Below are 46,065 nucleotides of genomic sequence, written 5' to 3'. Positions count from 1 at the left end.
GAATGCAAATGCCGAGTCATTCAATGCTAAAGTTAAGGCATTCAGGGCACAGTTCAGAGGAGTGACAGATATTCCTTTCTTTTTATATAGACTTATGAAATTGTGTGCTTAAGAGTATAGACTTGCAACTGGGTTTTAGGACTGACCCGAAGAAAGGAGGAGAGAAAACGGCAGACCCGGTAAGTCCATCTTTCAGTACACCCGCTAAAGCTCCATGACGAAAAACAGACCGCTCGCTTTCATCCAAATATGATACGTTGACTTTCGGCAGTACGGCACTTCTCTCACTGCTGGCAGTCCGCATACCGCCTACCCATTGCAAGCGTGCGAACCCTCGGCACGACCGGTGCCCGCCGACAGCACGACCGGTGTCAGGCATCTACACATCGGGAGACGGGCAGGTTCATTCCTTTCGCTATCAGTAAAAGACTGTTGACCTTACTTATACGAAAGATGTCTACCGGACAGCAGTAAGAATATCAAAGGTGATTTTTACAAAGGTGGTATTTAGAGCCGCCCTTAACTTTTTTTTGTTACCAGACTCTCATTATATCATTTAAAATTGGTAACTTTGTGCGAATTTAATCAGTTAACGGTGACTAAAGATATAGTCAAAAAAAAAGTTCGGGATATTCTGGATGAATACCTCGAAGCGAACAATCATCGCAAAACAGCAGAACGGTATGCGATCCTGGATGCGGTGTATGATATGAGAGGACACTTCTCTCTCGATGAGCTTGGCTTAGAACTTGAGACAAGGAATTTCCGTGTCTCTCGTGCGACACTGTACAATACGATGCGGCTCTTCATCGAGCTGCGCCTTGTTATCAGGCACCGTTTCATCGGGCAGACAAAATACGAGGCGTGTTATGACAATGAAGACCATATTCATCAGATCTGCACCGTCTGCGGGACCGTTACGGAAATTGAATCGCCGGAGATTGCTGATGCGATCAGGAACACCAAGCTTCATCGATTCCGGAAGGACGGGTTCTCCTTATATATATACGGTATCTGCTCACGCTGTCAGACGGTCTTGTCGCGTCAGAAAAGCAAGTCTTCCAACCAGAAGCAAGGTAAAAATAGATAAAAGCAAATGAACACAGGTAAAGTAGATGTCCTGTTGGGACTCCAATGGGGTGATGAAGGTAAAGGAAAAGTCGTAGATGTGCTCACACCACGCTACGACATAGTGGCTCGTTTCCAGGGTGGTCCTAACGCCGGCCATACACTGGAGTTCGAAGGACAGAAGTACGTCCTGCGTTCCATACCGTCAGGAATCTTCCAAGGCGGCAAGGTGAACATCATCGGCAACGGCGTGGTACTGGCTCCTGATCTCTTCATGAACGAAGCCAAGGAGCTTGAAAAGAGCGGTCATCCCTTGAAAGAACGTCTGCATATCTCAAAGAAGGCACACCTCATCATGCCGACACACCGTATCCTCGACCGTGCATACGAAGCTGCAAAAGGGAAGAACAAGGTAGGTACAACCGGTAAAGGCATCGGCCCAGCCTATACGGACAAAGTCAGCCGTAACGGATTGCGTGTGGGGGATATTCTCTGTGACTTTGACCGGAAATACGCCCGGCACAAGGAACGGCACATGAAAATGCTGGCGGCACTCGGATGGACGGACTTTGAAGGCTTCGAGGAAACGGAGAGACATTGGATGGAAGGTGTCGAATACATGAAGGCGTTCCGTTTCGTGGATTCCGAACATGAGATAAACCAGCTGCTGGGAAACGGGAAGAACATCCTCTGCGAAGGAGCGCAGGGAACCATGCTGGACGTCGATTTCGGTTCTTATCCTTTTGTTACCTCCTCGAATACCATTTGCGCCGGTGCATGCACGGGACTTGGAATCGGGCCTAACAAGGTAGGTAATGTCTATGGCATCATGAAAGCCTACTGTACACGGGTGGGGGCGGGACCGTTCCCGACAGAACTGTTCGATGAAACCGGCAAGAAGATCCGTGACCTCGGACACGAGTACGGTGCCGTAACGGGCCGTGAGAGGCGATGCGGCTGGATAGACCTTGTCCAACTCCGCTATTCGGTAATGATCGATGGAGTCACTGAATTGATCATGATGAAGAGTGATGTGCTTGACAGCTTTGACACGATCAAGGCATGCGTGGCATATCAGTTGCCCGACGGCACACAGACAAAGGATTTTCCCTATGAGATAGACAATGTAAAGCCAGTCTATAAGGATTTTCATGGTTGGAAAAAGGACATGACGAAGTGTAAGTCCGCGGACGAGTTCCCACAGGAGTTCCGCGACTATGTTTCCTTCCTTGAAAACTTCCTGGAGACCAGAATCGGAATCATCTCTATTGGGCCTGACCGAGAACAGACGATCATCCTATAACCCCGCTTATCATAAATGAGAAATAGCGGCAACGGAAGGGACGGGCAAGGATGACTGGGAGCAGACAGTCACTGTCTTCCGGGTCTATTGGGTCTCATTATCCCCTTTACTTTCTGTCTCTATCTGTCATTCCAATCCTGTAACATAAACAAACATAAAATGGCAAACAAACCTTCCATCCCAAAGGGTACACGCGACTTCTGCCCGGAGGAGATGGCCAAAAGAAACTATATATTCGACACTATCAGACGTGTATATGCCCTCTATGGCTTTCAACAGATTGAAACTCCTGCCATGGAGACGTTGCATACGCTGATGGGCAAATATGGAGAAGAGGGGGACAAGCTCCTCTTCAAGATTCTCAATTCCGGTGATTACCTGAAATCCGTCAGCGACGATGAACTCAAAGAGCGGAATACGCTCAAGATGCAGACCAGACTCTGTGAGAAAGGCCTGCGATATGACCTTACCGTGCCGTTCGCACGTTACGTCGTGATGCACCGTGAGGAATTACAGCTCCCTTTCAAACGCTATCAGATCCAACCGGTGTGGCGTGCTGATCGTCCACAGAAAGGACGTTATCGTGAGTTCTACCAATGTGATGCCGATGTCGTCGGTTCCGACTCCTTGCTGAATGAAGTCGAATTGATGCAGATTATCGATACGGTATTCACAGAACTTGGCGTACGGGTACAGATCAAAATCAATAACCGGAAGATTCTCACGGGAATTGCCGAAGTGATGGGTGAGAAAGACAAGATCGTAGACATTACGGTTGCCATCGACAAACTGGACAAAATCGGTCTTGAAAATGTGAATGCCGAGTTGCGTGAGAACGGAATCTCGGAAGAAGCCATCAGAAAACTGCAGCCCATCATCAGACTGGAAGGGACGAACGAAGACAAGCTGGAAGTCATAGCGAAGGTACTCGCCGACAGCGAGACAGGATTGAAAGGCGTTGAAGAGACCCGTTTCATTCTTGATATGCTCAAGACCTCAGGACTAAAGAATGAAATCCAGCTCGACCTTACCCTCGCACGTGGCTTGAACTATTACACAGGAGCCATCTTTGAAGTAAAGGCACTTGACGTACAAATAGGTTCCATAACGGGTGGTGGACGATACGACAACCTTACGGGCATCTTCGGTATGCCAGGACTGTCAGGCGTCGGGATCAGCTTCGGAGCTGACCGCATCTACGATGTACTGAACACTCTCGACCTCTATCCGAAGGAGAGCGTACAAGGCACACAACTCCTTTTCATCAATTTCGGAGAGAAGGAGACCGCCTACTGCATGCCGGTTGTCGCCGCTGCCCGGCGTGCAGGGATCCGGACCGAGATGTACCCGGACAAGGCAAAGATGAAGAAACAGATGAGTTATGCGAATGCCAAGAACATCAACTTCGTCGCACTCACGGGAGAATCCGAGATGGAAGCCGGTAAGATTACACTGAAGAATATGGCTACCGGTAAGCAGCAATCAATGACCTCGGAAGAACTCATCAGGCATATCACCCAGAAATAAAAGTCAATGAAAATGGCGGGAGGGGAGAATCATTCACATCGGAATGACACTGCCCTCCCCCATTTTTTATATGCCGTCCAAACAGCATCGGGCATCTCCGTGCAATACCGTCCTGACTGTTCCCAAACAGCATCGGCATCTCCGTACAACACCGTTCTGACTGTTCTGGGCCGGATTAGACTGTCTGCACCAGTATCGATGATTAAGATGGATACCGTCTTCCAACAGCGATTCAGCCATTATACACTGACAGCAAAAAGCAATGCCGGCGATTAGAGCGCACGCGCTGTCATGCTGCGACGACTTAATGCTTCACACTAACCCTCCAGAAAAAACATCGACGATAAAGGGTGGACACCGTCTTTCAGCAGCAAACTTTAATCCTTACACACTAACAGCCAAAAAGAGAGCTGTCACCTATCAGCGTGACAGCTCTCTTTGTCTATGATAAATCTCCACCCCAAGAAGGAGGGGGACATCAATTTACTTCACCTTGTCAACAATAGCCTTGAAAGCTTCCTGATTGTTGACAGCGAGATCAGCAAGCACCTTACGGTTGATCTCGATGCCGGCCTTGTGTAACGCACCCATCAGCTGGCTGTAACTCATGTCATAGAGCCGTGCAGCAGCGTTGATGCGCTGAATCCACAATGCGCGGAAGTTACGCTTCTTATTGCGGCGGTCACGATAAGCATAAGTCAAACCCTTCTCATAGGTGTTCTTCGCTACCGTCCAGACATTCTTGCGGGCACCATAGTAACCCTTGGTCTGCTTCAGTATTCTTGTTCTCTTTGCTTTGGAAGCAACATGATTGACTGATCTTGGCATAGTTTTTCTTTCCTTTTAATGTGTTGTTTGACTAATGAATTAACGGAGGTTAAGCAGATCGCGTACCTGCTTCAGGTTGCTACCATCCACGAGTGTCTGGTGAACAAGATTTCTCTTCTGCTTCTTTGTCTTCTTGGTAAGAATATGACTGTGGAAAGCGTGACGACGCTTGATCTTACCAGTACCGGTGAACGTGAATCTCTTCTTTGCGCCGGAATTTGTCTTCTGTTTTGGCATTTTTGTTAAAATTTTAATTGTTATTTATTCATCATCTGTGGCAACGTATATACCAGGACGTTACGCACAGGTTGCCCGTTCCGTTTCCTCCTTGCCGGGAGATTGCCTGACGGGCGTTAGTCAATATTCAGTTTCTTCAGTGCATCTGCACCGTTCTTGGCATTGGCGAACAATCCGCCCTCTGCCTTTACTTCCGCATCCTCTGCCTTGGTCGCCTCCTTTGCGCCGGCCTCTGCCTCCTCACGGTCGCGTTTCTGCTGGCTCTTCTTGACAATGCCGACTTTCTTCGGAGCAAGATAGAGAAACATCTTCTTTCCTTCGAGCTTCGGCAGCTGTTCTACCTTGGCAAGCTCTTCGAGGTCATTGGCAAAACGCAGCAGCAGAACCTCGCCCTGTTCCTTGAAGAGGATGGACCGGCCACGGAAGAAGACGTATGCACGCACCTTGTTCCCAGCATTGAGGAACTCCTGTGCATGCTTGAGCTTGAAATTGTAATCATGCTCATCGGTCTGGGGACCGAAACGTATCTCTTTCACCTCCTGCTTCACCTGCTTCTGCTTCATCTCTTTCTGATGCTTCTTCTGCTGGTAGAGGAATTTAGAATAGTCGATGATACGACAGACCGGCGGCTGCGCATTAGGAGAAATCTCCACAAGGTCAACTCCCTGCTTATGAGCCAGGTCCAATGCCTTCCGTGTCGGCATCACCTCTGCTCCGTCATCGCTAACCACACGTACTTCCCGAACGCGAATCTGCTCGTTCACGCGGTACTTGAATTTCATTCTGTCATTCTTCATTCAACTATTTTAATGTCTGATTTTGCTAAACGAGTGCAAAGTTACTATTAAATATCTGATTACCCAAAGATTTCACCTACATTTTTGACCTCTCTCAATGAAATTCCCTAAGGATGCGGAAAGAGCGAAGAAGACTGAAAACCAATAGTCCCCGTCTTCTTCCCGGTTCAATTTCCTCCCTGACACACAGGGTTTCAGAGCTTGTCCAACGCCGTACGGCGGCGGCCCTCTTCAGCTTTGTATTGGGACGGGGTCATCCCCGTCACCGATTTGAACTGGCTGGACAGGTAGGCTACCGAGGAGTAGTTCATGCGCAAGGCTATCTGTGTGAGTGTCAGTTCTCCATAAGAGATAAGCTCCTTCACCCGTTCGATGCGCAACCCGATATAATAGCGTTCTATACTCTTTCCCTCCATCTCTGAGAAGAGCTTGGAGAGTGCGCTATAATCCTGGTGCAGTTCCTGTACAAGATAATCACTGAATGCTGCAGCCGGATGCACACCGGGATTGAGAACCCGTCTGATAAGCGCAGACTTGATCAGGTCTACGGTCTGCTGCCTGCGGTCATCAAGGAGCCTGAACCCAAGCCGTTCCAGTTTGTCCCCAAGGGCAGCCAGCTGGTCAGGGGAAGGTTCTTCCTCCACCACGGCCTCCCCCAAGTCAATCCTCAAAGGATGAAGTCCCAGCTGCTCCAATGTCTGGCCGACGGCCATCCTGCAACGGTCACAGACCATATTCTTTATGTACAGTTTACTCATTCCGCCTCCTTTCTCTCAGCGGCTTCACGTGTAAACTCACGGAAGGTATAAACAACTATAGGCAGCGTCAGCGCAAAAGAAAACACATCGCTGACGGCCTGGCACATCTCCACCCCTGTCAGTCCGAAATAAGACGGGAGGAGGAAGATCAGCGGAATAAAGAACAGTCCCTGCCGGGCAGCCGCCAGCGTGTTGGCCCGCCAGGGTTTACGGCAGGTCTGCGCAAGCATGTTGCTCGCAAGGATGAACGCATTGAGCGGGAAGGTGCAAAGCTGCCAGCGCAACGCCACCACACCGATGGCTATCACTTCGGCATCATCACGGAAGATGCCGATCAGTGAACCGCTGAGTGCCCAGCCCACCACGGCCACTACGACCAGGAACGTCGTCCCGAGGATAACCGTAAACTTGTAGGCTTCCTTCAGCCGGTCGTACAGTCCCGCCCCATAGCAGAAGCCGCAGACAGGCTGGAATCCCTGCCCCAGCCCGATGACGGCTGCGAAGGACAGCATGGCGATACGCCCAACAATACTCATTGCTGCAATGGCAGAGTCGCCATAGACACCGGCGGCTACGTTCAATGACAAGGTAGCCACGCAGGCCAGTCCCTGCCGCATGAGGGACGGACTTCCTCCATAGAAAATCTCTTTATAAGCCTGTAAAGAAGGCGAGAAGTTACGGAAATGAATGGCGATGTTCTCTTTCCGGCGGGTCATCAGGAAGAGGATGAAAAACGATACGGCCTGCCCGATGACCGTAGCCCAGGCTGCTCCGCCGACACCCATCCCACAAGTGAAAATAAGGAGCGGGTCGAGAAGGACATTCAGTACAGCCCCCGTCACAATCCCGTACATGGCAAGATTGGCATTCCCCTGCAGACGCATCTGATTGTTCAGCGTGAGGGAAGAGGTGAGGAGGGGCGCACCGAGAAGGATCACCCGCATATAGTCCTCGGTATAAGGAAGGATGGTAGCCGTACTTCCCAGTTCAACCGACAGCGGCGTGAGGAACATCTCGCCCAGGACAAGGATGACCAGTCCGAAGAAGAACGAACTGAAGAATCCCGTCGAAGCCATCTTGACTGCATTCTCATGCCTGCGTGCGCCCAGCTCGCGCGATATGTAGTTTCCGGACCCGTGGCCGAAAAAGAACCCCATCGCCTGCACAAAGAACATCAGAGAGAACACGATACCCACTGCTGCCGTCGCCTGCGTATCGATCCTGCCGACAAAGAACGTGTCCGCAATATTGTACAGTCCCGTCACAAGCATCGAGATGATGGTAGGTATCGCCATGGTGACGATCACGCGGTGTACCGGGCCTTGTGTCAGGAAAGTATAGTTGTCTGTATGTCCGTGCATATCCGTTTTATAACCTTATACCTATGCAAATATACGAAATAAATCAGAATAAAGGAACCTGGATGACAGGTTTTGAGAGAGGCCTGAACAGGCTACGACCTGACTTTGCCCGACAGGTACTCCCCGTTTCCTCAGCAAGTGGCTGTACCATAGACGGTTTCACAATCTCCCGCACAAGGATCCAGCTCATCCGCACCGATGAATGCGCTCTCCTTATTATTATACCGGTTACTGCCGTCCGGGGAATCTTCTCCGGACAAGTCATTCTTCCTCCGAGAGCACTATGCACAACAGGGACGGGAACAACCCCTTCCTCCTGCCGTTGCGTTGATGCCCGACACCATCCGTGTCGGTGCTCGTCACCGGCCGTGTTGAGGACATGCACGCCTGCAACCTGTTGCCGGAAAAAGAGCCGACCATCGTGGAAGAGGAGCTTTACGGTCAGAAGTCCGGTAAAATATCAATGCGAAGAAAAAGGACTAAGTGTAGTAGTCAATCAGACCGTCAATCGGTGCAGCGACAACTTTCCCGATCTGATAACCAAAGTAATGCGCCCGGTCTCTCAACTGATGCTCAAAGGCGGATGCAACGCCTCCTGCGGCGGAGACCATACGGACTGCCGAAGAAGCATATTTCAGGATGTTCTTCTGGAAGAAGTCGTCAAAGTTACGGCACACCAGAGCTTCTATCGCTGCATATCGCAGATTCTCTCTAAGGAACACGGAGATGCCTGCCAGAAACCGGTTGGCCAGAGGCTGCCGATAGACCTTGTCGATGATCTCCCGATAAGTGAGTCCACTCCATGCCAGATACTTCTCACGTATCTCCGCCGGGAGGTCTCCCTTGAAGATGCCGTTGAGAAACAGTTTCCCCAGAACCGCCCCGCTCCCTTCATCCCCCAGGATATACCCCAGAGGAGGGACATTTTCCACAATCCGCTTTCCATCATACAGACAGCTGTTCGCTCCCGTGCCCAGAATGCAGGCAATGCCGGCCTCGTGGCCACACACGGCATGGGCAGCCCCGAGGAGATCGCTCTCTACTTTTATCTCCGCTGAAGGGAAAGCTGCGGCAAGAGCCCCGCTGACAAGGGGCGACAAGGTCTCCGTACAGCCGGCACCATAAAAAGCTATCCGCGAGACCCGCTCTGTCACCCCGGCCTTTCCAGACGTACATCCCTCCTGCCCTGCAGCACAACACATCGCCGGCTTGAGTTCCTCCTCCAGGACCTTCCGGATAAATTCCTCGGATTGGTGAAACGGATTCAAGCCCTGTGTACGGACCTTCAGGACATGGGTATCCCTGTCGCCCTGCGCCCCCACCAGCGCCCAGTCGGTCTTGGAGCCGCCACTGTCTGCTATCAATATCATAGATTTCTTTTTTCCTGCAAACTTACACATTTTTATTCGTTTATCCGCTTTGAAACAGTGGGAAACCGCCTTCCGGCATGTCCTTTCACATCATTTTAAGCCTCCTGACAGGCCTAAACGACAAAGTTTGCGTATCTTTGCAGTTCATAATCAGAGACAACAACCATCTTCACCATAAAATGGATATGCGCAGAAAGCTATTTTCGATCACCCTTTTGCTGCTCCTCCTCACACTCCCGGCACATGCCGTGCTGCAGGAAGACTCATTGAAGAATTCCCTCTCGGTACTACGGCACGAGCTGATCACACAGCATCTCGAACAGACCAGGCAGCTGAACAAGTCCAAGTTCGTGAACGAGCAGGTGATGAACCAGCTGAAAGAAATCGGTGACAAGTCGGCGCAGGTATCCCTGATGCTCTACTCGCAGAAAGCCGACAACATCTTCGACCTTACCTACGCATGCCATCAGGCTACGGAACTGTGGAAGGACTTCCAGAGCAAGACACGTCCCTTCCACGACCTCATCACGGAGAGCAACGAGGAGATAGCACGTTACGACTCGCTCGTCAACGTGCTCAGCACCATGTACACCTTCGGGCTTACCCAGCGGATGAAGATCGACCGCAATGTCTGCCTCACCCTTGCTGTAAATATCCGGCGGATGCTGAAGGAGCGCAACGACTCCTATCAGGAATACATCCAGTACTACGAATACAACCGCCATCAGCTGCAGGCCCTCAATGCGTATGCCCAGAAGAGATATGATGAAATCCAGGAAAGCATCTTCACCAGCGGGGGCGACAACTACATAAAGTTCCTCAGAGCAGCTCCCTACCTGATCGGCCACATGAACACTTCGCTCGCCGAGAAATACACGCCACAGAGCATTGTGAGGTCGCAGTGGGACGTGAAATGGATCATCACCCTTTTCAGCATGATTCTGGTTTATGGACTGGTAGCCATTTTCATCAATTACCTGAGCATCCGCTTCCTTGTCACGAAGGTCATGAAGACCGGCCGTTTCGAGCAGAAGAGCCACGCTTTCCTTGCCAAGCGTACCTGCATCATCATGCTGGCTTCGGTCATCACGTTCAGCATCATCCTGGTCATCATCCGGCTGCTGTCACCGTCCAACTTCGTACACATGGCCTGCAGCCTGCTTTTGGAATATACGTGGATGCTGGCGGTCATCTTCGCCTCCCTGCTCCTGCGCGTGGACGGCTCGCAGACCCACAACACCTACCGCATCTACTATCCGCTGATCCTCGTTGCCTTTACGGTCATCACCTTCCGTATCATCATGCTGCCGAGCTCCATTGTGACCCTGGTTTTCCCTCCCCTCCTGTTCGTCAACGCTCTGTGGCAGACAAGGATGATCTGCAAATACCATGGTCTGGTGCCGCGTTACGATCTCAGTCTGGCCTACTTCTCGCTGCTGGTGTTCATCTTCTCTCTTGTGAGTTCGTGGGTCGGCTACACGATGCTGGCCGTGCAGGGAATCATCTGGTGGTCCATGCAGCTGGCCTGCATCCTGACAATCGCCTTTTTCCACGATTACCTCAACCAATATAAAAAGAGACACCCGGAAAAGGGAATGACGGTCTATCAGGTATGGCTCATCCGCTTCGTCGATACGGTTCTCCTGCCTTCCGCCCTGGTCGTGTCATTCATCCTTGCCGTCTACTGGGCGACAGACGTCTTCAACCTCAGCGACCTGACCTGGAGTCTGTTCCGTACAGACTTCATCAACTCCGAAAAATTCAAGATCAGCATCTATTCCATCGCTCTGGTGATCATCCTGTGGTTCGTCTTCAACTACCTGAACCAGACTATCCGGGATGCCATCGGACTGTATCTCAAGCGCAGCGACCCTTCCACGGCAGCCGCCCGTGCGACAATGTACATCAATGTCCTGCAGGTGGTCGTATGGGGCTCATGGCTGCTTACGACACTCAGTATTTTCAAGATCAGCAATACCTGGCTGGTGGTCGTGACGGGAGGTCTTTCGACGGGTATCGGTTTCGCCATGAAGGACATTCTCGAGAACATCTATTACGGCATCTCGCTCATGACAGGACGTATCAAGATCGGCGACTACATCATCTGCGAGGGGGTCCGCGGCCGTGTCAGTTCCATCAGCTACACCTCCACGCTGATTGAAGCGCTCGACGGTTCGATCATCGCCTTCCAGAACTCCCAGCTTTTCACCAAGAACTACAAGAACATGACGAAGAATCATGGCTATGAGCTGGATATCCTCGAGGTGGGCATAGCATACGGAAGCAATGTCAAGGAGGTCAAGGCGATGCTGTCCGAGGCCATAACGGCGCTTGGTATCACCTACAAGAAAAAACCGGTCAATGTCCTGCTCAAGAGCTTTGACGACAGCTGTATCACATTGAAGGTTCTTGTCTGGGTGAATGTACTTACACAGGGGACCGACGACAGTGTCATCATGGAATGTATCTATGACACACTGAACAAGAACGGCATTGAAATCCCATTCCCGCAGCGTGAGATCACACTCAGGCACCAGCAGGGGACTGATCAAAAGACACGTCAGGGAGGAATGTCCGGATTGGAAAATAACTTTACATTCTGAACGGGAAACATCCTGTCATATTCCGTTACAGGAGCTTTCCCAGAACAGAAAACATGCACCGGAATCGTGACAGGCCGTTTCCCGGGTTCTTACTAACGCCTGATTGCGTTCCAAGCGGTGCTTCCTTGCGAGCCTGTTGAGGCCTGTTTGCAATGCAACCAAGCACCTTTTCGCACAGACACGTTACCTGCCTGTCTGTGAGCGGTTTGCAAATGCGACAGAATCCTGTCAGATTTGCCCGATGCTTTTTCTCCTCGGCGGACGCCCAGGACGGCATCATTCGGCAGAGAGGAAGGAACGTGTTTCCGTTAGTTTTACAATTTTTCCGGGGAATATACATCATTGGTCTTCTCCCGGTTGCCCGTCCGGACAAAATATACCAGACGACAGCAGGAAAGGCGAAACCTCCCGGAGGAATGAAAAAGAAAAAGAGGGATGCGCTGTCTAAGTGACGCATCCCTCTTTCTTTATAATTAAATACTCGTTCAGAACAGTTCTTTAGAAGTTGTAGTAGACACCGAATGTAACGTTGTTGCCGTCAAGGTCTACACCCCAGACGTTACTTGACTTGGCTCCATCCATATCGGCCTTGGCAGACTTCCAGCCGGCAAAGCCTACGTGTGCTATGAAGCTGACCTTCGGACTGAGGTTTACAGAGATACCCGGTTTTACACCTACTGACCATGCGTTTACGGAAGCAGCTGCGCCATGGGCATGGTTGAAGTGAGCATAACCGAAGCCGCCGTCAACGAACGCATTGATGTACTTGCTGCGTACAAAAGTGTAACGAACGTATGGTTCTACCGTGAAATAGTTCTGAAGCATACCGTCCTCAAGCTTCTCAATGTTAACAGGAGTTCCCTTACCGAAACCAACAGTCGTGCCGATCGCCCAGTTCTGGTCGAGGTTGTAGCCGATCTCCGGGAGAACCTTGTAAGTTGTAACAGCATCAGCGTCACCGTTTTTAGAAGAAGCGATACCGACGTTGCCACCTACGTAAACCTGTGCGTTTGCTGCAACTGCAACGAAAGCAACTGCAAGTGTCATTAAAATCTTTTTCATAATAGAAAACTTTTAATTTGTTAATACTGAATTTAATCTTTCTTATTGGAACTCCCGACTGCCAAATCAGTCAAGGAAGTTTCTCTATCCGGCTGCAAAGTAAAGGCTTTTGTGGGAAACAGCCAAATTTTATCCTGAAGTTTTACATCCGATATGCAAATGAACGTTAATCGCTTGCCGGTTCACCTTATTATATATAACTTTGCATTGCTCCTGAAGGCAGCATCGCAATGCGCGCCGCAGAAACAGGAGCTGTAGATTTCAAGTATATGATGGATCAACCAACTTTCATTGCAGGTCCCTGTGTCATCGAAACTCCGGAACTGCTTGACACTGTTGCAGCTGAACTTGCACGGCTGAACAGGAAATATTCGGTAGACATTATTTTCAAGGCGAGCTTCGACAAGGCGAACCGGACAAGCCTGCACGCTTTCCGCGGTCCCGGTCTCGAAAAAGGACTCGCCATGCTGCAGGCCGTCAAAGAGAAGTACGGACTCCGCCTGCTGACGGACATACACGAGAGCTGGCAGGCGGAAGCAGCAGGAAATGTGGCGGATGTCATTCAGATCCCCGCTTTCCTCTGCCGGCAGACCGACCTGCTTGTGGCTGCGGCAAAGACAGGGAAGACCGTCAACATCAAAAAAGCACAGTTCCTCAGCGGCCGTGACATGCGCTATCCTGTGCAGAAGTGTATGGAAAGCGGCGCAAAGGAAGTGTGGCTTACGGAACGCGGAAACTGTTTCGGTTACAACAACCTGGTCGTCGACTTCCGCAATATTCCCGACATGAAGGAAATCGTCCCTCGTGTCATCATGGACTGTACACACAGCGTGCAACGTCCGAGTGCGGGAGACGGCAAGACCGTCGGCGACCGCAAGTTCGTTCCCGCAATGGCACTGGCGGCCAAGGCCTTCGGCGCGACCGGCTACTTCTTTGAAGTACACCCCGATCCGGACAGAGGACTGTCCGATGCCGCCAACATGCTGGAACTTGAAAAACTGGATGAATTAATAGGAAAGCTGATATAATGGAAGCAGAACAAAGTCTGACGCAGGTCAGGGCATACGCCATTCAATGTATCAAAGAAGAAACGGAAGCGACGCTCAATCTGATCAACCAGCTGGATGAAAATTTCGACAAGGCGGTAAGCCTGATGTATCATTGTGCAGGCAAAGTGATTGTCACAGGTGTCGGGAAGAGCGGCAACATCGGCGCCAAGATAGCAGCGACCCTTTCGTCGACCGGCACACCGGCCTTCTTTGTCAATCCGCTGGATGTCTACCATGGCGACTTAGGGGTAATGACGAAAGACGACGTAGTACTTGCCCTGTCCAATTCGGGTCAGACGGATGAACTGCTTCGCTTCATCCCGATGGTCCTTCACATGAACATCCCCATCATCGGCATGAGCGCCCATCCGGAATCGCTGCTGGCAAAATACTCCACCGCCCATCTGAAGGTATGGGTGGAGAAGGAAGCCTGCCCGCTGAATCTGGCGCCGACAAGTTCGACGACGGCCGCACTCGTCATGGGGGATGCGCTGGCCGTCGCATTGATGCGTGTCAGGAATTTCAAACCGCAGGACTTCGCACAGTTCCATCCGGGCGGTGAACTGGGGAAACGCCTGCTGACGACGGCACAGGATGTCATGCGGTCGGATGATCTGCCGGTCATTCCGAAGGAAATGCACCTGGGTGAAGCGATCATACACGTGAGCAAAGGGAAATTAGGTCTGGGAGTATCACTTGCGGACGGCAAGGTCATCGGACTGATCACCGACGGCGACATCCGCCGCGCAATGGAACGGTGGCAGGCGGAGTTCTTCGATCACACCGTGAGCGACATCATGACCAGAGAACCGAAGACCGTCCTGCCGACAACCAAAATCACCGAGATCCAACGGATTATGCATCAGAACAAAATACACACCGTACTGGTATGCGACGCCGGGAGACATCTGCTGGGTGTCGTCGACCATTACAGCTGTATGTTGTAAGGGACAGGCTTCTGCCGTCTTGTCTGTGATACTTATACCCGGCGGACAACAGCCTCCCGTTTCGGGAAAAACGTTGTCTGCCATTGATGGAAAATGAGAGAGATTAATTTGAACCATAAGAAGAGAAACGCCATCACCGCCGTGATGGCGTTATGTTGCCTATCCCACCCGTCCCCCCTTTCAGCACAGAAGAATCAGCAAAACGCCATTGCAGGAGGTCTTTCCTCTACGGAGACCAGGGCTGACTCCCTGCTTGTCAGCCAGCTCCGCAGGAAAGGGGTACGCTTCTCTCACAACAATTCAGTCACCTTGCTCACGACTGGACAGGAGAAGTTCGACGACCTGTTTAAAGCAATAGATCAGGCACGGTCGAGTATTCACCTGGAATACTTCAACTTCCGCAATGACTCCATCAACGAGGAACTGATACGCCGTCTGGCCGCAAAGGCAAAGGAAGGCATTGAAGTGAGAGCGGTCTTCGACGGCTTCGGAAATGCCAGCAATAACCGGCCGATGCGGAAACGCCGTTTGAAAGCCATCCGTAAACAGGGAATTGAAATCCATGAGTTCAAGCCCATGGCATTTCCCTGGCTGCACGACATCTTCAACCGTGACCACCGGAAGATCATCGTCATCGATGGAAAGGTCGCCTATACCGGCGGCATGAACGTAGCCGACTATTATATAAAAGGGACAAAGGCCGTAGGCTCCTGGCACGACATGCACTGCAGAATCGAGGGGGACGAGGTGAACACACTCCAGAAGATATTCCTGCGGATGTGGCGGATCGTTTCAGGCCAGGATGTACACGGAGCCAAATACTACCGGGGGGTATCGGATGCGGATTATATGGCGGGGCTGAAGCCTGACACCTGCCGGAGTGCCGGGAAGAAGATGGTGGGCATCATCAACCGCGAACCACACGTCACGAAAGACATCATCCGCTGTTTCTATCTCAACGCCATAAAGGATGCAAAAGACAGCATCAAGCTCATCAATCCCTACTTCTCCCTGAGCCACTCCCTGAAGAAAGCCCTGCGCGATGCCGTAAGCCGCGGAGTGAAAGTGGAGATTCTGTTAAGCATGAAGAGCGACATCCCTCTGACTCCTGATTGTGGTTTCTACAATGCTCACCAGCTGATGAAAGCCGGCTGTACAATCTGGATTTACAAGCCGGGGTTCCATCATACGAAAATCATCACGATCGACGGTCAGCTCTGTACGGTCGGGTCGGCCAACCTCAATGCAAGGAGCCTGCGGTGGGACCGGGAGGAAAACGCCGTCATCGTGGATGCGTGTACCACCCATGAACTCAACCAGCTGTTCGAAGACCAGAAAAAAGACAGTTTCAAACTTACTGAGGCCAAATGGAAGCAATGGCGTACCCCCTGGCAGCGGTTCCGGGGATGGTTCGCTCACCTGCTGTCACCGTTCCTCTAAGTCGGGAATAAAGGGAAATACACCCGGGAAAGCAAGATGACGGCATAAGGGAAGGGCCTTTCAAAACTCAGGAACGAGTTTTGAAAGGCCCTTCTCTCTGATGCCCGGTGAGACCGGACTTACAACTCAAAAGCCGTCGGACTGCAGAACCGTATTCAGAACCGGCTGCCGGCATGGACTTTTTTATATCTTATTAATATCGATATAGCCGTGCATAACGGCGTAAATCGTCAACGCCGACACGCTCCTCATGCCGAGTTTGTACATGATGTTTTTGCGGTGCGTGATGACGGTCGTCAGACTGATGTTCAGCTTCTCTGCAATTTCCTTGTTGATCAGCCCCTGTACGATCAGCGACAGTACTTCGATCTCCCGGTTGCTCAGAATCTTGTTCTTCAGCACCTGCGGCAGCTCTGGAAGATTCCGTCCGCCTGAGTGCCCATACTGTTCTATCTTCAGAATGGCCTTGACCAGCTCGTCTTCCGGTACATTGATGCAGAAACTGTGGAAGCCGGAGAGCTGCGCATTGGGGTCTTTCGTAATCGTCAGAACGATTGTCTTATGGATGCACTGTGAGAAGAAGCGCCTGTTCTCCAGGACAATCACCTGTGCGACGAAATAGTGATAGAACGAACCCGGACCGGCCTCCTCAAAGGCCTGGAATGTAGAGAATGTCTCGACCGTCATGATCGGCATCACATTCTGCAATATCTGTTTCAGCCCCAGCACGGCGAGCGTGTTCGGGTCCACTATCGCCATCTTGGGGCGTTCCCTCTTCATTGTCTCTATATCTTCCATTTTCCCAGACGAAGTTAAGATGAAATCATCTTCTATCAAATTCCTGTACAACAAGTCAATAGAATGTCCTTACAGTTTCACGCTGCTGATGTCGACGAGGTTGTTGACAATGGCATAGATAGTCAGCCCGGCCGGGGAGTGAATCTGCAGCTTGCGTGCGATGTTGCGCCGGTGGGTGATGACTGTGTTGGTCGAGATACAGAGATGGTCGGCTATCTCCTTGTTCGTCATTCCTTGTGCTACGGCCACGATGACATCCTTCTCCCGGTCGCTCAGCACCTCGTTGGAGTCAGGGCTCTGCGTAATCATGTTCGTTATCTTCAGACTGACGTCTTTCTGCTGGGTTTTCTGTTCCAGCCGGCGGATGACGGGAATGAAGATTTCCTCTTCCACCTCGGCGTGCAGTGTCAGCCAACTTTCACAGTTGTAAATATCGTATAGGGTAGCCGTCAGCCGGTTATTGTGATGGGCATCGGAGGGGAGATACTTGATGATGATGCTCTTCAGTTCCCGAAGCTTGAGGTCGGTCTGGCTATGGTGCTTCGAGTAGGTCTCAATATCATAAGCGTCGCTCGCCTCCCCTTTCAGCATGGCTTCAACGTAGGGGAACACCATTTTCTCTTCATACTTCATATGGTTACGGATGTCATGCGCATACTCGTCGAAGAGCCGGAGAATAAGGCGGGCCAGATTGTCGGTTTCGTCCAGGGCGGCTGTCAGCTCCTTGCGGATAGAGGGCAGCTCAAAATCAAGATAATAGGTATGACTTGCCTGCAGATACTGCATAAGTGTCGGGATTGAGAGGCGGTCCATGTCGTCAAAGCCCTTGTATCCATTGATGGTGAAATTGACGACCGACAGGAATGTATAAGTATCTACATTCTGCTCGTCGCAGACTTCGCGTACCGTCTTGTCTCCGAAGCCAAGACTAATGCCGAAGCAGCCGAGACTCTGCAGCAGGTCGTAATTATCCTTGATAAGATTGATCATCTTGTCTTCAGGCTCATACATCTTCTGATTCTTCATCTTGTTCTTCTTTTCGATATAGTATGCAAAATAACAAAAAAAAAATCAATGACACAATAATTATTATTAGGTATTTGATTTTTCATCCTTATTTGTCGGTAGGAGGAGGGCGGTTCGAGGGGCTTATCCGTATCGGGAAGCGTTTGACAGCTGTCTGAATGGCGATTGTCCAGCCGTGTCAGCCGATCGGAACCGGCCGGGATATATTCATGTACCTGTGCCTTGCAGGCAGGTAAGGAAGTGCTGTCGTCTGACGGGGAGTGCCCTGGGAGAACGCCAGGGAAAGTTTTATGATGTTGTTTTATATCATATGATAATAAGCTGTATCACAATGATTTTATTTAAATAGATTCATGTTCTTGTTTCAAGCTGGTCTGCTTGGTTCTCAAAGCGGCACACCATTGCGTCACACCGCCCTGTCTGGTACGATTGTTCCCGACTGCTTGGGAACAGAATTCCCAAGTACTTGGGAACGGCGTTCCCAGCCCTTGGGACGGACAGTCCCGACCGCTGTGTGTCAGCGTATGCCCTGCTTTCCAGAGCTGCACATATACTTCAATGCTTTCCGGAGATACCTAAATATAATGATAAAAAGGACTGAAAACAGAGACGGAAGGCAAAAAGGAAGGCTGATAATATCAACAAAACTGGGTATTGCCGAATACCGCATAATATTATAACTTTGCAGGTAAAATTATACAAAATATATTAAGTTAGAGATGGATAATTTTACACTTGGAATTATTTTAGGTGCAGCACTGCTTGCAGGTACAACTCGTACACAGGCACAGGTCAATGCCTCTGACTCTGTAATGAATCATGCCAAAGGCAATAAACTCAGTGTCGGTGGCTACGGTGAAGTGGCCTATTCACGCAATTTCTACAGCGACCATGTCAGCAGATACACGCTTGCCGACGAGCACAGGAATGACCCTTCGCACGGAAGGTTCGATATTCCTCATGCGGTTGTCTACCTTGGCTACGACTTCGGCAAGGGCTGGACAATGGGAACGGAGATAGAATTTGAACACGCCGGAACCGGTGTCTCGTACGAGAAAGAGAATGAAGAGGGAGGAGAATGGGAACAGGAAACAGAAAAAGGCGGTGAAGTGGAACTGGAACAGTTCTGGCTCCAGAAGTCTTTCTGGGGAGGAAAGTTCAACATCCGCGCCGGACACATCGTCGTGCCCGTCGGCCTGAACAATACGCACCATGAGCCTTTGAATTTCTTCACGGTCTACCGTCCCGAAGGAGAGAACACCATCCTTCCATCCACCTGGCATCAGACGGGTATCAGCTTCTGGGGGAAGCTGAAAGACTGGCGTTATGAGGCACAGATTCTCGCTGGTCTGAACGCCGACCATTTCACCCACGACTACTGGATTCATAAGGGTGCGTCGTCTCCGCTGGAGTTCGACGTGGCCAACAAGTATGCGCTTGCCCTGCGTATCGACAACTATTCGGTCAAAGGTCTCCGTCTTGGCCTCAGCGGTTACTGCGGCAATTCCATCGGCAACACTTATCCCAATGACGCTGCAGGGGCAAGCCAGAAGTACAAGGGGACGGTTCTGATCGGCTCGTTCGACTTCTCCTATAATGCACACAACTGGATTGTGCGTGGTCAGGCGGACTATGGTTATCTCGGCGATGCTGCCCAGCTGAAGTACTTCTCTAACCGCCGTAACAAGCTCTCTCCATATCACCATACCCCAAGTGTCAGCAAGAATGCTTTTTCGTACGGTATAGAAGCCGGTTATGATGTCTTCTCACAGATTCAGAAGCTGCGTGATGACCATCAGAAATTATATGTCTTCGGGCGTTTTGAACAGTATAATCCTTATGCTTCCAAGACGAACAACGAGAACTACGATTATACAGCAAAGAAGAATGTCAGCTTCGGCATCAACTATTACCCGCTGCCGCAGATTGTGGTGAAGGCTGATTACAGCTGTCGCATACTGAAAAGCCAGTACAACAACGAGCCGAGCATAAACATCGGTATCGCTTATGCCGGCTTCTTCCTCTGACCTTTCCCCAGTACGAACTCACATATTTAATCAATAACAGTATTACAAATGAAAATGATCAGAAAATCAGCCCTGCTGTTTGCCGTAGCAGGCACACTCAGTTTAGGCTTTACAGCATGTTCCAGCAATGACGATCCGGGTATTTCCGAGGAAGACTATACCAACAAGCAATTCGGCAATGAGGCCATGGCTGCCTGTACGGATCTGACGAACGCTTTGACCGAAGCCAACCAGGCAATCGTATCTTCACAGCTCAGTGCCGAACAGAAGAAAGAGCTGCAGAACATTCTGAATGCCAATGTGGACAATGTCATCTACCCCACCTACAAGGAGCTGGGAGATGATGTAGAAGCATTGCATGCTGCTCTGGGCACACTCTCCGAGAAGGAAATCAGCCAGAAGAATGTAGACGACGCCTGTGCTGCTTTCCTCAAGGCGCGCGAACAGTGGGAGAGGAGTGAGGCATTCCTCATGGGACCCGCTTCCGACTTCTCCATCGACCCGCACATCGACTCCTGGCCGCTCAACCGCACGGCACTGCACGCCTATTTCGGCAACCCGACTGCGGAGATCAAGGATGAGAGCATTCTGGGCTTCCACGCTCTGGAGTTCATTCTTTTCAGAAACGGTAAGCCGCGTAAGGTGGCAGAGTTCCAAGGCAATGATACTTATCCTAACTTCACTGACATCAAGGGATCGGATGAGCTGAAGTATGCTGAAGCTGTCATCAAGGACCTGCTGAACCATGTCTATGAGCTTGAGGTTGCGTGGAATCCGACGAACGCAACCCGTCTTGCAGCTGTAAAGGCAGCCAATCTGAAATATCAGACGGAGAAAGGACTTTCATACGGTGAGAACATGAGGTCTGCCGGTGATGCGGCCAAGAGCACATTCGCTTCGATAGATGTGGCTGTCACGCAGGTTCTTTCCGAGACGGAGGGCAGTTGCCTTGGCATTGCGAATGAGGTCGGCACCGCCAAGATTTCCAATCCGTTCCAGGCTGGCGACATCAGTTATGTAGAGTCTCCGTACAGTTACAATTCAATCACTGACTTCCAGAACAACATCCGGAGCATTGAAAATATATGGTATGGTGGCAGGAACGGTAAGAACAGCAATGCTGCATACAGCTTCCACAAGTTCTTCCAGAGCAACAAGACGGCAGTCGGAAGGAAGGTTGAGGCTGCGATAGAGACTGCTATCCAGAAGATCGGCAGAATGCCGAAACCATTCGTCAAGTACGTCAGTAAGGTCTGGAACAAGAAGTTCGAGGACGACAACGACTTCGATGTGAAGGAATAGGAAACTGCTCCTGGGAAGATACTACGATTGCGTTCTGCCACTGATTATATGCGGCAGGACGCTTTCCTACATGACATCACAAAAACATTACAATAAGATTTATGAAGAGAAATAATGGATGGGTATTGGCCGCCTTGGCGATGATGCCGTTACTCAACACAGCCTGTTCGGATGACACCACTACACCGGCAGATGAAGACAAACTTGCAAAGAAAGAAACGAATTTCGGCAAGAAGAACGATGTGTTCAGTGCCGAAGAGTGGTATCCGGGAGGTGAACTGGGTACGACGGAAGGAAGAGCTTATTCCGACCCGACACCGGCTGTCACGAATGTTCCTGGTATGGAAGACAGCTTCAACAGAGGTGAAAACTTCTTCGAGCGTTCCTTTACCTTGACAGACAACCCCTACCGGGGACTCGGTCCGGCATGGGTACGTAACAACTGTGAACAGTGCCATCCTTCCTACGGTCATGGAAAACGCCAGACAATCTATAACGGAAAGGCGTTCGGAAACGGTTACCTGCTGGTTATCTACCATCCGACAGCCGGTGTGGACGCAGACGGTGTGGCATACGCTGCAAACAGTTACGTAAGGCACGTCACGGGTATGCCGCAGACTAACGCCATGACTCCGTTCAAGGCACCTGTGGATGAGAGCGGCATCAACATCGAGTGGAAGACGGTTTCCGGTACGATGCCGTCAGGCCTCTCTGCTACACAGTTCCCTGATGGCGAGAAGTTCCAGCTGATCTATCCGGAAGTCACCATCAAGCAGGAAGCTTTCAACACTTTCCCCAAACCTGACAATTATGAGGTCAGACTGGAATCGACCATTGGATTGTATGGTACCGGACTGCTCGATGCCATTGACAAGGAGGATATGAAGGCGCAATACCAGAAAGAAGCCAAAAAGGCTGATTTGAACCCTGCCATGTGGAACAAAGCTGCTGACGACTGGGCTGCAACAGCATGGTACACGCTGGCTGACGGCACCAAGGCCATCAAGAAATTTACATACGGCATGACCCGTGCCTCCTTGCAGGACGGACCGGGTGCGAATGCCATGTGGAATATTACAAATGTTACCCGGTCTGACCGTCGTTACCTCTATACCACGGATATGTGGGCAAAGGCCATGTCGATGGACAAGGATGTCATCAGCTACATCAAGCAGAACGGTAAGCAGTCAGGCTCTATTCTGCACCCGTACTATGGCAACGGGACGGACGAGGATATCAGTAAGAATGTAAATATGCTGCTCGGCCTCAATGCGAAGAGTGATGCCGATGCCTACAAGAAGCATTTCGTTGACAATGGACCGTTTGCCGGACAGGACGAGATGAGCAACAAGGACTACTACGACTTCATGGTCTGGCACCGTGGCCTGGCTGTCCCGGCTGCACGTGGTCTCGACAACCCTGTCGTACAACGCGGCAAGAAAGTCTTCATGGAATTAGGCTGTACAAGCTGTCACCGTCCGTCATGGAAGACCGGAAACGACAACTACTGGGTTGACAATGCCATCAGGGATTATGCCAAGAGCATTGGCAAGAATCCGGAGACGATGCTGCCCAGGTATGCCCACCAGACCATCTGGCCCTACACGGACCTCGTCCAGCACCGCCTGTTCATGGCAAACGACATCCGTACCGGCTGGTGCCGCACGACTCCGCTATGGGGACGTGGCCTGAGCCTTGAACGTACCGGAGCGGAGGACCGTCTGCATGACTGCCGAGCACGCAACGAAATCGAAGCGATTATGTGGCATGCGTATGACAGGCGCAGCGACGCCTTCTGGGCAGCCAGCAAGTTCTATAACTTGCCGAAGGCGGACCGTGATGCAGTAGTCGCATTCCTCCGTGCCATTTAACAAGCTATACGCCAAAGAGAGTGCCAGAAACCGACACGGGCTTCTGACGCTCTCTTTTTCTATTATTGCAACACAACAACATGAACAGGAAAGTCATCTTTGTTTTTTACATGCTGACTGTCATCGTACTGGCAGGGAGTACACTTGTCGAACACGCAAACGGAACTGGTTTTGCTGCACGGTATATCTATGGTGCGTGGTGGTTCTCGCTCCTTTGGATGCTGCTTGCCGTGTCAAGCCTGCCTTATATTCTCAAACTGCTCAAGAAAGACAAAAGCAAACTGCTCCTGCATCTTTCCTTTTTCATCATGCTTGCAGGAGCTCTCCTCACCCATCTGCTCTCGACACAGGGGGTTGTACATCTTCGGCAAGGACAGCCCGTCAACGCTTATACAGAGCAAATAGCGGATGACGAAACAGATACGGCACGGTTACCGTTCACAATAGAACTTACAGACTTTGAGATCAGTTATCATCCAGGTACAAAGGCTGCAAGCGACTATACAACCCATTTCACCATCAAAGACGACGGGGCAGAGATTCCCGCACAGGTCTCAATGAACAAGGTGTTCGACTATGCAGGCTACCGCTTCTATCAGTCAAGTTACGACGCAGACGGACAGGGCAGCTATGTGACGGTAAAGAGCGACCGATACGGCACACCGGTGACTTATATGGGCTATGCCCTGCTGTTTCTTTCTCTGATATGGTTGCTCATCCGTCCGAAAGGCACATTCCGCCAGCTGTTGAAGAGTCCGATACTCAGGAAGTGTGCGGTAATCGTCTTCGCCTTGTTTTCTGCACATCATGCTGCCGCCGCCCCATCGTTTCCCAAAAGCACTGCCGACAAGTTCGGAAGACTGTATATACTGCACAACGACCGCATCTGCCCCTTGCAGACCTATGCCATGGACTTTACAAAGAAACTCTGTGGAAAAGACGCTTATCAGGGCATGACTGCCGAGCAGGTTCTCATGGGTTTCATTTTCTGGAGAAAGGAATGGGACAATGAGAAGATATTGAAAGTGAAGGATGGAGCGTTCAAGGATGAGTTCCATCTCGGCGATTACGTCTCTCTCAATGATTTGTTCTCAATGGGCAGCTATCGTCTGAAAGCTCCCATAGAAGAATATTACAACGGCAACAAGGATGCCTACCACAAGGCTGCAGCTGCCTTGGATGAAAAGGTGAACCTTGTCATGGAGCTTCAGAATGGGACACCTCTTGCCATCTTCCCTTACAGGCAGAAGGGCAGGACGGAATGGTACGCCCCCAACCAGGAGTACCCTGCTGACATTGACCGGGCGGATATAGCCTACTGGCAGGGCTTCTTTTCAACGCTCTATGCCGATGCGCTGTCGGCAAATAACGCTCAGGCTGACGAAGCCATCAAGCAGCTTTCTGCCTATCAGCAGCGCAACGGCGGTAACAGCCTGCCTGATGTGTATGCCTATAAAGCAGAACGGTTGTACAATGCCTTGCCTCTGGCGACCATCCTTTTCATGTTCAATCTGACGATTGGATTCTTTGCTTTTGCGTTCCTTATCTATCGTCTGATGGGCAGTCAGAAGCCGGAGAAGGGAGAACATACGATACGGAAAGGATATACTGTGCTTTTCTTTCTTCTGCTTCTTTCGTTCCTTGTCCTGAGCTATACACTCGGCCTGCGCTGGATGATTTCCGGCAATATACCCATGGCAAACGGCTATGAGACGATGCTCACCGTTGCATGGCTTACACAGCTGCTTGCACTTGTCGGTTATCAAAAGGCACGGATTCTGATTATCTTCGGCTTTCTTCTGTCGGGTTTCTTCCTGCTTGTAAGCCATATATCACAGATGGATCCGGCCATCGGACAGATGATGCCCGTACTGAACTCTCCCCTGCTGAGCGTACACGTCAGTATCATCATGATGAGTTACGCCCTGTTGTCAATCACCTTCATCTGTGGACTGACAGCACTCCTGCTGCATCTGGCCGGTAGAATCACGCCGGATAAACGTGAAGCTGTCCTGCAGCAGGCAGAGGCCTTGCAGGTCCTTTCACGTATCTTCCTCTATCCGGCCGTCAGCACATTAGGAATCGGTATCTTTATCGGTGCCATCTGGGCAAACATGAGCTGGGGGACTTACTGGTCGTGGGATCCCAAGGAAACATGGGCGTTGATAACCTTCATGGTCTATGCTGTTGTACTTCACACACATAGTCTGCCTGCCTTCAAGCAGCCGTTCACTTATCATTTATACATCACATTGGCCTTTCTCACTATCCTCATAACCTACTTCGGAGTCAACTACATCCTGGGAGGGATGCACTCATACGCATAAAGTCCGGGGACTTCTGAAGAGATGGCAGTCTTTTAAACAGACAGATCCAGCTTCCTTCTTGAAAGGGCTTAGCAAATGATGCGGCCGAAAGAGGAAGCTGGATTTTTTGCAGATAGAAGTAAATGACCGCAGGGAAACGACAGGTTCCATCGTACCGACAGGTAATGTGGATCTATCTTTAATGACCGATTGAGGATAAATCATCCATCCCCCCACCTGTTATTCTGTATAAGACCGTGACAGGGAGAATGCTTCCTGTACACCTCCTGCCGATGTGCTGATGCCCATCACACATCGTGCTGTCGGTAAACACCAGCCGTGCTGATTCCCCGCACGTTTGCCGTCTGCTGCCGGAAAGAATCTTCCTGACAGAGAAGGCTGAAGATACCGCATAGAAGCAAAGACGCAAAGAGCCGACCAGATTCCATCGACGGCAGACCAGTGCGGGAAATCCAGAACGGGCCTTAAGCCTTAAAGTTAAAGTTGAGGCTGGGCACTGGCATCAGAAGACAGACCTCCGAGAAGATGCTCCTGTACAAATCTTTCGCCCAACAGAAAGCCCTCCTCGTAAAGCGCCTCGAGCCTGTTGATGTCCTTTTCCATCCGTCCGACGACGACCGGCCTCTCCGGACGAATCACCAGTATCTTCCCCTGTTCTTCCAGCTCGTCCACCTTGTCGAGCTGCTGGTTGTACGCTTCCACACGATGGCTTAAAGCGACACGCAGACGGGGATAGTTCCGATAAACGAACTTGGGCTGTTTGTGGTCCCGTCCGGTATCTCTCCATCCTTTGTTGCGTGTGCAGACAACCACATTCGTCTCATGACCGGCCTCTATGGCCCGCATGACCGGGATGGAATCGACGATACCGCCATCCAGCATCGGCTTGCCGTCAATCATGACGATTTTGCAGACATAAGGAAGACTTGAAGACGCACGTGCCAACTCATTGAGCCGATGCGTATTTCCGGATGTCTCCGTAAGATATTCCGTGAACCCCGTCTCACAGTTCGTCATAACCATTTCAAAGCGGTAGCCTCGCCTGCAATTGCGGAAATATTCATCGTAATCAAAGGGGACAAGCTCGTATGGGAACCGATGATACAGCAGTTCAGGGTCGAAGATACATCCCTGTGTGACAAGATGGCGCAGGCCGATATAGTTGTATTTGGCAAGCATGTCAATATTGGAGATGCGTGCCCGGCGCGGTTGACGGCTGGCATACGAAAGTCCATTGCACGCCCCCGCCGACACGGCTACGATGTAGCGGAAATAAAGTCCATGCTTCATAAAGGCATCAAGCACGCCCGAGGTGAAGACACCCCGCATCCCTCCTCCTTCCAGTACCAATCCCGTATTCTTGTCGAACTGCATAAAATCTCGTTAAAAAACAACTGCAAAGTTAATAACTTTCAAACAAAAATAGCTATCTTTGCAACCAAACCATCTAATTTTTGAAATATGTTTAACAAAGAAACCTATGTAAAGCGCCGGGCAGAGCTGAAGAAGCTTGTCGGAAGTGGTATCATCATTCTCTTCGGCAACAACGAATCGCCTGCAAACTTTCCTGCGAACGGGTATTATCCTTTCCGACAGGATTCATCCTTCCTCTACTATTTCGGTCAGCAGCGTGACGGACTGGTCGGTGTCATCGACATCGACAATGACACCGAAACGCTTGTTGGCGATGACATTGATATTGAAGACATCGTCTGGTACGGCAGCGTCGATTCCGTGAAGGACATGGCCGATGCGGTGGGCGTAGCGAATACTGTCAACATGAAAGGACTGAAGACCATCTGCAACAATGCGCTGCGCGACCGCCGCAAAGTCCATTTCCTGCCTCCCTACCGCGCGGACATCAAGATCCAGATTTTCGACCTCTTCGGCATTCATCCCAATCAGCAGAAGGAATCTGCAAGCATGGACCTGATCCATGCGGTGGTCAAGATGCGTTCCACGAAGACACAGGAAGAAATCGAGGAACTGGAGCGCGCAGCCGTCATCGGCTACAAGATGCACACGACGGCCATGATACTGGCCAGACCGGGCGTGACAGAGAAGTTCGTAGGCGGCCAGCTGGATGGCATCGCCCAGTCATACGGCTCGATGGTGGCGTTCCCGACCATCTTCTCACAGCACGGCGAAATCATGCACGGAAATCCGTCCATGGCGGTTCTGGAATCCGGCCGGCTCGCTTTATGCGACTGCGGCGCAGAGACCATCAACCACTACTGCTCCGACAACACCCGTACGTTCCCCGTGAACGGGAAATTCACCCAGAGACAGCTGGAGATCTACAAGGTAGTAGAAGAATGTCACGATGCGGCGCTGAAATATGCGAAGCCCGGTGTGAAATACGCCGATGTCCATTTCGCCATCTGCCGCATCCTCTTCGACCGGATGAAAGAGCTGGGACTTGCCAAGGGTGACACGGAGGCGGCCGTGGCTGCCGGCGCCCATGCCATGTTCCTGCCTCACGGACTGGGACACATGATGGGAATGGATGTCCACGACATGGAGTCATTCGACCAGATCAATGTGGGCTTCGACGAGGAGACACGCCCCAACCTTGAGCAATTCGGCACCAACTGCCTGCGTATGGGACGCCGCCTCGAGGAAGGGTTCGTCGTCACCGACGAGCCGGGCATCTATTTCATCCCTGCCCTTATCGACGAGTGGCGCGCCAAGAAGCATTGTGCGGAGTTCCTGAACTTCGACAGGCTGGACGAGTACAAGGACTTCGGAGGAATCCGCCTTGAAGACGACCTCCTCATCACAAAGGACGGATGCCGCTTCATCGGAAAGGATCGGATTCCATATCATCCGAAGGATGTAGAGGACTTCATTGCCGCAAACAGAAAATAAGAATTACGTTAATAATTAATATTTCATCAAGGTTGCCGCAAGGGAAGACCCCGCTACGGCAACCCCTTTTCTTTAAAAACTTATGAAAAAAACTTTAGTTGCAGCCGTGCTCGCTTTGGCAGCGATAGGAGCGAATGCCGCAGACAAGAAGGAAGGTGCAGCCTCCAACAAACCTGTCTTCACAGTTGTAAAACAGATTCCGATCACCAGCATCAAGGACCAGCACCGTTCCGGTACGTGCTGGGACTATTCCACGCTGAGCTATTTCGAGGCGGAAATCCTGAAGAAGACCGGGAAGACCTACGACCTCTGTGAGAGTTTCGTAGCCAACAAGACCTATATGGACCGTGCCACGCAGGTGATCCGTCTGCACGGCGACTGCCAGTTCGCACAGGGCGGTTCCGCATACGACGTACTGTACACCCTCGAGCACAACGGCATCTGTCCGGAGAGTGCCATGCCGTTCCCGGGCTCTCTCTATGGTGACTCCCTGAACAACTTCAATGAGTTCTTCTCTCTGCTGGAACCTTACGTGAATGCGGTTGCACGCAACAAGGCCAACAAACTCTCAGGCCAGTGGAAGGTGGGACTGCAGGGGATTCTTGACGCTTATCTCGGCAAATGTCCGGAGACCTTCACCTATGAAGGCAAGCAGTACACCCCGAAGAGCTTCGCTGCAAGTCTCGGTCTGAACTGGAGCGACTATGTAAGCATTACCTCCTACACCCACCACCCATTCTACACGAGTTTCCCGGTAGAGGTTCAGGACAACTGGCGCAACCCATTGTCTTACAACCTGCCGATGGACGAAATGATGCGCATCATCGACAATGCAATCATGAACGGCTATACCGTGGCATGGGGCGGCGATGTCAGCGAACCCGGCTTTACCCGTCAGGGACTGGCCTACATGGTGGACGGAAAGAAAGTGGAAAGCCTGAAAGGCAGTGACATGGCGCACTGGCTCGGCCTTTCCAACGCCAAGAAGAAAGACATCATCGACTCCCTCGGTGTCAATGTGCCGGAGGTGGTTCCTACACAGAAACAGCGTCAGGAGCGTTTCGACAACTGGGAGCTGACAGACGACCACGGCATGCTGATCTTCGGTATCGCCAAGGACCAGAACGGAAAAGAGTACTACATGGTGAAGAACTCCTGGGGGGAGACCGGCGACTACAAGGGCATCTGGTACATGACCAAGAACTTCATCGCAGCCAATACAATGGATTATATGGTGAACAAGAACGCCATTCCAAAGGATCTCCGCAAGAAGATGGGGCTCTGAGAATCCTGTCGGATTCAGGAAGCACAGCCAGGATGACCCGTCATGGAGACAGCTTCCTGCCCTCTTATATTGATCGACAAGCCATCCCGCTCCAAATCTCTGGGGCGGGATGGTCTGTTTCGGGCAAGTCCTCTCCAAGGCTGATGCGCAGGGACGGTCTACCCTGCAGGCAGTTGTCCTCCCTTATAAGGAAAAAAGAAAGGTTCTTCCGTAAAATGCGTAGATTGGAAATAAAGGCTTATGCGCTTGCATGGTATGACCGTCCAGAATTGGATGGGCTTACAAAGGAGAAGGAGGATGAACTGCAAGATAAAATGCAGAAAAGGAAAAATGATGCGCCGCTTGTCCATCAGCAGGTCTTTCCGTCTTCTACAAACAACTTACTCCCCGATCATCGGTATTTGTAAACTGTTTTCATGCAGCGCAAGGCAACACATGCCCTTCTGGCTTCTAAAAGATGCCTGATTGACTTGCAACAGGTGCTCTTTTAGAGCCTTACCAACGCCCTTTTGAAGTCCAATCAGGCACCTTTTAAAAACAGTTTGACAGCTAATTGATTTACTGCTGGTTACAGACTTTCTTTTTCGCACGTGTTTGTATATTCACAGATGATTCATTTGAAATTATGTAATGGTTTTTCAAAACCTTGTCTGTATTTTCAATGTATTAAAATGAAAAGGCTCTTGTATCGGAGGAGGATAACAGGATAGGCAGCTGACGGTCTTGGCTATGTTTTTGTTTAGTGATTAACTTCGGGTCTTCCGTTAAAGCTATACGAAAAGCATCCACGCATTGAACGGAAGAACCTATATTTCCCTTGAAAAAGAAAGGGGAAACAGAATACACCCCATAAGACAGGAAAACCCAAAGGGCCGGCGACATTCCTATCAGCAACGTACCAGTGGAGAAACAGCCGCCCGACGGGGATTATAGAAATCACCTAAATATTGAGCGTACTACATTCACCTTTGGCTTTTTTTTTGTACCTTTACGCTCAGAAATAAAAACAATTGGAAATGAATTTCAAATGGAACTACACGCCACCCACTGCTGAACAGGAGCATACCGCCGCCGAACTGGGAGAAAAGCTGGGCATCAACCCTATTCTCGCCGGACTGCTGATCCGCCGTGGCATCACAACGGAGAGTGCCGCCAAGCGGTTCTTCCGTCCACAGCTTGCCGACCTCATCAACCCGTTCCTGATGAAGGACATGGATGCGGCTGTCGACCGGCTCAACGATGCCATGGGGCACAAGGAGCGCATACTCGTCTACGGCGACTACGATGTAGACGGCTGTACGGCTGTGGCGTTGGTATATAAATTCTTGCGCCAGTTCTATTCCAACATCGATTATTACATCCCCGACCGCTACGACGAGGGGTACGGAGTGAGCCGGAAAGGTATCGACTTCGCCAAAGAGACCGGTGTCAGGCTCATCATCATCCTCGATTGCGGCATCAAGGCCATCGAGGAGATCGCCTACGCCAAGGAACAGGGAATCGACTTCATCATCTGCGACCACCATGTCCCAGACGAGTCAATGCCGCCGGCCGTGGCCATCCTCAACCCGAAACGGCCGGACGACAGCTATCCGTTCAAGGATCTATGCGGCTGCGGTGTAGGATTCAAATTCATGCAGGCATTTGCCAAGAACAACAATATCCCGTTCTCACGGCTCATCCCCCTGCTCGATTTCTGTGCCGTAAGCATTGCAGCCGACCTGGTGCCTGTCGTGGATGAAAACCGCATCCTTGCCTTCCATGGGCTGAAGCAGTTGAACCAGAATCCGAGTCTCGGTCTGAAAGCCATCATCGATATCTGCGGACTGAACGGCCGCGAGCTGTCCATGAGCGACATCATCTTCAAGATTGGGCCGCGCATCAATGCCAGCGGCCGCATGGAGAACGGGAAGAAGAGTGTCGACCTGCTTGTTGAAAGGGAATACGGCATGGCGTTCAGACAGGCAAAACACATCGACGAATACAACGAACAGCGGAAAGACGTAGACCGCCAGATGACCGAGGAAGCCAATCAGATCGTGGCACGCCTGGAGAGCCAGAAGCATCAGTCGAGCATTGTCCTCTATGACGAGCACTGGAAGAAAGGGGTCATCGGGATTGTCGCCTCGCGGCTGACCGAGATTTATTTCCGCCCCACCGTGGTGCTGACCCGTGACGAGAACCTTGCGACTGGATCGGCACGCAGCGTAGCAGGATTCGATGTGTATGCAGCCATCAAGAGCTGCCGCGACCTGCTGCTGAATTTCGGCGGACACACCTATGCTGCCGGTCTGACGATGAAGTGGTCGGATGTGAAAGAGTTCCGGAGACGGTTCCAGGACTATGTCGAAACCCATATCGAACCCGAACAGCGTGAGGCGATACTGGACATAGATGCCGTCATCGACTTCAAGGATATTACCAAGAAACTGCACAATGACCTGAAGCGTTTCGCCCCGTTCGGCCCAGGCAATACCAAACCGGTCTTCTGCACATTGGATGTGTACGACTTCGGAACAAGCAAGGTCGTCGGACGTGAACAGGAACATATCAAGCTGGAACTGGTCGATTCCAAATCGAACAATGTCATGAACGGCATTGCCTTCGGGCAGAGCGCATCCGCGCGATACATCAAGTCCAAGCGTTCGTTTGATATTGCCTACACCATTGAGGACAATGTCTTCAAACGTGGTGCCGTACAGCTGCAGATAGAGGACATCAGGCCTACGGATGAAAGCTGACGGGAGAACCGGGACAGACTACGCCGCTTCCCGGACTGTCCCGAAAGGAGATACGGTTTTCTGACAATCGGGGAGGAAACAAGGGGCAGACCGTGTACTGCGCTCTCCTTCTCTTCTATGGCAGAGACCTTTCCTGTAACTTTAGCAGAAGTATTGCGTGTTCCACTTATATCCCCAGACCTCAGAAATCAGACCTCACAGTTCCATGTCCTACCTTGACATTCTTCATCAATATTGGGGCTATCCCGACTTCCGCGGCATCCAGAAGGACATCATAGAGAGCATCGGTGCAGGAAAGGATACCTTGGGGCTCATGCCGACGGGCGGAGGAAAGTCCATCACTTTCCAGGTGCCGGCATTAGCCCGGGAAGGGATATGTATTGTCATCACGCCTCTCATCGCCCTGATGAAGGATCAGGTGGATCATCTTCGCCATCAAGGTATTCCGGCGGCTGCCATTTACTCGGGCATGCACCGTGACGCCATCGTGGCGACCCTGGAGAACTGTATCTTCGGAAGGACAAAACTGCTTTATATATCACCGGAACGCATCGGGTCTGACATCTTCCAGATAAAACTGCGCCACATGAAGGTCAGTTTCATTACCGTTGATGAAGCTCACTGTATCAGTCAGTGGGGATACGATTTCCGGCCTTCTTATCTGCTGATTGCCGACATCCGCAAGCTGGTGCCCCATGTACCGGTCCTCGCACTGACTGCGACTGCTACTCCCGAGGTCGTCGATGACATTCAGGACCGCTTAGGCTTCAAGGAGAAGAATGTATTCCGCATGAGCTTTGAGCGGAAGAACCTTGCTTATGTTGTCCGGCAGACGGAGGACAAAGATGCGGAAATGATACACATCCTACAGTCCATCCCCCAGACGGCCATCGTTTATTGCCGCAGCAGGAAACGGACAAAGGACGTCGCACAGATGCTCACACGACAGGGAATCTCCGCTACATGGTATCATGCCGGACTGGAACCCGCCATCAAGGACCAACGGCAGAACGACTGGCAGAACGACCGGATCCGTGTCATTGTGGCGACAAATGCCTTCGGAATGGGCATCGACAAGCCCGATGTACGTGTGGTGATCCATATCGACTGCCCAAGCTCACTGGAGGCTTACTTCCAGGAGGCAGGCCGGGCAGGACGTGACGGAAAGAAGTCATACGCCGTACTGCTGTATAACGGAAACGACAACCGGATCCTGCAGAAACGTATAGAAGACACATTCCCTCCCAAGGAGTATATCCAGACCGTCTACGAACATCTGGCTTATTTTTATCAGATTGGAGTGGGCAGCGGTGCCGGATGTACCTTCGAGTTCCCGATAGACAAGTTCTGTACGACCTTCAAGCACTTCCCTATCCGTGCCAGCGCCGCACTGACCATCCTGCAGCGGGCAGGCTATATCGACTATGAACAGAACCCCGACACCAAGGCCCGGGTCCGTTTCCTGCTGAACCGTGACGACCTTTACCGGCTCGATGCGCTCAGCGACAAAGAGAATGAAGTCGTCACGGCCCTTCTCCGCAACTACGGCGGACTGTTCTCGGATTATGGCTATGTCGATGAAAGCTATATAGCGCAGGAAGCCGGGCTTGACAGGAACCAGACCTACATGATACTTGTAAACCTGAGTAAAAAACGTATCATCAACTTCATCCCCAGAAAGAACACACCGCTTGTCCGATACAGAAGTGACCGGATTGACGGCGCGGACGTCATCCTCGACAGAAGCGTGTATGAAGACCGGAAAGAACAGTTTGTAAAAAGGATCCGCTCTGTGATAGACTACGCACAGAACGGACGCATCTGCCGGAGCAGACAGCTGCTGCTTTATTTCGGAGAGAAAAAGTCGGCAGACTGCGGACAGTGTGATGTGTGCCTTTCACATACTGACACGGATGACAGTGCCATACGCAAGCTGATCAGACAGCAGCTACTGGAACTGCTGGCTGACGGCAAGAGACACCACGTCACCGAAGTCCGCCGGCTGAACAGCAACTGGGATCTTGCAGGAGAAGTGATGAGAGAGATGGTCCTGGAGGAGGAAATACTCATGGAAGGCAGTTATCTTCTCCAGCCATGACGGACGGCGTCTCCCTATAATGAAACTGTGGAGTCTCCGTCATACACGGTGACGACGTGAAACTTCCTCAGACAAACAGGACCCTGCAGCGACAGACTTCCGTCTCTCCGCAGTCCGGGTCTTCCTTGGCGATTCTGACATTGAAGTCGACATCGGTCTCTCTCCGCTCACAATAGAAATGAAGCCTGTCACCTTGATGAGACTCGGCCACATAAGCGATCTCAAACCGTCTGACCGGATGCTTCCTGTACCAGTCCAGATTCCACAGATCCAGAATGTGCTCAATATATTTCACGGAATTGACGTGCCCGTTGACATCCACATCACTGTAACAGGTATCAGTCTGCCGGACCGGACTCGCCTCACCGCTCATCTTCACGCGGGATGACTGCGCGATCGGACAGGGATACTCTTTCTCAATATAATCCTTGATCAGACCGCCACGCACAGAAAGAACATCTGCTGGCTGGCGGGTTTCTACATCAATCATCGCCCAGATGCTTTTTCCATAACCATAGACGTGACCGTCCTGCCCGGTAATCCTGAAGTTCCGGCTTGTAAAGAAACGCATCACGTCATCGACCCAGGTTTCAACGGAAAACCTGTCATACGCCCCTGGCATATCATCCATCTCTACGGCCAGCCTACTCAGCACCCACGTCTTGCGGACGGTATTGAGATAGTTCATGCCGTAACCTCGTTCATTGCTATGGAAATCCGCGGCATTCAACAGATGGTTGCCCAGATGCCCCATGAACAGATGACCGGAGAAGTCGCAGTGAAACGGCTCTGCCAGAAATTCATATTTTCCAATCTTTGATAGCTTTTCCATCTTCCTTTTCTCCTTTTTTCAACTGATTAACCTCTATTCCACTTTTCTCCGACAGCGCCTGTGGATATGTTCTGTTTTCTTCTACGAGATTCTATAATGAATCATGCAGTGGAGGGAACATATCCGATATACCGTATAGGGAAAAGAAAAGCTTTCACAGGAAAGCTGCACACCACACTACACAATGACTTTCGACGCTGATTCTCAAAAAGAAAAGGGATGCATCCCACAAGATGCATCCCCGATAGTTATTCTGTCGGAAGGATAAACCTCCTTGACCAGTTGCTTCAGATTACTTTACGTAAACAACAGCAAGACGGTTAGAAGTCGTACCCTGTACGCCCTTACCAGTAGCCTCGTCAACATTCACGCCACGAGCCTTGAGGTAGTCAGCAACTACATCGGCACGAGCCTGAGACAGACGGTCGTTGATTTCCTTAGAACCCTCTGGAGAAGCAGTACCTACAACCTGAACGTGAGAGCCTTCCTTGATGTTGTTCAAAGCAGACTTAGCGTCGTTTGTAAGAGCATACTTGCCCTGTGCGAATGTTACGAATACGAGGTCGGAAACGGTGAACTCCTTAACGGCCGGAACTTCCTTGACAACCTCCTTGGTGATAACCTCTGGCTTGCGGTTGCGGAGCTCGTTGATCTGAGCGTTCAGAGCATCGATTTCAGCCTGGTCACGCGGAGTAACGATTGTGAAGTTGTGAGTACCGTTAGAGTTCTTGAACTTGTAAACGAGACCTGCATTCAGCTGTACAAATGAGTTGTTGATGTTGTAAGCTGGCTGACCTGCATTGGAACCTGCCTTGTAGTTGTAGTCATTAGTATAGTCAGCATAATACGTCTTCCCAGGATTAGCGGGATCGACTACAAGGTGCTTCTTTGCAGCCTGACCCAGGAAAGCGAAGTTGATTGACGGCTCAACATATACCTGCCACTGCTTCTCTGAACCGAAGTTGAAAGCGAAGTCAAGAGCAGCCTTGGAAGTCATACGGTTACGCTGACCGGAAGTAAGCTCCTTGAAAGCCTTGTCGCTTGTGAACACGTGTGCCCAGCCGAGACCGTAGAGTGCGCTTACCTCGAATGCACGTGGCTCACCCTTGTAGCCGCCGAACCAGTTGCTCAGGTTTACAGTACCGAGCAGGCTGACGTTTGTAGCGCGAACGGCAGTACCTGTTGAACCCCAAGGCTTGTTTGAGAAGTATGCGTTACCCTCAACAGCCAGACCGAACACCGGAGTGAAGTAGCGGCCGACACGGATACCTGCATTAGGGTCGAGGTCGCTCAACCACTTGTGACCTGTTGTCTTTGTTGCAACACCACCGTTAATACCTACGTAGATGTTGTCGAATGTCTTGCTCTCTGCAACTGTCTGAGCAGATACAGAAGCAGCCATAGAGGCTGCAGCCAACATTAAAACTAACTTTTTCATTTCTCTCTGAATTAATTAATATTTATAATATAAATTATAGAATCAACATTCTTAATCGGCTGCAAAGTAATAAAAAAATAATGAAACCGCCAAATGTTTTTGAGGAAAAATGTGCACAACACCCCCTATTGTGAGCAATAATGACATAAAGCAAGCGTTAAAGAACAATATGTTATCAAAACAGATGAAAAAAACGAGGTGTGCGGGATTGGCTTGATGAAATCTGATGGAAGTACTGCGAAGACTGTTCAAACTGTCAGACCGCCGTATGCTTCGAATAGAATGAAACGTGGGGATTATCTTTGCCAGACCGGAGGGGGGCACTATGTTCCACCTATTATTATATAGAGGCACGACGCTTGTCTATTATAAGGCTCTTTCGTTAACTGAATGGATAGGAATGAAGGTAGAGACTTGTAATACTCGCCAAATGCCACCATAATTTATTTATAAGAATGCGAGCCCTGCAAACGCCTGTGCTGTCCGGTGCGCCTTTCCTGTGCAAGTCCTTCATCAGCAGCTTGTCATGTTGGACAGTGACAGGAGCAGGTGCGGCTTTCCGCTCCAAGCAGCCGTGTCGGTTGCCCATCACGTGTGGAGCTGCCGGCAAACACCTATCGTGTTGACGACCCGCACGATCATAACATGTCGCAGGAATGGGACAGGCCTGCTGCCGGGGAGACATCATGGCGGCAGGAATTATTCATCCAGGAAGGTGTATCAAAACTCGGGGGCAGAAAAACCTCCTTCCCTATTGACCGTTTCAAGCCCTCGTAAACATCAGAACAACCGCTGTCATCGAGTAATCAACTCTTTGGCAGCGGTTGTTCTCTACAAATGACGACCGTCTTCAGCTGGGGACGAGTTTATACACTCCCTCCCCAAAAAAACGAGTTCTTCCGTTAAATGCGCGGATGCTTTTTCGCATAGCTTTAACAGAAGAACCGAAGTTATTCATTAAAAAAACAGCCAAGACAGTCAACTGGCTATTCTGTCATCATCTCCTGATAAAAAACTTTCCAATTTAATATGTCGGAAACAAAGATGAGATATTGAAAAACCATTATATAATTTCAAACGAATCATCTGCAAATAAAAAAGACACGTGTAGAAAGCAAGTTGGTAATCAGCAGTCAATCAAATGGTTATTAAACCGTTCGTAAAAGGTGCCTGATTGGACTTCAAAAGGGCGTTGGTAACACGCTGAAAGAGCATCGATTGCAAGTCGATCAGGCATCTTTCAGAAGTCAGAAGAGCCTGTTTCGGCTTTGGTTGCATGAAAACAGTTTACAGACACCGGTGATATAGGGATGGGGTTGTCTGTAGAAGACGGAAAGACAGGCCGATGGACAGGCATCGCATCAATTTTCCTTTCCTGCATTTTTCTTTGTAGTTTACCTTCCTTTTTGTAAAACCATCTGATTCTGGACAGTCATACCATGCAAGTGCATAAGCCTTTATCCTTCCAATCTACGCATTTAACAGAAGAACCCAAAACGGAATTATCTTCTTAAACGAAACCGCACATGGGCGATTTACGTCTTATCGGAGGGCATGAATACAGGTATTGGGAAAGGGGCTGTCTGGATCCGGCTATCCAGCACCATTTCATGCCAAAGCTATACGGAAACCTCTGCAAGACTCGCTGACAAGGAAAATCGGCATCTACAGCCTGCTGGCAGTCAGAACCGTCCCTTTGAAGTCAGCAGGGCTTTTCCGATCCCCCATGCAGTTACACAACACCTGTCTGCCCATTTGACGGAAGAACCGATATGTATAAAGTGAAAGGCAGACGGCAAGAAAACGGTTCGGAATCCCGGCTCGGACAAGGGCTGCGCCGGGAAGAAAGTCAGAACCTGTATCCGTCAATATCCTTAAAGCCGTTAAGGAAAGCCTTTACATCCATCCGTCGCTTTCCCGCCAGCTGTACATCGAGAAGTTCGAGGAGACGGTCTGCCGTACTGACATAAAGACGGTTCCTTTCAACGATGAGCATGCCGCCGGGTGCAAGGCTCTTCCGGTCCGTCCCGGCAGTCTTGAAAATCTTAATGGGAATCGCCTTTCCCTCTTCTCCCTCAACGGCATGGAGCACACTCCATGCACCGGGATACGGACTGAGCCCGCGTATGAAGTCATAGATCTTCTTGGAAGGCTGCTGCCAGCATATTTCACAGGTCTCCTTGAATATCTTGGGGGCAGGATGAAGATCAATCCCTGCACATGGCTGCGGTCTGCTGACTCCGTCGAGGATATGGCGGAATCCTGCTTCTCCCAAGGCTTTTTCCGGCAGTCTGGATGCAATGAGGTCGACGGTCTCCATGGCAGCCTCCGCCCCTAAATACATCAGACCGTCGTAGACATATTCTACATCAGCCGTATCAGGTATAGGGAAGGGCTTCTGGAGAATGATCCTCCCGGTATCAATATCCTTGTCAAGGAAGAAAGTCGTCACGCCGGTTTCCGTCTCTCCGTTGATGACCGCCCAGTTGATCGGGGCGGCCCCGCGATATTGTGGAAGCAAAGCGGCATGCACATTAAACGTACCGAACCGGGGCATAGCCCACACGGCTTCCGGCAGCATCCGAAAAGCTACCACCACCTGTAAATCAGCCTTATAAGCCCGCAGCTGCTCCATGAAGACCGGATCCTTCATCTTCACGGGCTGGAGGACAGGCAGTCCGCATTCTACGGCATACCGCTTTACGGCAGATGGCTGCAACGTGTCCTGATGGCGGCCGACGGGCTTATCCGGCTGTGTGACAACGGCTACGACATTGTATCCGTTCTCCACCAATGCCTTCAGAGACTCCACGGCAAACTCTGGAGTGCCCATGAACACAATCCGTATATCTTCTTTTTTCATTGTCTTTGAGGATTTAAATCATTGAGAACACCGTACCCGCTTCTTCCAATGGGGAGGACAGACCGGAGACGGCATCGACAGTAGTCAGGAATTATTCCGCACTGAAGTCAGCCACCAGCTGGCGGTACATACTATACAGATGCGTTCTGGAGATATATCCTATCAGTTGTCCGTCTACGCTCACGACCGGCAGGTTCTGTGCCCCGGTACGGTCAAAGGTCTTCATCACGTCTTCCATCGGGTCGTTCACGCCAAGCGTGGCGGCAGGAGGTGTCATCAGCTGACTTACATGGAAACGATGATAAAGTTCCGTCCGGAAAATGATATAACGGAGTTGATTGATGTCTATCTCGCCGAGAAGGTTGCCACTGTCATTCAGTACCGGGATGTAATCGTTACGGCTCGCACTGAGTGCATGTACGAGCTGCCCCATCTCCATGTCAGGATGTACCGATGTGAAATCGCGGTCGATGATCTTGTCCATGCTCATCAGCGTGAGGATGGATCTGTCAGTATGATGTGTGAGAAGTTTCCCCTGTTTCGCCAGGCGTACGGCGTAGATGCTGTGATGCTCGAAGATGTTGATCGTGAGGTAAGAGCTGATTGTCACGATGATCAGCGGAATGAAAAGCTGGTATCCTCCGGTCAGTTCGGCGATGAGGAAAATGCCTGTCAACGGCGCATGCATGACGGCCGCCATGACGGCTGCCATGCCATAAAGCGTGAAGTTCTTTTCAGGTATATAGACTCCCAGCTGCTGCATGTTCCACAGGCGCGCAAAGAAGAATCCCCCGAACCCGCCGATGAACAGAGCCGGGGCGAAGGTTCCGCCGCATCCTCCGGCCCCGTTCGTCGCACTGGTCGCAAAGACTTTCGTCATCATCACAAGTCCGACATATAGGACGAGGAGCTTTGTCTGTCCTGCGAACATGGAACCGCTCATCACCTGCATCCAGTCGGCTTCGGTCTTTCCTTCAATGAACAGTCCGAGGCTGCTGTATCCCTCACCGTAAAGAGACGGAAAGAGAAAGATCAGCGGGGAGAGCACCAGCCCTCCGACGAGGAGTTTCAGGTAAGGACGCGAGGACAGCTTCCCGTATCCATTCTCACACCACGACATCATACGCATGAAATAGAGGGAGAGGAATCCGCAGGCGATGCCCAGCAGGATTGTCGGAGGGACACGGTCGAGTCCCCAAAGATAATCCATCTGAAAACGGTACATCGCAGCCCCGCCCGTAAAGAAATAGGAGAAGCACGTTGCCGTAACGGAGGCGATGAGAATGGGAAGGAGCGAGGCCATGGTCAGGTCTACCATCAGTACCTCAAGGGTAAATACCAGTCCCGCAATCGGCGCCTTGAAGATGCCCGACACGGCAGCCGTGGCCCCGCAGCCTACAAGAAGCATGAGCGTACGGTTGTCCAGATGGAAGATCCGCCCGAGGTTGCTGCCGATGGCCGAACCCGTCAGAACGATCGGAGCCTCCGCCCCTACCGATCCTCCGAAGCCGATGGTTATGGCGGAAGCAACGATGGACGACCATGTGTTGTGCGGTTTCAGACGCGACTGTTTCGTTGAGATGGCATAGAGCACACGGGTGATGCCATGGGAGATATTGTCCCTTACAATGTACTTCACGAACAGGCTTGTCAGCCAGATTCCTACGACCGGATAGATAAGATACAGCCAGTTGATGGTCTTCACCTGGAAGCCGGAGGTCACCAGTTCTTCGATCAGATGGATGATAAAATGAAGGACGTAGGCTGCCAGTGAGGCAAGGAAACCTACGGCGAACGCAAGTACCAGAACCAGCTCACGGTCGGATACGTGCTTCTTGCGCCAAGTATCAAATTGAGAGACGATCCCCAGTTTATCAGATACCTCCATCTAACCGTTCGATTATTTCCTTATGATTTTCACCTGCCCGTCAATCCCCAGCTTCACGATACTTGAAGGAACGTGGGGCTTGTGCTCCTGCCGTCTCGACTCACAGATATAGTCTACCCCGTCGAGAATCTCCTGTGAGATGTCACAGTAGTTCTGTGCAGCCGGCTCACCACTGATGTTCGCAGATGTGCTTACGACAGCTTTCTGGAAGCGATAGCAAAGTTCATGGGAGAAAGGCTCTTTTGTAATGCGTATCCCGATAGACCCGTCTTCCGCAATCAGGTTGCCGGCAAGGTTCACAGCACCGTCGAGAATCAGTGTCGTCGGCCTCTCCACGGCATCGATGAGCTGCCAGGCTACATCGGGCACATTGCGCACATACCGTTGCAGGCGGTCATCCGAGTCTACCAGACAGATAAGCGCCTTGGAATCATCCCTTCGCTTTAAGGCATATACCTTTGCGACAGCCTCTGCATTGGTGGCGTCGCAACCTATTCCCCACACAGTGTCTGTCGGATAAAGAATAATTCCACCTTTTCTCATCACCTCAATCGCTTTCCTGATGTCGTCTTCCTGTTTCATCTCCGGTAATTACTAATTCTGTACAAGCCATGATAAGCAGACGCAAAGATAGGGTAAAAAAATGAAATCACAAAACAAAAACCGCAAAAAGAAAGGAACTATAAGGCATCCGGCAGGATAACCGGAGGGACTGGACGAAGGTGTCTCCGACAGATGTCAGGTAGCAAGAAGACGGTTTCCATAAGGAGGGAACATTTTTCTTGTTCTTCCGAAACAGGGAGTGATAAAGTAAGCCTGCCACATAATAAGGCACACGGAGGAGCGGAGAAAGCAGAGGGAAAAATATCATGGAGGTGCCGACGGCACAAAAGAGCGACAGAGAGGTGGCGTACGGAGGGCTTTTTATTTTCAGGAGAAACGCCATTCTTCACTTTCACAGGCAAATGCTCGGATAAAACGCTCGGATAAATTCCGTTGCTCCACGCAACGGCGGTGCCTCCGTTATAGGGTCTTTGCCTCCTTCACTCCCTGCCTCTGTGGGATATTTCATCTAAACTATAATGTAGAGTATTTCATCTAAACTATAATGTAGAATATTTCATCTAAGCCATCAACGCCCGAGCCAGACCTCATCACTCCAATTTCCTGAAGACCCATTTTTCTTCGGCGGACTGGCAGTTGTTTCCGCAAAATTTATGTAAATTTGCAATGTCCATTTATTATGCAAGATATGAAGCAGATAATCACCCTCTTATCGCTCCTTCTGATATTGACGGCATCCTGCACGGACAGGGAGAAAGCAGAAGAGACGGTCCCCAAGGGCGTAGACACCATCCCCATGCTGGTAACGCAGGTGCAGCAATGCTCCCGCCTTTACACCACAGAGTATCATGTCCACAAGATCATCACACACGATGACGAGATGAAAGTGTCCGGTACATTCATGAAACGCGACTTCAGCATAGATCTCCCATTGGGAGAAAGACGCATTGCGATTCCCATGGATGCGACGCTCAAGGCATACATAGATCTATCAGGATTCAGCGGAAAGAACATACGCAGAAACGGGAGACAGCTCGTCATCACCCTGCCCGACCCGAAAATCACTCTGACCTCAACGAAAATCGAGCACAAGGACGTAAGACAGTATGTCGCCCTGACCAGACGGAACTTTTCAGATGCAGAACTGACAAGTTACGAAGCACAAGGGAGAAAGCAGATCATCGATGCCGTCCCGCAGATGGGCATCATCGAACAGGTGCAGGCAAGTGCCGCCCGCCAGCTCGTTCCGATCTTCACCGCAATGGGATACAAGGATTCGGAAATAACCATATCCTTCCGGAAGAGATTCACGATCAGCGACCTGAAGCAACTGATTAAAGTAAACGAAAAAGGATGATGATGATGAAGCACGAAACACCAGACAACACCATCGCCAGACCTGTGCAGACGGATGACAGGCACGGCAGACACCGGATTTTCCATGCGATCCTGTTCCTCTACAAAAACCGACTGCTGATACTCCTTGCCCTTGTCTGTCTCGCAATCGGACTTTTCCTGTGGCTGAACTCATCCAACAAGGTAGATGTCGCAGTCGACCAGCGCATCGACATTACGCCGACACAGATACAGCAGATACAGGATATCGGACAGTGGGAGTTCCTGTCCATCAATGACGAAGAGCTGCTCGACACTGTGAGCCGCGGCTTCTTTTCAGACTCAGAACTTGTCCGCATCTACTATGGAACGGTCCGCTTAGGCATCGACCTCCATAAGGCGAAGCCGCACTGGATCCGCATAGAAGACGACAGTGTCGTCGTGGCCCAGCTCCCCTCCATAGAACTGCTCGACACCGATTTCATCGATGAAGCCAGATCACGCTCTTTCTTCGAGAAAGGGAAATGGACGGCCGCTGACCGTGAGCAACTCTACAACCGCGCCTACCGGATGATGCTCGCACGCTGCATGACCCCAGAGAACATAAAGACAGCGGAGGCGAATGCCCGCCAGCAGTTCACACAGTTCCTGAAGGCCATGGGCTACAAGCACGTGAGGGTGGGTATCACTCCAAGGTGAGCTTTTCCAAAGCCTCCTTCATGTCTTCCGCAAACCTCGGATGCGTCAGCAGAAAGTCCTTCTTCCCTGCTGCCAGCTTCGCATAAAGTTCCGGATTCATCGAATCCACATACGAACTGACGGCGTACTCTATATCGTCCTTCTGCCGTTCACTGTGCGAGAAGGCATACACCTGATATTTCTGATGGAAGAAGCAGTAGGCTTCCTCTATGCTGTCTTTTGTTATCATATCCCACCCTTTCGTGTCGTGTCCGCAATGGAGGAAAAGTATTTCCACAAAGGAGCTGCCATCAGCGCCTGGATGAAGTCGCCCTGCACCAGCATCCGCTTCACTTCCTCCTTGGACCGCAGGAAGACTTCGATATCTTCCGTCTCATCAAGGTGCTGGCTGCCCGTCTTCTTCACGCCACAGGCGTGGAAGCAGTGACAGAGGTTGTCCATCATCCCGGGATTAGGAGCTATCGTCATGATTTCTTCCCATCTGCCGCCCGTATAACCGGTTTCTTCTTCCAGTTCGCGCCGGGCGGCCTGCAACGGTGTCTCCCCCGCTTCTACCACCCCTGCGCAGATCTCCGTCGAGACGACACCGAGTCCGTACCTGTACTGACGCTCCAAGACGATCTGTCCCTCTTCCGTCTCCGCAATGACATTGATCCATGCCGGATAGGAAAGCACATAATACTCGTCATAGACCCTGCCGCCGGGCAGTTGAACCGTATCGCGTCTTGCCTTCAGCCATGGCCGGTCGACAAGCCGCACCGAAGCGAGCGTCTTCCATTTCATTTCCCGCTCGTCACGCATCTTTTCATGTCCCATAACACGTACCGTCTTTTTCTGATGGCACAAAGTTATCATATTCTTTCATAATATGCAAGCAAACAGGGCGGGTTCTGCATATTATTTATCTGCGGTGCGGCCGTTCAAGGAATGCCTCCAGGCTTTCCCACGGCAGGCCGTGCCTTCGCTCCTTCCGAAAGAAAAGATACGCCATGCAGCGGAAAGAGAAGACCGAAGCTGCCGCATAGACGGAACCGCATGGATTCAGGAGTCCTTCTGGTCATGCAGCAGGGACATTCGACCTATACGGAACGGAAAACGACACTTCGGCCAGAATATTTCAGATAAATTGACAAAAGTCTCATTTCTTATTTGTAATTTTGTAAACGAGGACACAGGGGGCTGCCGCTCCCCCTATCACTCACAGTCAAAGGCAGTCCCTGCGGCAGGGGACTGCTCTATGGAGGACATAGCTATGAGACGTAAACCTAAGATGCACAACGAGCAGGAGTTTGACATCGACAACATCTACCAGGAGGATGACCGGCAGCTTGAAGTCCGGGAAGCCTATTCCTTCGAGGGGATTGTCAGACAGTTCTGAATGGAAAACAACAACTGAACGAAAGTCCCGTTTTTCCGCAGGTGTCCAGCCATGCGGAAAGACGGGGCTTTCTGTATCTCCGGGAAAAACCGTTCCGGGCCGGCCGGGGAAGGAGCATCCGGCAGGTCTTTTCGTCTTTCCAGCCGGCGGATGCCGCCCCTCCCCGGAAGAAGCACGGCGGTTAGACAGAGGAAAGGGTGAAATGCAGGATGCCGCAAGGACGGCAGGACGAAAAGGCTGGCAGGCTTCTACTTGCCGGCACGGCAACATGAATGGATGGAGACCTGTCCGGAATCCATCCCCGCCAGACACGAGAATGCCGGATGACCTGCCTGCCACCCGGGGCATGACCGGAGCTGTACGGTATCAGGCGGA

The 46,065-nt window shown here is 51.0% G+C and carries 35 protein-coding genes and 1 pseudogene; 19 read left to right on the top strand and 17 right to left on the bottom strand.

All coding sequences use genetic code 11. The annotated features are described in order from the left end of the window. The 4 genes and pseudogenes from HMPREF9141_RS13705 to hisS form a co-directional block, all read left to right on the top strand. A pseudogene (locus tag HMPREF9141_RS13705) lies at nt 1-112 on the top strand (ISAon1 family transposase); the annotation flags it as partial. A 483-nt stretch (nt 113-595) separates the two neighbouring features. Beyond that, nucleotides 596-1,090 carry a Fur family transcriptional regulator gene (locus HMPREF9141_RS09280; RefSeq protein WP_007368461.1) on the top strand — a complete coding sequence of 165 codons (495 nt, stop codon included), beginning with the start codon at nt 596-598 and terminating at the stop codon, nt 1,088-1,090. Between the two features lie 6 nt (nt 1,091-1,096). Then, complete coding sequence (locus HMPREF9141_RS09275; protein ID WP_007368460.1) at nt 1,097-2,371, top strand: adenylosuccinate synthase; 1,275 nt, start codon at nt 1,097-1,099, stop codon at nt 2,369-2,371. Between the two features lie 159 nt (nt 2,372-2,530). Next, entirely contained in the window at nt 2,531-3,898 is a 1,368-nt protein-coding gene (gene hisS / locus HMPREF9141_RS09270) for a histidine--tRNA ligase (protein WP_007368459.1), read from the top strand. A gap of 483 nt (nt 3,899-4,381) precedes the next feature. Here the strand turns inward: hisS and rplT are convergent, their stop codons facing one another. The 6 genes from rplT to HMPREF9141_RS09240 all read right to left on the bottom strand — a co-directional run bounded on the left by rplT (nt 4,382) and on the right by HMPREF9141_RS09240 (nt 9,249). Continuing rightward, nucleotides 4,382-4,726, bottom strand: coding sequence for a 50S ribosomal protein L20 (gene rplT, locus HMPREF9141_RS09265; RefSeq protein ID WP_004383393.1), 345 nt, complete (start codon nt 4,724-4,726; stop codon nt 4,382-4,384). A 39-nt stretch (nt 4,727-4,765) separates the two neighbouring features. Beyond that, nucleotides 4,766-4,963: a 50S ribosomal protein L35 gene (gene rpmI / locus HMPREF9141_RS09260; RefSeq protein ID WP_007368458.1), complete on the bottom strand. Its 198-nt coding sequence runs from the start codon at nt 4,961-4,963 to the stop codon at nt 4,766-4,768. Between the two features lie 116 nt (nt 4,964-5,079). Then, nucleotides 5,080-5,760, bottom strand: coding sequence for a translation initiation factor IF-3 (infC, locus tag HMPREF9141_RS09255; RefSeq protein WP_007368457.1), 681 nt, complete (start codon nt 5,758-5,760; stop codon nt 5,080-5,082). Nucleotides 5,761-5,954: 194 nt separating this feature from the next. Further along, the gene (locus HMPREF9141_RS09250; protein WP_007368456.1) at nt 5,955-6,518 is read right to left on the bottom strand and encodes a helix-turn-helix domain-containing protein; all 564 of its coding nucleotides are present in this window, start codon (nt 6,516-6,518) and stop codon (nt 5,955-5,957) included. Beyond that, nucleotides 6,515-7,879: an MATE family efflux transporter gene (locus HMPREF9141_RS09245; protein ID WP_007368455.1), complete on the bottom strand. Its 1,365-nt coding sequence runs from the start codon at nt 7,877-7,879 to the stop codon at nt 6,515-6,517. The genes HMPREF9141_RS09250 and HMPREF9141_RS09245 overlap by 4 nt, the downstream gene beginning before the upstream one ends. A gap of 479 nt (nt 7,880-8,358) precedes the next feature. Then, nucleotides 8,359-9,249, bottom strand: coding sequence for an ATPase (locus HMPREF9141_RS09240; RefSeq protein ID WP_040554763.1), 891 nt, complete (start codon nt 9,247-9,249; stop codon nt 8,359-8,361). Between the two features lie 185 nt (nt 9,250-9,434). On the opposite strand from HMPREF9141_RS09240, the gene HMPREF9141_RS09235 reads away from it, so the two are divergent. Then, nucleotides 9,435-11,852, top strand: coding sequence for a mechanosensitive ion channel family protein (locus HMPREF9141_RS09235; RefSeq protein WP_050788057.1), 2,418 nt, complete (start codon nt 9,435-9,437; stop codon nt 11,850-11,852). A gap of 498 nt (nt 11,853-12,350) precedes the next feature. On the opposite strand, the gene HMPREF9141_RS09225 is transcribed toward HMPREF9141_RS09235, so the two are convergent. Continuing rightward, the gene (locus HMPREF9141_RS09225) at nt 12,351-12,914 is read right to left on the bottom strand and encodes an outer membrane beta-barrel protein (RefSeq protein WP_007368450.1); all 564 of its coding nucleotides are present in this window, start codon (nt 12,912-12,914) and stop codon (nt 12,351-12,353) included. A gap of 269 nt (nt 12,915-13,183) precedes the next feature. Between HMPREF9141_RS09225 and kdsA the strand changes: the two genes are divergently transcribed. From kdsA to HMPREF9141_RS09210, 3 genes are all read left to right on the top strand, one after another. Further along, on the top strand, nt 13,184-13,942 hold the full coding sequence (gene kdsA / locus HMPREF9141_RS09220) for a 3-deoxy-8-phosphooctulonate synthase (protein ID WP_040555037.1): 759 nt from the start codon (nt 13,184-13,186) through the stop codon (nt 13,940-13,942). Beyond that, a complete protein-coding gene (locus HMPREF9141_RS09215; RefSeq protein WP_007368448.1) occupies nt 13,942-14,910 on the top strand; it encodes a KpsF/GutQ family sugar-phosphate isomerase in 969 nt (322 codons plus the stop codon). The genes kdsA and HMPREF9141_RS09215 overlap by 1 nt, the downstream gene beginning before the upstream one ends. Nucleotides 14,911-15,003: 93 nt before the next feature. Further along, nucleotides 15,004-16,350 (top strand): phospholipase D-like domain-containing protein, encoded by a 1,347-nt coding sequence (locus HMPREF9141_RS09210; RefSeq protein ID WP_007368447.1) that lies wholly within the window; start codon nt 15,004-15,006, stop codon nt 16,348-16,350. A gap of 183 nt (nt 16,351-16,533) precedes the next feature. Here the strand turns inward: HMPREF9141_RS09210 and HMPREF9141_RS09205 are convergent, their stop codons facing one another. Together HMPREF9141_RS09205 and HMPREF9141_RS09200 are read right to left on the bottom strand one after the other, a co-directional pair. Next, the gene (locus tag HMPREF9141_RS09205) at nt 16,534-17,130 is read right to left on the bottom strand and encodes a response regulator transcription factor (RefSeq protein ID WP_370991948.1); all 597 of its coding nucleotides are present in this window, start codon (nt 17,128-17,130) and stop codon (nt 16,534-16,536) included. An 87-nt stretch (nt 17,131-17,217) separates the two neighbouring features. Beyond that, a complete protein-coding gene (locus HMPREF9141_RS09200) occupies nt 17,218-18,174 on the bottom strand; it encodes a LuxR C-terminal-related transcriptional regulator (protein WP_007368445.1) in 957 nt (318 codons plus the stop codon). A 719-nt stretch (nt 18,175-18,893) separates the two neighbouring features. On the opposite strand from HMPREF9141_RS09200, the gene HMPREF9141_RS09195 reads away from it, so the two are divergent. The 4 genes from HMPREF9141_RS09195 to HMPREF9141_RS09180 all read left to right on the top strand — a co-directional run bounded on the left by HMPREF9141_RS09195 (nt 18,894) and on the right by HMPREF9141_RS09180 (nt 25,701). Then, nucleotides 18,894-20,201 (top strand): hypothetical protein, encoded by a 1,308-nt coding sequence (locus HMPREF9141_RS09195; RefSeq protein WP_007368443.1) that lies wholly within the window; start codon nt 18,894-18,896, stop codon nt 20,199-20,201. A gap of 54 nt (nt 20,202-20,255) precedes the next feature. Next, nucleotides 20,256-21,503, top strand: a complete 1,248-nt coding sequence (locus HMPREF9141_RS09190) for an imelysin family protein (RefSeq protein WP_257009596.1) — start codon at nt 20,256-20,258, stop codon at nt 21,501-21,503. A gap of 101 nt (nt 21,504-21,604) precedes the next feature. Beyond that, nucleotides 21,605-23,374, top strand: a complete 1,770-nt coding sequence (locus tag HMPREF9141_RS09185; RefSeq protein ID WP_007368441.1) for a di-heme oxidoredictase family protein — start codon at nt 21,605-21,607, stop codon at nt 23,372-23,374. An 80-nt stretch (nt 23,375-23,454) separates the two neighbouring features. Then, nucleotides 23,455-25,701 carry a cytochrome c biogenesis protein CcsA gene (locus HMPREF9141_RS09180; protein WP_007368440.1) on the top strand — a complete coding sequence of 749 codons (2,247 nt, stop codon included), beginning with the start codon at nt 23,455-23,457 and terminating at the stop codon, nt 25,699-25,701. A gap of 477 nt (nt 25,702-26,178) precedes the next feature. Here the strand turns inward: HMPREF9141_RS09180 and HMPREF9141_RS09175 are convergent, their stop codons facing one another. Then, entirely contained in the window at nt 26,179-27,075 is an 897-nt protein-coding gene (locus tag HMPREF9141_RS09175) for a patatin-like phospholipase family protein (protein ID WP_007368439.1), read from the bottom strand. Nucleotides 27,076-27,162: 87 nt separating this feature from the next. Between HMPREF9141_RS09175 and HMPREF9141_RS09170 the strand changes: the two genes are divergently transcribed. The 4 genes from HMPREF9141_RS09170 (at nt 27,163) to HMPREF9141_RS09150 (ending at nt 34,693) form a co-directional block, all read left to right on the top strand. Continuing rightward, nucleotides 27,163-28,569, top strand: coding sequence for an aminopeptidase P family protein (locus HMPREF9141_RS09170; protein ID WP_007368438.1), 1,407 nt, complete (start codon nt 27,163-27,165; stop codon nt 28,567-28,569). An 82-nt stretch (nt 28,570-28,651) separates the two neighbouring features. Then, entirely contained in the window at nt 28,652-29,854 is a 1,203-nt protein-coding gene (locus HMPREF9141_RS09165) for a C1 family peptidase (RefSeq protein ID WP_007368437.1), read from the top strand. 1,016 nt (nt 29,855-30,870) lie between these two features. Continuing rightward, the gene (gene recJ, locus HMPREF9141_RS09155) at nt 30,871-32,595 is read left to right on the top strand and encodes a single-stranded-DNA-specific exonuclease RecJ (RefSeq protein ID WP_007368435.1); all 1,725 of its coding nucleotides are present in this window, start codon (nt 30,871-30,873) and stop codon (nt 32,593-32,595) included. Between the two features lie 205 nt (nt 32,596-32,800). Further along, nucleotides 32,801-34,693 carry a RecQ family ATP-dependent DNA helicase gene (locus HMPREF9141_RS09150; RefSeq protein WP_007368434.1) on the top strand — a complete coding sequence of 631 codons (1,893 nt, stop codon included), beginning with the start codon at nt 32,801-32,803 and terminating at the stop codon, nt 34,691-34,693. 67 nt (nt 34,694-34,760) lie between these two features. Here HMPREF9141_RS09150 and HMPREF9141_RS09145 read toward each other — a convergent pair whose 3' ends face one another. The 5 genes from HMPREF9141_RS09145 to HMPREF9141_RS09120 form a co-directional block, all read right to left on the bottom strand. Then, entirely contained in the window at nt 34,761-35,525 is a 765-nt protein-coding gene (locus tag HMPREF9141_RS09145; RefSeq protein ID WP_007368433.1) for an acyl-[acyl-carrier-protein] thioesterase, read from the bottom strand. Nucleotides 35,526-35,817: 292 nt separating this feature from the next. Further along, on the bottom strand, nt 35,818-36,963 hold the full coding sequence (locus tag HMPREF9141_RS09140; protein WP_007368432.1) for an OmpA family protein: 1,146 nt from the start codon (nt 36,961-36,963) through the stop codon (nt 35,818-35,820). A gap of 1,849 nt (nt 36,964-38,812) precedes the next feature. After that, entirely contained in the window at nt 38,813-39,826 is a 1,014-nt protein-coding gene (gene fmt / locus HMPREF9141_RS09130) for a methionyl-tRNA formyltransferase (RefSeq protein WP_007368428.1), read from the bottom strand. A 91-nt stretch (nt 39,827-39,917) separates the two neighbouring features. Beyond that, complete coding sequence (locus HMPREF9141_RS09125; RefSeq protein ID WP_007368427.1) at nt 39,918-41,714, bottom strand: chloride channel protein; 1,797 nt, start codon at nt 41,712-41,714, stop codon at nt 39,918-39,920. A gap of 12 nt (nt 41,715-41,726) precedes the next feature. Continuing rightward, entirely contained in the window at nt 41,727-42,296 is a 570-nt protein-coding gene (locus tag HMPREF9141_RS09120; RefSeq protein ID WP_007368426.1) for an L-threonylcarbamoyladenylate synthase, read from the bottom strand. A gap of 670 nt (nt 42,297-42,966) precedes the next feature. Between HMPREF9141_RS09120 and HMPREF9141_RS09115 the strand changes: the two genes are divergently transcribed. Then, entirely contained in the window at nt 42,967-43,635 is a 669-nt protein-coding gene (locus HMPREF9141_RS09115; protein WP_040554755.1) for a DUF4230 domain-containing protein, read from the top strand. Beyond that, complete coding sequence (locus tag HMPREF9141_RS09110) at nt 43,632-44,312, top strand: DUF4230 domain-containing protein (RefSeq protein ID WP_007368424.1); 681 nt, start codon at nt 43,632-43,634, stop codon at nt 44,310-44,312. The genes HMPREF9141_RS09115 and HMPREF9141_RS09110 overlap by 4 nt, the downstream gene beginning before the upstream one ends. Here the strand turns inward: HMPREF9141_RS09110 and HMPREF9141_RS09105 are convergent. Both HMPREF9141_RS09105 and HMPREF9141_RS09100 read right to left on the bottom strand, forming a co-directional pair. After that, complete coding sequence (locus tag HMPREF9141_RS09105) at nt 44,299-44,541, bottom strand: hypothetical protein (RefSeq protein ID WP_007368423.1); 243 nt, start codon at nt 44,539-44,541, stop codon at nt 44,299-44,301. The genes HMPREF9141_RS09110 and HMPREF9141_RS09105 overlap by 14 nt on opposite strands. Then, nucleotides 44,538-45,128 (bottom strand): NUDIX hydrolase, encoded by a 591-nt coding sequence (locus tag HMPREF9141_RS09100; protein WP_040555034.1) that lies wholly within the window; start codon nt 45,126-45,128, stop codon nt 44,538-44,540. The genes HMPREF9141_RS09105 and HMPREF9141_RS09100 overlap by 4 nt, the downstream gene beginning before the upstream one ends. Before the next feature lie 436 nt (nt 45,129-45,564). Here HMPREF9141_RS09100 and HMPREF9141_RS13910 point away from each other — a divergent pair, with 436 nt between their 5' ends. After that, nucleotides 45,565-45,690, top strand: coding sequence for a hypothetical protein (locus tag HMPREF9141_RS13910; protein ID WP_257009595.1), 126 nt, complete (start codon nt 45,565-45,567; stop codon nt 45,688-45,690). Nucleotides 45,691-46,065: the final 375 nt, after the last annotated feature.

The sequence above is a fragment of the Prevotella multiformis DSM 16608 genome (genome assembly GCF_000191065.1).
GTDB lineage: Bacteria > Bacteroidota > Bacteroidia > Bacteroidales > Bacteroidaceae > Prevotella > Prevotella multiformis.
This window is presented reverse-complemented; position numbering and strand designations above follow the sequence as displayed.

Bases quoted from the DNA above. Each gene is read 5' to 3' on its own strand.
- HMPREF9141_RS09200 (WP_007368445.1), bottom strand. From the start codon at position 18,174: ATGAAGAATCAGAAGATGTATGAGCCTGAAGACAAGATGATCAATCTT.
- HMPREF9141_RS09275 (WP_007368460.1), top strand. From the start codon at position 1,097: ATGAACACAGGTAAAGTAGATGTCCTGTTGGGACTCCAATGGGGTGAT.
- HMPREF9141_RS09190 (WP_257009596.1), top strand. From the start codon at position 20,256: ATGATCAGAAAATCAGCCCTGCTGTTTGCCGTAGCAGGCACACTCAGT.
- HMPREF9141_RS09235 (WP_050788057.1), top strand. From the start codon at position 9,435: ATGCGCAGAAAGCTATTTTCGATCACCCTTTTGCTGCTCCTCCTCACA.
- kdsA (WP_040555037.1), top strand. From the start codon at position 13,184: ATGATGGATCAACCAACTTTCATTGCAGGTCCCTGTGTCATCGAAACT.
- HMPREF9141_RS09185 (WP_007368441.1), top strand. From the start codon at position 21,605: ATGAAGAGAAATAATGGATGGGTATTGGCCGCCTTGGCGATGATGCCG.
- HMPREF9141_RS09215 (WP_007368448.1), top strand. From the start codon at position 13,942: ATGGAAGCAGAACAAAGTCTGACGCAGGTCAGGGCATACGCCATTCAA.
- HMPREF9141_RS09115 (WP_040554755.1), top strand. From the start codon at position 42,967: ATGAAGCAGATAATCACCCTCTTATCGCTCCTTCTGATATTGACGGCA.
- rplT (WP_004383393.1), bottom strand. From the start codon at position 4,726: ATGCCAAGATCAGTCAATCATGTTGCTTCCAAAGCAAAGAGAACAAGA.
- HMPREF9141_RS09195 (WP_007368443.1), top strand. From the start codon at position 18,894: ATGGATAATTTTACACTTGGAATTATTTTAGGTGCAGCACTGCTTGCA.
- HMPREF9141_RS09170 (WP_007368438.1), top strand. From the start codon at position 27,163: ATGTTTAACAAAGAAACCTATGTAAAGCGCCGGGCAGAGCTGAAGAAG.
- HMPREF9141_RS09125 (WP_007368427.1), bottom strand. From the start codon at position 41,714: ATGGAGGTATCTGATAAACTGGGGATCGTCTCTCAATTTGATACTTGG.
- HMPREF9141_RS09165 (WP_007368437.1), top strand. From the start codon at position 28,652: ATGAAAAAAACTTTAGTTGCAGCCGTGCTCGCTTTGGCAGCGATAGGA.
- HMPREF9141_RS09100 (WP_040555034.1), bottom strand. From the start codon at position 45,128: ATGGGACATGAAAAGATGCGTGACGAGCGGGAAATGAAATGGAAGACG.
- HMPREF9141_RS09210 (WP_007368447.1), top strand. From the start codon at position 15,004: ATGAGAGAGATTAATTTGAACCATAAGAAGAGAAACGCCATCACCGCC.
- HMPREF9141_RS09180 (WP_007368440.1), top strand. From the start codon at position 23,455: ATGAACAGGAAAGTCATCTTTGTTTTTTACATGCTGACTGTCATCGTA.
- HMPREF9141_RS09105 (WP_007368423.1), bottom strand. From the start codon at position 44,541: ATGATAACAAAAGACAGCATAGAGGAAGCCTACTGCTTCTTCCATCAG.
- HMPREF9141_RS09110 (WP_007368424.1), top strand. From the start codon at position 43,632: ATGATGATGATGAAGCACGAAACACCAGACAACACCATCGCCAGACCT.
- HMPREF9141_RS09120 (WP_007368426.1), bottom strand. From the start codon at position 42,296: ATGAAACAGGAAGACGACATCAGGAAAGCGATTGAGGTGATGAGAAAA.
- infC (WP_007368457.1), bottom strand. From the start codon at position 5,760: ATGAAGAATGACAGAATGAAATTCAAGTACCGCGTGAACGAGCAGATT.
- HMPREF9141_RS09250 (WP_007368456.1), bottom strand. From the start codon at position 6,518: ATGAGTAAACTGTACATAAAGAATATGGTCTGTGACCGTTGCAGGATG.
- HMPREF9141_RS09140 (WP_007368432.1), bottom strand. From the start codon at position 36,963: ATGAAAAAGTTAGTTTTAATGTTGGCTGCAGCCTCTATGGCTGCTTCT.
- HMPREF9141_RS09240 (WP_040554763.1), bottom strand. From the start codon at position 9,249: ATGATATTGATAGCAGACAGTGGCGGCTCCAAGACCGACTGGGCGCTG.
- HMPREF9141_RS09205 (WP_370991948.1), bottom strand. From the start codon at position 17,130: ATGAAGAGGGAACGCCCCAAGATGGCGATAGTGGACCCGAACACGCTC.
- HMPREF9141_RS09225 (WP_007368450.1), bottom strand. From the start codon at position 12,914: ATGAAAAAGATTTTAATGACACTTGCAGTTGCTTTCGTTGCAGTTGCA.
- hisS (WP_007368459.1), top strand. From the start codon at position 2,531: ATGGCAAACAAACCTTCCATCCCAAAGGGTACACGCGACTTCTGCCCG.
- fmt (WP_007368428.1), bottom strand. From the start codon at position 39,826: ATGAAAAAAGAAGATATACGGATTGTGTTCATGGGCACTCCAGAGTTT.
- rpmI (WP_007368458.1), bottom strand. From the start codon at position 4,963: ATGCCAAAACAGAAGACAAATTCCGGCGCAAAGAAGAGATTCACGTTC.
- HMPREF9141_RS13910 (WP_257009595.1), top strand. From the start codon at position 45,565: ATGAGACGTAAACCTAAGATGCACAACGAGCAGGAGTTTGACATCGAC.
- recJ (WP_007368435.1), top strand. From the start codon at position 30,871: ATGAATTTCAAATGGAACTACACGCCACCCACTGCTGAACAGGAGCAT.
- HMPREF9141_RS09245 (WP_007368455.1), bottom strand. From the start codon at position 7,879: ATGCACGGACATACAGACAACTATACTTTCCTGACACAAGGCCCGGTA.
- HMPREF9141_RS09150 (WP_007368434.1), top strand. From the start codon at position 32,801: ATGTCCTACCTTGACATTCTTCATCAATATTGGGGCTATCCCGACTTC.
- HMPREF9141_RS09175 (WP_007368439.1), bottom strand. From the start codon at position 27,075: ATGCAGTTCGACAAGAATACGGGATTGGTACTGGAAGGAGGAGGGATG.
- HMPREF9141_RS09145 (WP_007368433.1), bottom strand. From the start codon at position 35,525: ATGGAAAAGCTATCAAAGATTGGAAAATATGAATTTCTGGCAGAGCCG.